This window comes from Salinibacter grassmerensis (genome assembly GCF_947077765.1).
Taxonomy (GTDB): Bacteria; Bacteroidota; Rhodothermia; order Rhodothermales; family Salinibacteraceae; genus Salinibacter; species Salinibacter grassmerensis.
This window is the reverse complement of the sequence record NZ_CAMTTF010000005.1, coordinates 1-52,500: the sequence shown is the minus strand read 5'-3', so window position 1 is coordinate 52,500 and position 52,500 is coordinate 1. Positions and strand designations below refer to the sequence as shown.

The following is a 52,500-nucleotide window of genomic DNA, read 5'->3' as shown; positions in this document are numbered from 1 at the left end:
ACTGCGATAGTAGAGGGAGCCGATAGGCAAACTCATAGAGCCCCTTAGTAAACCACCGAGAAAACCATCGGTCGTTGCTTCGGGAGCCCGTATCATAAACCGACACAGGTAGGCGAGGAGAGTATCCTCAGGCGCTCGAGTGAATCGTGGTCAAGGAATTCGGCAATCTAGCCCCGTAACTTCGGAAGAAGGGGCGCCCTTTTCTGCTAAAAAATGGAAGAGGGTCGCAGTGACCAGGCTCAGACGACTGTTTAACAAAAACACAGACCTCTGCTAAGTCGCAAGACGACGTATAGGGGTTGACACCTGCCCGGTGCTGGAAGGTCAATGGAGCGTGTTAATGCCCTTTGGGCATGAAGCTCGCAACTGAAGCCCCAGTAAACGGCGGCCGTAACTATAACGGTCCTAAGGTAGCGAAATTCCTTGTCGGGTAAGTTCCGACCTGCACGAATGGTGCAACGATCTGAGCACTGTCTCGACCGCGAGCTCGGTGAAATTGTGGTGCCGGTGAAGACGCCGGCTACCCTCAGTGGGACGGAAAGACCCTGTGCACCTTTACTACACCTTGGCATTGCCATTAGTCAGAACATGTGCAGAATAGGTGGGAGGCATGGAAGCTGCGTCGCTAGGCGCAGTGGAGCCATCCCTGAAATACCACCCTTGTTCTGATTGATGTCTAACCTGCGACCGTGATCCGGTCGAGGGACATTGTCAGGCGGGTAGTTTGACTGGGGCGGTCTCCTCCAAAACAGTAACGGAGGATTTCAAAGGTACCCTCAGCATGGTCGGTAATCATGCGTTGAGTATAAAGGCAAAAGGGTGCTTAACTGCGAGACATACTAGTCGAGCAGGTGCGAAAGCAGGACTTAGTGATCCGGCGACTCTGAATGGAAGGGTCGTCGCTCAAAGAATAAAAGGTACGCCAGGGATAACAGGCTTATCTCCGCCAAGAGTTCATATCGACGCGGAGGTTTGGCACCTCGATGTCGGCTCGTCGCATCCTGGGGCTGGAGAAGGTCCCAAGGGTTGGGCTGTTCGCCCATTAAAGCGGCACGCGAGCTGGGTTCAGACCGTCGTGAGACAGGTCGGTCCCTATCTACTGAGGGCGTCGAAGACTTGAGCGGATCTGCTTCTAGTACGAGAGGACCGAAGTGGACGGACCGCTAGTGTACCAGTTGTGCCGTCAGGCGCATCGCTGGGTAGCTATGTCCGGCAGGGATAAGCGCTGAAAGCATCTAAGCGCCAAGCCCTCCGCAAGACTGGGTCTTCCCAATGGATCGTTCGAGACGAGGACGTAGATAGGCGGCAGGTGTAAGCGTAGCAATACGCTCAGCCGAGCCGTACTAATTATCCATAAGGCTTAACACCCCTATTTTGCACATGCCATCATGGGGGCACAACGCAACGCTTGCATCCCGATTCCAATCGGGAGTGCGATAAGATCTACCACTATGTCAGACATTCGCTGGTGAACGCACCAGCACTGAGTTTCCTGGTGATTATAGCGTGGGGGCAACACCTCTTCCCATTTCGAACAGAGAAGTTAAGTCCCGCAGCGCCGATGGTACTGGCCCTCGGCCGGTAGAGTAGGACGTTGCCAGGATTCCCCTCTAGGGACGCCGTTGCAGCTGCAACGGCGTCCCTTTTTTTTTGAGGTTACTGGTCGGTCAGGAACGTCGGCCCTGTAGCGTCTGGCAACCAACCATTTTGGAGTGTTGCCATTACGCGTTGTACAGCGGGAGCATTCATATGCCTTAGGGCAGGTTTTCCTCCTTACGAGTTGAGTTTCCGGCATGGAACGCACTAACGGATCCCCATCGGGCTCTTCATCTGGACAGGTAGCCCCGAGTGGAGAAGACCGGTCTGCCGTGGGACGTGCGGAGGCTTCCGCCGAAGACCCTGGTGAGTCTTCGGCGGGGAAGGAGTCCTCCGTTCCCGACAACATGAGTGTGCCCCCGTCACCAAACGGCAGTACACAGTCCTCGCCCCTCACGGACTTTGACCCGCTGGCGCCTTATCGAGGGGCCTTCTGGCGTTTCTTTACAGTGTGGCGGCATGTGGCGGGATTGCTAATGGGAGGGCACATCGCCTACGTCGGGTCCTTGCCGCGCGTACAGAAGATGGGCATGCGGTCGTTGGGAAAGCGCATGTTGGCGGGCATCCTGAAGCCTTTTGTCCGCAGCGACCTTCGGGATCGTCCCTTTCCGGAGCAGCTGCGACGTCGTTTGGAAATCCTTGGTCCTACGTTTACCAAACTGGGACAGATCATGGCCATCCGGGAGGATTTGCTTCCGGAAGTGATCACGGAGGAACTCGATAGCTTGATGGACCACCTGCCGCCCATCCCCTTCGCGCAGGTGAAGGCAATTATTGAGCGGGAGCTGGAAGACCCTGTAGAGTCTCTCTTTCGGTCGATCGACCCGGAGCCGCTGGCCGCCGCGTCCATTGCACAGGTGCACCGTGCCACGACGCACGACGGGCGGGATGTCGTCGTGAAAGTCATTAAGCCCGGCATCCGGGATGTTGTGACGTCCGACCTGAAGCTCCTCGAGTTTTTCGGGGTGTTTCTGCAGTGGCTGCTGCCCCGCTACCAGCCGAAACAGATTATCGAAGAGTTTGGGGCCTACACGAAGCGAGAGATTGACTTCGACTACGAGGCCGACCACGCCGAGATCTTCGCCGCGAACTTTCAGGACGCCCCAGGAGTGGTCTTCCCGGAGGTCCATCGTGAACTGAGCACGAGCGATGTGCTCACGATGGAGTATCTGGGTGGCATCCGTCCCGGACCACAGGCCGTCCGTGAACTGAGCGAGGCCGAGCGGCAGCGTGTGATCGACCTCGGCGCCTCCGCCGTTATCCGGATGCTGTACAAGGACGGCTTCTTTCACGCCGATCTGCACGCGGGCAACCTGAAAATCCTGCCCGGAGACCGCCCTGAGGACCTCCAGATTGGCTTCATTGACCTCGGGATGGTCGGGCGTTTCCGAGCCGACATCCGGCGGCGCATGCTGTACTACTACTACGCCCTGGTACGGGGGGACGTGGAAAATGCGGCCCGCTACCTCCTCGACATGGCGCGGGTGGGAGAAGGAGGCGATCCGCAGGGATTTCGGCGGGCCGTCTCGGACATGGCCCGCCACTTTCTGATGCGGAGCAAGCAAGGCTCGATCAGCCTCGCGCAGGTGATCCTTCAGTCGCTGAGTCTAGGGGGACAGTACCGAATCTTCTTTCCGGTGGAGATGACGCTCATGGTGAAGGCCCTCGTCACCTTTGAGGGGGTGGGCCGGACCCTCGATCCGGATCTCGACGTGGTGTCGGTGTCGCGGCGCCACGTGCAACGGATCTTCCGCGAGCGGTTCAACCCCCTGACGCTGGGATCGGAGATGTTAAGCAATGCCCCCGAACTGGTGGACGTGGCCCTGAAGCTACCCCAGCTGCTGACGTCTGGGGTGGCGCGCCTTGAGGAGTCGCTGACTGATCAGCCCACGAGTGACCCCCTGTCCGGGATTCGAAGCAGCGTCATCGGCGGTGCCTGCATTATCGGAGGGGTGATTTCCGTGGTGCAGAGCGGCCCGCTGTGGCTGTCGATTCCCCTATTCGTGCTCGGGACGGGCCTAGCAGTGTGGGCCCGGTAGGTCGGGCTCACGAACGCTCCGAAGGCGGCCGGTTGAGCGGTTCTGCGCGGTCGTGCAGACGGTTGAGCAGAATATCGAGGCGGTCGAGAGTCTCGCCGGCCTCGCGGAGCACCTCTGTCATCGAAGACTCGGCGCGCTGAGATTCGCGGCTGCGTCTAGAAAGACCGGTGTCATAGAGGGAGTGCGGGGCGTCGAGCACGTCGCGTCGCAGCCACAGACCGTGCCGCTCCAAAATGGGCTGGAGCTCGTCCGCGCGGGAGCGCAGGTGACGGCGAGTGGCCTGGTAGGCGTGTTCGCAGATGTCGTGCCGATTCCTGAAGCTGAAGATGTTGGAGAAGAAGAGGTGCGTGTCGTCGCATTCCGGCTCAATTAAAATGAGATCCGCGTCGGGGTGAGTGTGCTCGTACTTCTTGAAACCGGTCTGCTTGCGGGAGTCCACGATGGCCCGAAACGTCTGGGACAATACTGTCGGAAGGCCGCGGTCGGCGAGGGTTGCTCCTTGACCGTTTGTCCGGCGGTCGAGCAACCGCTCGGCATGTTGCTTCAGCTGGATGTTGATCGGCACGATGGGGTTGATACAGAAAAGAAGATCGGCACCGGCATCCAGCCCCACACTGGCGTGCACGGTACGGCGGGCCACCCCGTCAATGTAGTGCTGGCCGTCGATTTCGACGGGGGTGTACAGGCCAGGAAGTGCAGTGGACGCCTGGATGGCCGATGAGATGGGCACATGGTCGTGGCCGGATTCGCCAAAGACCGTGACGTCGGCGGAGTCGAGATTCATGGCCACCACGTACAGCTTTCGCTGCAGCCGACGGAAGTCGTTGGTGCGTCCGCCGGTAGAGAGGGCCTCGGCGAGGAAGCGTTCGAGAGAGGCATTGGTAAAAAGACCCGTGGGAACCAGGGACCCAAACGTCGCGAGAAGCCCGAGCAGAGACAGGTCACCGGGATGGAGAAGGTAGTGCCGTAGAGAAGAGAAGAACGCCCCGGGAAGACGCCTCAGTCGGCCCGCGTATTCGCCTACGGCCGGACGGAAGAGCGCTTCTGGCTCCAGGTTGAGGCTCGGATCTGTGGACTCGGAGACGACGGCTCGGCTGAGCTCACGTGCAGAGACGTTGCTGGCCAGCATACTCCCAATCAAACTGCCTGAACTCACTCCGACATAGACGTCTAGATCGTGCAGGCGACGTCCCTCAATTGCTTCGTCGAGGGCACACAGCGCCCCAATTTCGTAGAGCGCACCTTCAATGACCCCGCCCGCACAGGCGAGGCCAACTGTGCTGGAACCGGTAGTGGATGAAGGCATCGGGCAGAGTGGGTGATGGAAAAACGGTCCGGTCCGCCGTCTTGCACTTTACGGAAGCGGTTCCGAAAGAGCATCGAACACGTCCAGGCACTAGTCGAAGGAGAGGAGCCCCCTGCGGAGGGGCCCCTTTCCCCCGAGAATGCAGGGTCGAGACCAGACGATGAGCGGATCTACGACTGATCCGGGGACGGCTCTTCGTCCTCCGCGAGATGATTGGCAAGCTCCTCGACCTGTGTGGACAGGTGATCCACCTTGTCTGCCAGGTCATCGACTTCCGTTTGAGTAGGAACGCCAAAGCGCTCCAGGGCGGCCTTCACAGAGTCGGCGAGCATCGACTGTGTTTCCTCGCCGGCCTCTTCGAGTTGGGCGAGGGCCTCATCGCTCTGCTCGCGGACCTTCTCGGTCGCCTCTTCGAGCTTGGCCTGGCGGTCCTCCTCAAAATCCTGTCCCCGGTCCACGAGCCGATTGAAGAGCTTGGTGCCTTCTTCCTCAACTGTGGCCAGGGCCCCGAGGCCGGCCAGCCACACCTCGCGGCCGCGCTCGGTGAGTTCGTCCTGTAGGTTTTCGGAATCGGGGGTGTCGTGTTCAGTCGTCATGGCGTGGAAAAATGAGTTGTGAACGAAGCGTGTGGAGGGAGGAATCAGTCCTGAGAGGAGGCGGAATGGGACTCGGCGGCGGGCGTCTGCTCAGAGATCCCCTGAGGGTGTCGCTGGCCGTCCGAAGCCTCGGACGGAGAATCGTCTAGGTCATCGAGCAAGACAGACAATCGGCGCTCCAGGTGGCGCAGCTGCCGTCGGAGGTCGTCGAGTTCTTGCCGCCGAGGACCCTGCACGACCTGCTTGAGTTGTCCCAGCGAGCGTTCCACCAGACCGTCGACCGTCGATCGAATTTGGTCGAGTCCGGTGTCGAGGGCCTTGCTGCTACGGCGCAGCAACGTGTGGAGCAGGCCAGATGGGATGACGGGCGAGCCCTTCTTTCCCTCTTCCAGGATGATCTGGGTAAGCGTCTGGGCCGTAATGTCTTCACCGGTCGCCTTGTCTACGACCTCCACGGTATTGCCCTGTCGGACAAGCTCGGCAATGTCGCCCAACGACACGTACTCACTCGTTTCGGTGTCGTACAGCTTGCGGTTATCGTAGCGCTTAATCCGTCGAGCCATAGGCAGGGGCAACAGGCCGTTTGTAACGCAATGCATCAATTTACTCACTTATTTTGACGCACCGCGTTACAAATTGATCCCGGTGGTCCGTACAATGGGCCAGCAGAGCAAATCGAAGAACTGAAACTGGACGGCCCGTCCGGCGCTGTTCGGGCCGCAGGGTCCGCCGGACACACGCTACATGCATGGCGGAACGTGCCTGAGGCTTCCCCTGTCCAGCGGTGCCGGAATCGGAACGCAAGGTGCGTCGAGGCGGTGGGCCCGCCGAGGGCCCCCAGACGAAACGAACCTCGTTCCAGAGGCTTCGTCTGCTTGGTCTCCTGCAGACGTTCCGCACTTCGTATGCCCCACTACACCGCCGACGGCACACGTCTTTACTACACCGATCGGGGACGGGGAGCCCCTCTCCTGTTCGTGCACGGTCTGGGGTCGAGCGGTCGCGACTGGGCCGCACAGGTCGACGACTTCGCCGATCGCTACCGTGTTCTCCGGGTCGACCTGCGGGGCCATGGGCGTTCTGGGCGGGGCGAGGGGCCGTATTCCATCGCCCAGTTTGCGAGGGAGGTCGCCGTGCTTCTGCGCAAGCATGCGGAGGGGCCTGCACACGTGGTGGGCCTGTCCATGGGAGGCATGGTTGCCCTCGAACTAGCCGCCGGTGCCCCACGACTTCTTCGTGGCCTTGTCGTGGTCAACAGTGTCGCCGACATGCGGCTCCACTCGTGGCGTGACGTGTGGTTCTATGTCTCGCGTCGGCTGGCGGTACAGGCGCTCGGCATGCGGCGCGTTGGGCAGTTGCTCGCCCGCCAGCTGTTCGTGAAACCGGGCCAGGAGGCGCTTCGCCGCACGCTCGTCGAGCGCTGGGCCGGAAACGACAAACAGGCCTATCTCTGGTCCATGGATGCGATCATGCGGTGGAGCGTTGCGGATCGCCTCCACCGCATCGATGTGCCCACGCTACTTGTGTCCTCGGATGAGGACTATACCCCAGTGGCGAAAAAGAGGAAGATGAAGGCACGGATGCCGCGGGCCGAGCTTGCTGTCGTGCGCGATGCCCGGCATGCACTGCCGGTCGAGCGCCCGGAGGCGTTCAACGCGGTCGTGGACGGCTTTCTAAAGCGAATTGGAGAGGCGTAGTCGCCTCCGCAGGTCCCGGCTGAGTGTCGACGAAGACTTCCAGCGAGACCGACGACGAAGGGAGAGAAGGGCGGATGCGTCGGTTAGTGGACGTAGCTGCCGGCGTTGACGTCGATGGTGGTGCCGGTGGCGTGGTCCGCGTGTCCGCTGGCGAGAAAAACGACGACCGAGGCCACGTCCGCGGGCTCAGTGAGTTCGTTGAGCGCAAGGTCGCTCGTGGCATGGGCCTCCCCGTACTCGTCGATGAAGTCCTGTGCCATGTCGGTGCGTGTGAAGCCGGGCGCGAGCGTGAAGGCCTTGATCTCGTCCTCCCCAAATTCGCGGGCGATGGAACGCGTGAGCGCAACCAGACCGGCCTTTGAGGCCGCGTACGTCATGTAATCGGGCGTATCGCCCCGGAAGGCCGCCCGCGAGGCCACGCTGATGATGCGGCCGTCGGAGGGCGAGCGGGACCGGAAGTGGTTGAGGGCGTGCCGACACAGCAGTTCGGGGGCCCGGAGATTGACGTTCATCGTTTTGGCCCACGCGCTGCTCCAAGACTGGGTGTCGTCGTCCAGAGGCGTGGGAATGGCCACGCCGGCGTTGAGCACCAGGGCGTCGAGCTGCCCGTAGGCATCGACTACGCGCTCGATCAGAGCGTCCGTCGCCTCCAGCGCCGACAGGTCGGCCTGGAAGGCGCGGGCGCCGCGACCACAGGCCTCTACGACCTCCGCTGCGGCGTCTTCGCTCCGGCCGTAGTGGACGGCCACGGTGGCCCCGGTCTCGGCGAGGGCCTCGGCGGTGGCCCGACCGATGCCTCGGCTCGCCCCCGTTACGAGAATGGTCTGGCTCGACAGGTCAAGGTCCATGATGGGTGTGTTGTCCGGGCGAGGCGGTAATGAGGATGCCTCGGGTGGGGCGACTGAGGCCTTGGGAAGGGGGCAATGGTCTACGCGTTTGGGGTGGGAAGGTCCGGCTTCTTCACGCCCACGGCTTCGGCGTCGGGCTTGGGCTCGTCTTTTTGGGGCCGGCGCCAGAGGGGGACGGACGAGCAGGGCTCTCCGTACATCAGCTTGCGGGCCACGCCCTGCATCTTCTGTGTGGCATGGACATAGGCCATCTCCGGCACCACGTCGTCCCCACAGCCCTTAATGACGACCGGCTTGTCTTCGTAGGCCGACCAGTCTTCCGCGTCAAGCGCCGCCACGTAGTATTCGCGCCGGAGGTCGTCGGCCCGGCCGAAGGTGGTGGACTGCGCGATGTCGCGAAGCTCCGACGCGATCAGCATGTACCCCCAGGTTGGCACGATGGCGTCCGTCGAGCAGTACAGGGCGACATGCTCGCCCGCGTACTGAGACCAGTCGTGTGCGTCGACCTCCGACCGGAACTCCTTCTCTTTCAACATCAGTCCCTCCACGAGAAACGTGCTGATGTCGAGCTCCGTGACGGGTCGATCGTCCCAGAGGTCGGCCAGGTTGTAGACCTCGATTTCGCCCTGGGCAACGCGATTCTCAATCGATTCCATAAGGAAAAAGGGAGATTAGAAGATGTATGTATCCGATCCGTGCTCTGGAATCGACGCAGCAAGGGGGGAGTTTCTTCAGCGCCGTTCGGGGATGGATGCAAGACAGCCCGACCGAGTAGAAATGCACAGTGTCGAGAGAATGCATCGGTTCAGGCCGCACTGATCTCGTCGTCGAGCCGGTTCAGGTACGACCGCATGTACGCTGCACGCCGTTTGGCCTCGGTGTGTCCCGCCTCGGTTTGCATCGTCTCGGGAAGGCGTAGCAGTTTGGCGTAGAAGTGGTCGAGCGTATACGTGTCGTCGTCGGGATCGCGGTCGTCACAGAACGGGTCGTCGGGGTTGTAGAGCGACCGGTCCAGCGCCCCGCCCACGGTGAAGCAGCGTGCGATGCCGATGGCCCCGAGGGCATCGAGCCGGTCGGCGTCCTGGACAACCTTCGCCTCGACAGTTTCGGGCTCGGTGTCGCCCGAGTAGCTGTGGGCGGCGACGGCGTGCTCGATGTCGGGGATCCACTGTTCGGGATACCCCTCGTCCGCGAGAAAGTCGCGGGCCGCGTCCGCCGCGCGCCGGGCGGCTTCGGCACGGTCGGGGGCATCCTTCGGCAGGACCACGCAGTCGTGCAGCCAGGCGGCGGGCACGACGACGTCCATCTGGGCCGTCTCGTCCTGGGCCAGGCGACGGGCCGTCGTCACGACACGCTCAACGTGAGCACGGTCGTGGGCCGCGTCGGCGTCGGAGGCCTGGGCGTCGAGAAAGGTCGTGAAGCGGTCTTCCCAGAGGCCCCAGGCGTCGGTGGAAGAAGGCATGATGCTGTGCAGGCGTGTAGGAGAGATCAAGGCGAAGGCACGTAGGCAGCGCGGAGCATCTGCCCGCAGCGTGCGTGTCTTCTGCAGAATGTCTCTTGCGAAATGACCGGTGTCCGATGGCCTCGATGAACGTGACCCCTGTACAGCGCGACGCGGACTGGGAGAAGGCCCGCGCTATTCGTACGCAGGTGTTTGTGGAAGAACAGGAGTGTCCCCCCGATGAAGAGTGGGACGGGCACGACGCGACGAGCCGGCACGTGCTGGGGTGGGTCGAAGGGGAGGCCGTCGCCACGGCGCGGTGGCGTACGGTGGCGTACGACGAGGAGATCGTCGCCAAGCTTGAGCGTTTCGCCGTTCTGCGTGGCCACCGCGGGCAGGGGCACGGCACGAGGCTCGTCCGGACGGTCCTCGACGATGCCCGCCGCGCCGGCTTTGACGCGTTCCTCGTTCATGCCCAGGCGCATCTACAGGACTGGTACGAGGACCTGGGCTTCGAATCGACGGGCCGGACCTTTGAGGAGGTTGGCATTCCCCACGTTGAGATGATCCGTAGGGAGTGAACGACCGCGTGTCCAGACCTGCACCTTAGCCCCTGCAGTCGGGCGAGCCCCTTACTCGCGCAGCCCGGCGCTGACGACATCCGTGTTGGTCCGCACGGTCACGTCCTTCAACAGCGCATTAATCTGGTCCTCGACGGCCTGCTGCCGGCGCTCCTTCGTCATTTGCTTTCGCGCTTTGGTCGTATCCATTGGTTGCCCGGCGTTGGTTAGGCGGATGACGTGGAACCCAAACCGCGTGCGCACTGGTTCGGGGGCGACATCGCCGGAGTCGGAGAGGGCGTAGGCCGCCTCGGCAAACTCATCGACCATCCGGTCTCGGGTAAAGAAACCAAGGTCGCCGCCTTTCTGAGCGGACGGGCCTTGGCTGTGACGCCGGGCCAGCTCGGCAAAGTCGACATTGTCCATCTGGGCACTGTCCACGAGGGCCGCCGTGGCCTGTCGGGCCGAGTCGACCTCCGACTCAGGGGCATTCTCGCCTGCCTTAATCAGAATGTGCTGGGCCCGGATGCGCCGGTTCTTCTCGCTGTACGCCGTGACGTCGTCGGAGGACGGCTCCTCATAGTTCTCGGCCATCTGCCGCTGCAACTGCTGTTGACGAAACCGATCGGCCAGCAGGCTCCGGACCGAGTCGACCGTCATGTTATTGCGGGCCAGTTGTTTCTGAAACTGCTCCTCACTTCCGTACCGTTGCTTGAGCTTCTCGAGGCGTGCGTTCACCTGCGCGGGGTCGGCCTCAACATCCTGGGCCTTGGCTTCTCCCCGGAGGGCGTGCTGACGCGCGAAGCCGCGAATGAGCTGGCGGTGCGTCTCCTGCATCTGATCCTCGGACTGCTGACCGGGAGCCTGGCGTTTCATCGACATCCGCACCTGCTGCTGGTAGCGCTGGGCCGAGAGGGTGTCGGCGCCATACTCGGACGATACGACGAGGGCCACAGTGGAGTCGGAAACGGGAGTGCCCATCTGGTAGGGCACGTCCGCGGTCTCGGAACTGGTTCCGCTCTCCCCCCCGCACCCAGCCAATAAAAGAAGGAGGGCGGGAAGCGCAACGGCCGGCAGAAGGCGTGAGGGGGTCGGGAGGCGCATGATCACAGTGCAGTCGGTCGGGTGAGTGCGAAGAGAAGAGCAGTGCTGGCTAACGAGCAGGGGGACGCCGGAGCATGCTGAGGAATGGGTGCTTGGAGTGGGGGGTATCCAGCGACCGGTGGATGCACGTCCCCCCGCACGGACATGTTTCTCGAAACGCCGGGCAAAAGCACGGCCTGACGCATGCAGGACAGGCGGCGCGTTAGGGGGGCAGACGCGGAGAAGAGGTCCCTAACCGGGGTTGAATTTCCATGAACGCGAAACCTGGAGCGAGCCCTAAGGTACGTTTGTGTGCATTTATAGACACGACCTGCCGCGTTCGTCTAGGGGTCTAGGACGCCGGCCTCTCACGCCGGTAGCACGGGTTCGAATCCCGTACGCGGTACGTCACGACGCCTTTTTGAGGCGCTGGCCTTCCTCCTCCCTCCCCCCAGGCCAGCGCCTCTTTTTTGTTGTGGTAGCCTCCGCCGCGGGGCCCGATAGAAATAAAAAGGGCGACGCCCCCAGTTGGGACCGTCGCCATGATGCTCAGGGCAGAAAGAGGAGGGCGACTACGCGTCGTCCTCAGAATCGTCCGCTGTCTCGCCGTTGGGCTGGATGGACTTCAGGCCGTTCAGGTTGTCAGGGTTCAGAACGTTGTCCACGAGGCCGTACTCCTCGGCCTCCTCTGCGCTCATCCAGTAGTTTCGGTCGGCGTCTGCCTCGATCTGATCGATGTCTTGACCGGTGTGGAGGGCCAGGATCTCGTAGAGGCGCTCCTTGAGCCACATGATCTCCTGTGCCTGGATCTCAATGTCGGAGGCCTGACCTTCGGCCCCGCCCATCGGCTGGTGGATCATGACGCGGGAGTTGGGGAGGCACGCGCGCTCTCCGTCCTCGCCGGCTGCGAGCAGCACCGATCCCATCGAGGCCGCCAGGCCCACGCAGATGGTCGACACCGGAGCACCGATGTACTGCATCGTGTCGTAGACGCCGAGGCCGCTGTAGATGACCCCGCCCGGCGAGTTGATGTAGATGTTAATGGGCTGCTCAGAGCTCTCGCTCGCCAGATAGAGGAGCTGCGCGACCGTCAGGTTAGCAATCTGATCGTTGATCGGCGTGCCGATGAAGACGATTCGCTCCTTCAGCAGGCGACTGAAGATGTCGTAGGCACGCTCGCCCCGCGTCGTCTGCTCTACGACCATGGGCACGAGCCCCGACATGGGCTGGTCGCTCAGGTCCCCATCGTAGATGCCGCTGGGAAGAGACGTCAGGCCTCTACTGAACTTGACAAAGTCATCAACCATAGGGTCGGTAGACGTTCCTAAAGAACTCAAAAACGGACTGTATCGAACCCAAATTTCGGGGCGGTGGTTCCCCTCCGCGGGCGTTACGGGAAGGGAAAAGTACGGCTACGGCGCCATGCGCTGCCCCTGCGGTTGCTGCTGTTGCTGCATCTCGTCTTCGAACTCCTCGCGGCTCTTGGACTGCACGTCGAGGCGGTCGAACAGAAAGTCGTACACCTTGTCACTAAGAATCTGCTGCTCCACCTTTTCCATCATCTGCGGCATGGTCTGGTAGAACTGCTCGATCTGCTGGGCAGTTACCTGCTCTTCGCCCCCGGACTGTTCAGCGAAGAACGCCTGGATCTCCTCGTTGGAAACCTCCAGATCCTCCTCCTCCACAATCTGGTCCCGGATGAGCATCCAGCGGCCCTGGTCCTCGGCGTCGCGGCGGTTGCGCTGGCGAAAGTGCTCCTCGTCAAAGTCCTCGGGCAGCTCGCCGTCGTTCTCCTCTTCCACCTGCTTGACGAACGAGTCGAGGTAGCCCTCGATGACCGATTCGGGAACGGGGACAGGGTGAAGCTCCAGCATCTTGTCGATCACCTCGCCCTGCGCCATCTCACGGGCCCGCTCGTCCCAGGCCTCCTGCAGGCGTTCGCGGATGTCGTCGCGGAAGGCATCCAGGTCGTCGAACTCCCCCTCGGTAACGCGGCGCACAAACTCCGCGTCCAGTGGCGGTAGGTCGCGACGCTTCACGTCGTTGACCGTCACTTCGTAGAGGCGGTCTTCGCCGTCTCCGTCGTGCTCGTGCTGATGCCCAGGGCCTCCGTGCTCGTGGGCCGGGTGCTCCTGCGGCAACTCTACGCGAAATGTATCCCCTGCCTTTCGTCCCACGAGGGCCTGGCGGAGTTCCTCCTTGAGGCGGTCGTCATCGAGGAAGAAGGTGAGGTCTTCGTCCTTGTCCCCGATGATGGGGGTATCCGTGTCCGGGTCGATGCGCTGAAGGTCGACGTTCACGTAGTCGGTGTCTTCAGCGGCCTCTTCTTCCAGCGGCAGCAGGTCGGCCTCCTCCTTCTGGAGACGCTCGATTTCGTCCTCCACATCCTCCTCGGTAATCTCGGGGTCGAGCATTGTGATCTCGACCGACGAGAAGTCCTCCAGCTCCACCTCGGGCCGGACGCCGAACCGAAGGGTGGCCTGCAGGTCTGCGTCGAGCTCGTAGTTGAGGTCCACCAGCGTCGGCTGGCCGAGCGGCTCGATCTCGTCGGTCTCCTCAACCTCCTCTTCGAAGGCCTCCTGGACAAACTGCTCGGCCACACGGTAGCCAATCGCCTCGCCGTGCATTTTCTTGACGAGTCCGAGGGGCACCTTCCCCTTGCGGAACCCCTGCACGTCCATGTTCTTGCGCTGGGCGTCCAGGGCCTCCTTGAGCTTCGGTTCCAGGTCATCGGCCGTAGCGTGGAGGTCCAATTCGTACTCGACCGGAGAAGCCTTCGAGAGTGTGGTGTCCATAAGCGGCAAAGGAGGTGCGCTGAGAGGGCGAGAGCAAGGACGGGTCGCCCGGCGCTCCGTGGATGTGCCGGAGAGCGGGCGTTTGTTCCTGTAAGGGAACACCTTTGAAATGCACGGGCCAGCAGAAAGATCGCCGTGAGCGCCCTTAATCAGAGTCTGGAAGCCGAAAACCCCACAAATCCCGGATGAAAAGCCAGTGGGGCCGTTCGGCTACCGGTACATGGCCCACTGCGCGATCTCGCGCAGGCTCGGGGTCTTGCCGTAGGAGAGAATGCCGACCCGGTAGATGCGCCCAGCGACCCAAATCATCCCGACGAAGGTGCCCACCAGCAGGACGAACGCCGTGGCGACCTCCCACAGCGGGACGGAGGTGATGGCGAGGCGCAGCACCATGAGAATAGGGGAGAAAAACGGGATGATCGACGTGACGATCGACACCGTTGCGTTCGGGCTCTCGATGACAAAGACGAGAAAGAGAACCGGCAGGATGAGCGGTGTCATGACCGGCAGCAGGAGGTTCTGCGCGTCCTGCTGTTGCTCGACGGCCGAGCCCACGGCGGCAAAGAGGGAGGCGTACAGGAGGAAGCCGCCGACGAAGAACAGGATAAACCAGACGACGAGATCGAGGGGGATTGTGGGGACTGAAATTCCGGCCGCCTCCCGCATCGCGTCCGGGGAGGCCCCCGGAGAGACGCCTAGGTCGGACGGGGCAAAAAAGAGTGCCAGCACGGGCCCAATCGCCGCCATGCCGCCCGTTGCAAGCGCGGCCCACGTCACCATCTGGGTCAGGCCCATGGCCCCGATGCCGAGCACCTTGCCCATCAGCAGCTCGAATGGACGAACCGACGAGACGATGACCTCGACGACCCGGCTGCTCTTTTCCTCAATGACCCCTTGCATCACGTACTGGCCGTAGATGAAGACGGCAAAATAGATGATGAACGCCATCACGTAGCCGATGGCGGTGTAGGCGAGGGTGGAGTCGTCCGTAGTGCCCTCGTCCTCGCTCAGCTTGCGTGTGGCGAGCCCCACGTCCGAGTCCACGATGGACAGCACGTCCGCAGAGGCGCCGGCCGTCGCGAGACGCTGCCGCCGCACCACCCGATTGACCCGCGTGTCGAGGTCCGACCGAAGGGTGAGCCCCCCGCCCTCCACTGAGTAGTAAGTGGCCTCCCCCGTGCCCTCTAGCAGCGACGCGGGCAGCCGCAGGTACCCGTCGTACTGGCCGCGCCGCACGGCGCTTCGCACCGAGTCCGTCGGGGCATCGACGGAGCGAAAGGTGAGGCTCTCTCCGCTTGCGGCCATGAGCGAGTCGGCAAGCTGGCCAGTCTCGTCCACGACGGCGACCGTTTGCTCGTCGGTCTGGTCGGCGAGGTACCCAAACAGGGCGGGCGCCGCGAACAACAGAATGGCCCCGAATGGCACCAGGAGCGTGGCGAGCACGAACGCCTTCGACCGGACGCGACGCCAGAACTCACTGCGAAGAATGAGCCAGATCTTGTGGAACGACATTCGAGGACCGTGGGCTGAATTTGAGGAACTCGAGACGGCTCGGTACGGAGGCGGTCAGGCGGCACCCGCGGCCGCTTCCTCCCGCATGCGCTGAGCCTCGGCCTCGCCCACCACCTCGACGAAAATCTCATTCAGCGGTGGGGCCACGCGTTCGTAGCGGTAAAGCTCGTCGGTGCGGTCGAGCGCACGGTCGAGTACCTGACGGGCGTCGGCGCCGTCGGCCAGGGTGAGCTCAGCACGGTGGGCACTGCGGGTGTTGACGCGCACCTGCCCGGCCGCCACGAGCTCGTCGATGAAGGCATCATCGCCGTCGAACTCGAGGACGAGCGTGTTCTGTCCAAACTGTGCCTTGACGTCGCGGAGCGGGCCCTGGAGCACCACGTCTCCCTCGGCCATCAGGCAGATGTCGTCACAGAGCTGCTCGACCTGTTCCATGCGATGGGAGGCAAACAGGATCGTGCGGTCGTCGCGGCGCAGCTCCAGGATGATGTCGCGCAGAAGGTCGGCGTTGATGGGGTCGAGGCCACTGAAGGGCTCGTCGAAGATGAGAAGCGACGGGTCATGCAAAAGCGTAGCGATGAACTGGATTTTCTGCTGCATGCCCTTCGACAGCTCCTCGGTCGTCATGTCGGCCCAGTCGGTGGCGTCGAAGCGGTCGAGCCAGTAGTCGGCCCGGTCGGCGGCCGTGTCTTTGGAGAGCCCCTTCAGGGTGCCGAGATAGACGAGCTGCTCCTTGACGCCGAGGCGCTTGTAGAGCCCCGACTCTTCGGGCAGGTAGCCCATCCGCCGCTGGCTCCAGGTCCCGACGGTGCGCCCGTCGTAGCGGACCGCACCGGCGTCCGGCACGGCGATGTAGGTGATCATCCGAATCGTTGAGGTCTTGCCGGCCCCGTTGGGGCCGAGAAGGCCAAGGATGCGGCCGGGCTCGGCCGAGAACGACACGTCGTCGACCGCTACGGTATTGCCGTAGCGCTTCGTCACGCGAGATACCTCTAGGTGTGCCATGGAGAGGCAAGGTTGGGAGACGCCGGGACACAAGCTCCCCACAAAGAAAGAGGGTGCGGGGAGCAAAAGAAACCGCCGAGAGCGACGATGTGCCGGACGGGAGAAAGACGTGTTGAGCGGGACGACGAACCGCTTAGCGGACGACTCCTTGATTCCCAGGGCCCAAAAGAGAGGCTACAGCTCCGCCATCTTGTCCGGGGGGATGCCGATGAGGTAGCGCTGCTCAATAATCTCCTCGTGGACGTTGAAGAGCCCGGTGCCGCGGAAATCCACAGCGATGTCGGAACCGTTGATGCGCTTCACTTCGCCGATGCCGTAGTACGAGGGCTGGGGGCCGTAGTAGACCAGTTGTCCCTCGGACAATCGGCCGTCCCGGCGGGCGTCCCGGTGAAAGGCGGGCACCTCCTGGAGGCGATCAAGCTGATATGGGGTGGAGGACTCGTCGGAGCGGTTGCTCATGGTACTGCGGGGCCTGGAAGATACCAGTACCACGTACGAAACGTGTGAGGCCAAGTTCGCCCGGCCCCCTTGGTGCACATTCTGCCGTCTGTTAAAGAAGTGAAACCATCGGGGTGAGTCCGGACGCCGAGAGAAGCGGACCGATGGCAGAGGCAACTCTCGGCCGGGGGGCACGTTGGTGGCAGTCCCTTCATCCCGGGTAGAGAACGACACTATCGGAAGTAAGAATGGGAGGAGGAATCCTCAATGGCTTTGGTTTGACGGCTCTCCATTATGCGCTATGATTCTACGATGGTCGACCGACAGGTGGGCCGAAACGCTGAGCTTTTCGCACAGTCGATCGCCGAGCTGGACTCGCGGGAGGATCGATACCCGTATGTTCGCATCCTCATCAGCCTCATCGACCAGGCCCATCCAGAGTGGCGGCAGGCCCCCAAGAAGGTAGAGCGGATTGCCGAGCTCGCCCACGAGTTGAGCGGCGGTCAACTCGACACCGACGAGGTAGAACGGGCGGTTCGGGTGCGGGACAAAGAAAAAGGGTACCGCTAGGGCATTCGCGGGGTGGGAGGGAAGGGAGGCGTCCCCCATCGCCTACGCCATCATTCCGACACGCGGTCGGGGTTGGCGTCGACGAAGCTGGCCCATCCGGTGTAGGAGTCGCCGTCGTCGTGCGCGTCGCGGTTGCCATGGCACAACGCAATGGCGAGGGCATCGGAGGTGTCGTGGGTAAAGGTCTCCGCCTCGGCGGAGAGGATCGACTCGATCATAAACCCGACCTGCTTCTTCGAGGCATTGCCGTTGCCTGTCACGGACTTTTTTACCTCCTTCGGCGTGTACTGAGCCACGGGCAGGTCGCGGTTGAGGGCCGCCATCATCGCGGCGGCCTGGGCCCGCCCCAGCTTCAGCATGGACTGGGGGTTTTGGCCGTACACCGGCATCTCCACCGCAAACTCGTCGGGGCCGTGCGCGTCGATGACATCGACGAGCGCGTCGTAAATGTGCTTCAGGCGGGAGGGATGATCGTCGGTGCTCCCGAGACGGATCGTGTCGGCGGCCACGAGGTGCTCACCGCCGCCGGACTGGTCAACGAGGCCGTAGCCGGTGGCGCGGGAGCCGGGGTCAACGCCGAGAATAATCATCGGTCTGCAAGATGGAGCAGGAGAAAGGCGGACCCCCAAGATGGCCCGCATCGGGGTCAATGTCCAGCGGGGGAGTCCACGTCGACGCCGAGCGCCAGCGGGGCGCCGTCGATCTCCAGAGTGGTGTAGACGGCTTCCACGTCCCGGAGGTCGTTGATCTTTTCGATCAGCCCCCTTACCGCGTCGCGCTCGTCGGGGGCCAGGGCGACGGTCGTGGTCGGGGCGCGCACGAGGTCGTTCGCGTCCATGGGAATTCCGGCCTCGTCGAGGGCCTCGCCCACGTCGGCGAAGGCATCCCGGTCGGTGGTAACGACGTACGTTTCGTCGGTCTCGTCGACCTCCTCCGCACCGGCCTCCACGGCGACCTCGAAGAGCGTCATCTCGTCCGTGGCGTCGGTGGGGATTTCGAATCGCCCTTTTTGCCCGAACAGGTACGCGACGGAGCCGTCCTTGCCGAGGTTGCCGCCGTGGTCGGAGAACAGGTTGCGGAGGTCCTTCACGGTACGATTGATGTTCTCCGTCTCCCCCTCCACGAAGACGGCCACACCGTGGGGAGCGTAGCCCTCATAGGTCACCTTCTCGCGGCCCTCTTCCTCTAGGTCTCCCGTGCCCCGCTTGATGGCTCGCTCAATCGTGTCCTTCGCCATGTCTTCCTCGCGGGCCCGCTCCAGGGCCTGTGAGAGGGCGACGTTCGTGTCCGGGTCGCCCCCTCCTTCCCGGGCGGCCTTCTCAATCTCCTGCGATAGCCGCGCCCACACCTTCGACTTGCGCCGGTCGTCCTTTTTCTTCTTGCGCTTGACCTTTGCCCACTTGCGCGTGTGTCCGGCCATGGAGGAAAAAGTGCAGATGAGAAGAACGAACGTGTCGTGCTTATGTGCTCCCTTAACGGAGAGCAACGACGGGAGTTGTCCGCGCCCACAATCCCCCAATGCGAGTTCCTACTGCTATGAGTCCCGTGACGAACGAACCGGAGGACAAACCGATCGTCTTCCTGGTCCCCGACATCCACGACCTGCAGACCGGCGGCAACGTGTTCAACCGGCGGATGGTGGCGGGGCTGCGTCCCGAGACAACGGTCCGAGCAAAGACGTGGGCGCCGGACACACGTCCGGCCCCGGACCTGAACCTGCCGGACGCAGAGCTCGTCGTGGTGGACAGTCTTCTGGCGCGCCACCCGGATGCGCTGCGGGCCGTCCAGGAGCACACTGCGGAGACCCCCATGATTCTACTCGTACACTACTTGCGCTGCATCGACCCCCATGCGCCGGACACGGGCGGCGTTGCGGAGGAGCGGGCCACCCTGGGCGTGGTGGATGGGGCCGTGGCGACGAGTCGGTATGTGAAGCAGGCGCTCGTAGACGAAGGGCCGTCCGCGGAGCGGGTCCAGGTCGTCCGTCCGGGCCTTGATGAACGGTACCGCGGGGCGCTGCCCGATCGGCTTGGGTGCGACGGGCCGCAGATGCTCACGGTGGCCAACCTGCTCCCCGAAAAAGGCCTTCAGTCGTTCGTGGACGTGCTCTACGCCCTCCGAGACCGGCCGTGGACGTGGACGCTGGTCGGGGACGCCTCGCTCGATCCGGCGTACGCCGTGGGCCTCTTCCGGCGGCTCCGGGCGGCGGGGCTGACCGACCGCGTCACCTGGACCGGACCGATCGCGCCCGAAGCGCTCCGCACATGGTACGACCGGGCGGACCTGTTCGTGCTCCCGTCCCGCTTCGAAACGTGCAGCCTGTCGACCCGCGAGGCGATGGCCCGTGGCCTGCCGGTGGCCGGGTATCGCGTGGGGGGCATGGCGGAAAACGCCGGGGACGAGACGGTGGGCTGTCTTGTGTCGACGGACGGCCCGCGATCGCTTCGGGCCGCGCTGCGATCGCTCCTCGCCGACCCAATGGCCCGGGCGCAGAGGGGACGGGCGGCGTGGCGTCGAAGTCGCGACTTTCCGACGTGGACCGAGGCGGCGGCCCGGTTTCGGGAGGCCCTCGCAACCCTGCGGGCGCGGGCCGCGGGGGCGGCCCCCTGAGGCATGGCTACTGCACCAGCAGGGACGGCGGCACCCCCCGCGGCTGCAGCGGCGGGAGGGCGGTCGTGTCCGTCGGCACAGCCCCCCGGTCGTGGGCGGCCAGCAGGCGGACGAGGAACGAGTACAGGCTCTCCTGGCGAAACGTTGAGCTTTCGGGCGCAGGAAGGAGGCCCTTCGTAAAGCCATGGTGACGGGCGTGCGCGACCAGCGTCGAGTCGGTGCTCAGCACGTGAAGGGGAACCGTGCGGTCCGCCGAGTCAATCAGGGGCGGCTGGTGGTCGCCGAGCAGAAGCACGAGGCTGCCGGGCGGGGCCTTCTCGATCAGGTATTCGCGAAGGACGCGCATCTCGTGGGCCACGTGGCGGAGGTAGCGCAACGGCGTGGGCTGGTCGTAAATGGTGGGATCGGTGATGGAGTCCGGCAGAAAGACCGGGGGAAAGGACTCCGAATTGGGGTGGGGCGAGCGGTCGGCCTCCGTGTGCTCGTTAAACTGGGTCCAGTCGTCGAGGTAGGGCGGCAGGCCGTAGTTCCAGAGCGAGTGCGAATCGACAGTTTCAAAGAAGAGGAAGAATGGGTCGTTGGAGGGGGCTAGGTGCGTCTCGTGCGTGTGGTGAAGACTGTACTGGTCGGGGGCATCCGCCAGGCTGTAGGAAGGGCCCCGGTAATTAAGGTCGTCCCGGTAGGTGGGAACGTCGAAGTCGTAGAGGTTGCGGACCGGGAGCCCGGGGCGCTCGAAGGTGAAGGGCTGGAGGGCCACGGTGCGGTAGCCCTGCCCGTTGAAGAAGCGGACGAGATGGGGCACCGTACGGGTCGAATCGTCCGAGGCAGTCTGGAATTGGTTGAAGAGCAACTGGTGGCCCACCCGTGTGCCGGTCAGAAGAGAAGCGATGGAAAGCCACGACCGCCCGCCCCGTACGGGAATGTCGCTCCGGGCGGTGGCCCGGTGCCAGCCGTCCGCGGCGAAGACCGAGTCGGTACGTCGCATGAGGGCCCGGTATGGAGCACGAAGCGACGGATGCGTGTTGAGGGCCGACCCGTACGACTCCACCATGAGAAGATAGACTGGGGGGCGCCGGTCGAGGGCAAGGGTGTCGTAATCCGCATAGGCCGAATCGACCGGGGCTGTCTGCATCGAGTCGAGCATCGTTCGGAGGCGCAGCGAGGCCTGGGCATTGGCGACGGCGCGGGTGGTCGTCGTGCGCACCCGGGTCCGCTCGCCCGACGACTGGTACGTCATGTTCACGGGGCCGAGCTCCAGGGCCGGCCCCACCACGGCGACGAGGGGCCAGGCCGCGAGGTGCGTGGCTAGCAGGACCGCCCGGCAGCCTCCATACTGCGCCGTCCGGCCCACCGTCCGGAGGCCCCACGCCACGAGCCACACAAGTCCCCCAATTCCGACGACCACCAGGAGGGCGAAGACGCCCACGCGCCACGACCAGAGGTCGAACACGAAGTAGATCAGGTTGTCGACGTACTGCAGGTCCTCGTAGAAGATGCCGCTACGGCGTGTGGCGACGTAGGCCGTCGCGTCGTACACCTGGTACACCAGCAGGAGCCCGAGGCCAAGGCCCGCTCCGAGGCGAGCGGTGCGGGCCCATCGTGTCCGGTGGGTGTAAACGACCGCCGTCCCGAGTACCAGCACCTCCACGCAGAGGGGAAAATACGGACTTCGGGGGCGTGGCGTCGCGAGGGACGGAAGGAAGGGGAGCAGCGTCAGAAGCCCCCACGCCCCGACGAATGAGACCCAGGCCTGGCCGGGGGCGGAGATCGACGTGTGCCAGCGAGTTGCCATGGTGCGGTCCTTCCGGAGGAGAACGACGAACCCGAATCGGCGCGTCTCACTTCTCCGATTACGATTCCCTCAACACCCACTGCGGAGCAACGATCCCCCAGAGCGACTGCCCAAACGACACGAGCAAGGCCGCCGTGGCCACAGCCACGAGCGGACGCGACAGGCTCGGGGGCAAAAGAAACGACGCGAGGAGCGCCCCGACCATGCTCCCGAACACGTACCGGGCGATTGACGATCGAGATTCGGTCTTTTGCGGAGTCGGAAGGAGAAAGAGAACCACCACGAACCCGTAGCGCAGCAGTCCAGCGCCCAAAATCCAGAGTGGGAGAATCCCCTGGAACGCCGCGAGGCCACAGAGCAGAAGCAGAAAAAGGGCGTCGGTTTCTTTATCGAAGAACGCCCCAAACGACGACGAGAGGTGATACCGACGGGCCAGCCACCCGTCGAGGCCGTCGAGGCCTAGAAAGAGAAGACTCAGCGCGACGAAGGGCCACGGGCCGACGGACGCCGCGGGGGCGAGCAGGCCCAGCAGGCCTACCCGAAGCGCAGTCACGCCGTTGGCCACGCCGAATGTGCCACGGGGGGTCCAACGATCCCGTTCGATGCTGGCAAGCCCCCCGAGCATCGCCACGCCCGCGATTAGAACTGGAGCGAGGGCGCGAAGCCACACGGCGCCCACGGCCGCAAGGAGCACGGCAACGGCGTTGACGAGTGACCAGCGCTCAATGCGCGTCGTAGACCGGAGGCGCGTGGTGAAGGGCGACACGAGAGTGAACACCAATGGAAACGTTGTATCGGAAAACAACACACGCCGCCCGCCCTCGACGGATTCTTCCTCTACACAATTGTAACGGCTGAGAGTGGGCGACGCGAATAATGGGAACGACAAAGGTTCAGTGAACATCTTACTTAATCCCTGTAGCATGTGGACGCAAGCCGTCTGTTTAGCGCGGCGCAGTACATACAGTGTCATGCGCAATTCGCCCCACTCCCTCCGACACCGACCTTCGGGTCCCACGTTCATCCGCGTGACACGCTTTGTATTTGGGCTACTTGGGGGAATGCTTCTGTACTCGTGCGCTGCTTCTCTCCCCGCACGGGCCCAGCTCGACATCCCAGAGATTCAGGGCCCGTCCGGGACGTCCCAGGTCGAAACGGGGGTTGAGCTGCTCCGCGAGGGGCGGCACGAGGAGGCCGTCTCCCTACTGCGTTCGGCGCTGGACACCGATTCCGCGCTCGTCTCTCCCGTCCACGGTGCGGCCGCCTACTGGTTGGGCAAAGCCTACGAGCAGGCCGACCAGGCGGAGAAGGCACAATCGACGCGGCGTGTAGGGCTCCGGACGCTCTGGGACAGCGGGCAGTTCGACGCCCGCCTCGCCGACGCGTATCTCCGCGGGCTTACGCCGGGGCAACTTCGGGGCGAGCGACCTTACGCGGTCGACATCTACCGGTCCCTCCTTGGTCGGGTTGGCACCGATACATCGGAGGCCATGCGGTCGCTCTCCCGCCGCCGAGTGGCGCAGTTGGCCCCCCTCATGGCCGACTCTGCACTGGCCCGTGTCATCCAGCAAGATCGCTCCACGGCTCCCGCAGAGTGGACCTTCGCGCCCGAGGCCGGGGCAGCCCTCGTGGAGTGGTGGCGCGGACTCGATCCCCTTCCAGCCACCGACGCGAACGAGCGCTTAGAGGAGCACCTCACCCGGCTCGTGCGGGTGCGCAAGAACTTTGCGTGTGCCGAGCGGGCCAGCGCGCTCGATGACCGAGGGCTCGTGCACCTCCGGTTTGGGAGCCCTTACAAGCAGCGCGCCCTCAACTACGAGGACGGGGAGTTCTTTCAAGAGGTCTACCGCTTCGGGGTGAACGTCCCTCCGTCCAGCTTCCCGAAGAGCGAAATCTGGCTGTACACCCACATCGACGAGTCTGGCTTCTACCTGTTTGCCGAAGACAACACGTCGGAGTGCTTCCGGCAGGCGAAAGCCAATGAGCTCATGCCGGGGTACCTGACTCGGCAGCGCGCGGATACGGAGCGGGGGCTCAACATTGCCTATTCCGCCCTCATGGCCATGCGGGCCATCTACCGGGAGCTGGCCCTGTTCCACATCAACTTCAGCACGCGGTACTCGAAGATCGCCAACTACGCAAGCTGGCAGGAGATGCAGGCGACGGCCGCGAGAGCGGCCGAGCGTTCCGGCGGCAGTGCATCCGGTTCGGCTGGCCAGCGGTCGACGAAAGTGGGAGCGGGCGTCGGGCAGACCCGGCGCGTCTTCTCGAACCCGTCGGTCGGCTACGACTATCCGACCCGGTTCGTCTCCCGCATGGTGAGGCGGGCCGAGCGTGAAGACCGGGAGGCAGTAGAGCGGCGTGAGGACGCGATGCCTCGTCAGCACACCACCCTCCTCGACGAGACGGCGCGACTTCCGGTGTCGGTGCGGACGGCGCGGTTCCTCGACCCGGATGGCACCACCCGCACGGAGGTCTACTGGGGCGTGCCGGCCGCTCGGCTGCAATTGGGCGAGGCCAACTCGCTCTCGTCGTCCCTGATCGCTGTCTCGGCGGCACAGTACGACGATGAGCACCGGCTGTCGCAGCGGACACGCCGTCGGTATCCGGTGGAGGTGCAGCCGGGTACGGACTCACGGATGATTGTGCCGTCGCCCCTCACCCTGGAGGGGGCCACGGACCGGTACCACCTCGGCCTGCAGTGGGGACAGTACCAGTTGTGGGCGTCCGAATCGGCGTCCGAGGGGAAGCGGCTGGGGCCGAAGCGGCGGGTGGCCACCGCCCGCGCCGACTCGCTCGAGCCGCTCCGCGCCGAAGGCCCGGCGGTCGAGATGAGTGACGTGAAGGTGCTCACGCTGCCCGACACGAGCGCCCAATCCCTCATCCGTCCCACCGAGCAGGCCACGCCGTATCCGTTCCGCGCCCTCACAGGGGACACGCCCCTCCTCCTTTCCTTCGAGCTGTATCACCTTGCCTACGGCGCCGACGACCGAACGCGGTATTCGATCGCCTACGAGGCAAGCGGGGAGACGAAGCGCGGCTGGACGGAGATCTTCCGGGGCACCGACACGCAGCGCACCAGCACCGAAATGACGATGGCGGGCACTGACCGTCGCACCGAGGAGGCGATTCTGCTCGACCTTTCTGAGATCGAGCGAGATGAGCCGCAGGACGTGCGGGTCACCGTCCGCGTGACCGACGAGGTCACGGGGACGACCGTCTCGCGGGACGTCGAGTTTGTGCTCCAACCCCGCGGGACATCGGCCCCACAGTGACCGACGAGAACATGGGAATCTGTCACTTCTGGAGATCCGTACGGGAAGTGTATTTTCCCGTTCACCATCCCACTCTCCACAATGCCCCCAGGTCCCGACGAGTCCGATTCCGCCCCGGATGGCTCTGCGCCCACCGACGCACATCCCGACTGGGCGGGCTTTTGGCGGGTGCGCCGCTGGGACGGGGCGGAGCCGGCCGTGCCGACCTACTACGTCGCCACGCCCAATACCTGGGACGTCGTGAAGCACGATTCAGGCCCCGAACCGTACGTTGCGTCCCACCCGGTTCTCGAAGTCGACGGGAACGCAATTCTTCTCAAGGACGAGGGGGCCGCCGACGAGGACGCGGAGCAGTGGCACGCTGAGGTCGACGGAGAGACGCTCCGCGTGACGGCGCACACAGGCCCTCACGCTGACGCCGTAGGGGTGGCTGAGCGAATCGCGACGGATCCGCGCGAGATGGAGGTCAACGTCTCCGCGGACTAGGCGTACACACGTCTATGCGTCGAGGCGTCTGCGACCACAAGCCCCACCGTTTATGGCGAACGCTGTACCCATCTATGCTCGATCGGCTCCTCGGCCGCGTTCACGATACGAAGCATGCCGCGCCCGTCTTGCGCGGCTACCTGTGGTGGGGACTTCTCCTTCGCGTCGTGCTTCTTCTGGCTCTTGGGACGCTGTTGGTGGTGGAGGGAAATGTGCTGGCCGAGTGGCTGCTGACGGTGCGCCCGCCTGCACTGCCGCAGGAAGACGTGGAGGAGCTGACCACCGTCTCGTACACGGTGGTCGTGGTGCTCCTGGTGATTGGGTCCGGGGCACGCTGGCAACTTCTCCGCCGGCTGGAAGCCGCGGAGAGCGTTTCCGAGCCCCCCCAGTCTTCGACCGAGGAAGGCCCCGTCCCTTGACCGATGGGTGTCCCCACACTGGGAAGGGAACCTGAGAAGGCAAGGCGCAGAGCACGCCCGCGCCCTTCACAGAGCCCCGTGTGGTCAGTATCCGATCACATACCCGTCTTTTCGCATCTCCGTGCCGCCCCAGTAGACCTCCTCCTCCGGGTCCCAACGGATGGCCTGATAGCCCCCGTATCCGCCCGCACCCACGTCCATGCTGTGTCCCCGACCCCGGAGGGCGCCCACCACATCCTCCGACACGCCGCTCTCCACGCGGAGCGTGCCCCGCCCTTCCATGGCCTCGCCGGTGGGCGAGCTGCTGCCGTAGTGCCGGTAGCGCGCCGCGTCGCTGGCCGCCTGCACGTTGAGTCCAAAGTCGACGATGTTGCTAAGCACCTGCACGTGCCCCTGGGGCTGCATCCCGCCGCCCATGACGCCGAAGCTCAAGAACGGCTCGCCGTCCTTCGTGGCGAAGGCAGGAATGATGGTGTGGAAGGGGCGCTTGCCCGGCTTGTAGACGTTGGGGTGGCCCTTCTCCATCGTGAAGAGGGCGCCGCGGTCCTGCAGCATGAATCCGAGGCCGTCGGGGACGAGGCCGCTGCCCATCCCGGCATAGTTGCTCTGGATGAGTGAGACCATCATGCCACTCGAGTCTGCGACGGTCAGGTAGATCGTGTCCCCGCTGTTGAGACGCTTCTGCATGGTCGGGTCTAGATCCGACGTGGCCACCGCACGGGGACTTCCGGCGTCCGGCGCGGACAGCACCTGGTCCATCTCGATCAGCTGGCGTCGCCGGGCGCCGTACTCCTCCGAAATGAGCTCTTGCACCGGCACGTCGGCGAAGTCCGGATCGGCATAGAAGCGGGCACGATCCTCAAAGGCGAGCTTCTTGGCCTCGGCCTGCACATGGAGGTAGTCGGTGGAGTTGTGGCCCATGTCCGCCACGTCGTAGCCCTTCAAGATCTGGAGCATCTGCAGCGCGGCGATGCCCTGGCCGTTGGGGGGCAGTTCGAAGACCTCGACGCCCCGGTAGTCGACCGAGACCGGATCCACCCAGTTGGCCTCGTGCTCTCGGAGGTCCTCCATCCGCAGGTAGCCCCCGGTGCGCTCGGCATAGTCGGCGATGGTCCGGGCGATCTCCCCCTCGTAGAAGGCGTCGGTGCCGTTCTCGGCGATTGTCTCCAGGGTGCCCGCAAGGTCTGGGTTGCGGAAGATCTCCCCCTCTTCCGGCGCCCGCATCTCTCCGTCCTCGCCCTCAATGAGGTAGGTCTCCCTCCAGTTGTCCGTCGGGATCAGGTCGCTGTTCTCGCGGAAGCTCTCCACGTTGCCCTGCCAGTAGTAGGCGATCACTTGTGAGAGCGGAAAGCCGTCCCGGGCGTACTCGATGGCGGGCGCCAAGTCCTCACGGAGGGGCAGCTCCCCGAACCGCTCGTGCAGCTTGCCCCATCCACTGGCAGTGCCGGGCACGCTCACCGGAAGGTGCCCGAGCAGCGGAATCTGGTCACGCTCCCCCAGCTCCCGCTGCAGGTCCTCGTAGGAGAGGCCCCGTGGGGACCGGCCGCTGGCGTTGAGGCCGTACGTCGAGTCCGTCTCCGGGTCGTGCACGATGGCGAAGAGGTCGCCCCCGAGCCCGTTGCCGGTGGGCTCCATGAGGCCGAGGGCGGCGTTGGCGGCAATGGCCGCGTCGACCGCGCTGCCCCCTTCTTTGAGCACGTCGATGGCAATTTGCGAGGCGAGGGGCTGGCTGGTGGCCGCCATGCCGTGCTGGGCCGTCACCGGACTGCGGGCAAAGTCCGGTCCCGTGAGGCGATCGCCGCCGCCGTCGCCGTTCTGGGCGAGCGCCGACGGAGCAGCGAGGAGAAGAGCACAGAGCAAGAGAGGAAGCAGTGAGGAGCGGCGCATGAGGCGAAAAACGCAGTTGCGGTAGGTTGGTGGACCCGTAACATAGGAACTGGAGCACAAAGCGAAAACGGAGCCCACCGTTTTTGGGACCCCGATGCCGGACGCATTCCGTTGACGCTCCGATGGAGGACCGCCCCGGAGTTCTCCGTGGGGACAAGCCCGTTTGGAGGACAAGAGAGGAGCCTGGGCGGTCGGGGTGTGCTCGCGCCGGGCGCCGCTCAATGCGTCCATGGCTGCCCGGCGCCTAGATGGCCGTCACTGCTCAGTACGCAGGCACGAGACTCGCCAGCGGACCGCGTCTTGCGTGCGTGTGGCAACGTGACCGCGAGCCCTCTTCGGTGCGGGAGAGACAAAGGGAGTCGTGGAGGTAGATGTCGAACTACCGCACACGAATGCGCTCGCCGGGCTGTAGAGAGGAGGTCCCGCTGTTGAGCCTGCGGAGCTGTTGCACCGACACCCCGTACCGGCGGGCGATTTCGGAGAGTGTATCTCCACGCTGAACAGTGTGGTAGGCCCTGCCGGAAGAAGATGGATCGGTGTCGGGTGCCGGGCGGCCGTCAATGGTCACCTCATTCGTGACCGCGCGAACGGCACTCAGGGCCGTGACCACGCGCTCCGCTTCGCGGTACTGCTCGCGGGTGTCGACGTCGCCGCGCAGGGTGAGGCGGCCTCGCACGACCGACGGGGAGAAGTCGAAACGCCGAAGGGTTCGGTGCCGGACGAGAGCCTGCTTGGCACGGGCCGCCACACCCGCGTCCGCCAGTCGTTGCGACACCGATCGGGGCCCTGCGTCGGTGGGGGCGGAGGGCGCCGCCGGCTGTCGTGCGGACGAGTCCCCCGGTGCACCATGGGGGGCCGCTGTTGCCGTCGTGTCCGCCGGGGAAGAGTGGGAAGACCCCGGCGTACAGGCGGAAACAAGGCTAGTGCCGAGGGCGAGGCCCCCGAGAAGAAAAAGAAGCGAGCGGGCGGACATCGGTACGCAACAAGGGGACACGTTACGCTTCCACGGGCTGCCGCTCGGCGTCAGGGCGCTGGGCCTCAGCCGCGCCGTGCTCGCTGAGCCACCGCTCGGCGTCGATGGCGGCCTTGCAGCCGGTCCCGGCGGCCGTCACGGCCTGCCGATACGTGTTATCCTGCGCGTCGCCACAGGCAAAGACGCCCGGCACATTCGTGTAAGTGGACGCGCCCTCGGTCTGGATGTATCCGTTTTCGTTCATCTCCACCCAGCCGTTGAACGGCCCGGTATTGGGCGTGTGGCCAATGGCGAGGAAGAAGCCGGTCACGTCGTCCATGACGCGCATTTCGCCGGTCTCGTTGTTGATCACCTCAATGCCCTCGACCGCGTTTTCGCCGAGCACATCGACAACCTCCGTATTCCAGACGAACTCGATCTTGTCGTTGTCGAAGGCCCGCTGCTGCATGATCTCCGAGGCCCGCAGCTCGTCGCGGCGGTGGAGGACGTATACCTTCTCCGCAAACTTGGTGAGGAAGGTGGACTCCTCCATTGCGCTGTCGCCACCGCCGACCACGGCCACCGTCTCTCCGCGGAAGAACGAGCCGTCGCAGGTCGCGCAGGCGCTCACGCCCTTCCCGATGAGGCGCTGCTCGTTCTCCAGCCCCAAGTACCGGGCCGATGCACCGGTCGAGAGAATGGCGGTCTGGGCGTACACTGGGGTCTCTCCGTCGATCAGGAGCCGGAACGGACGCTCCCGAAAATCAACGTGCGTGACGGTTCCGTAGCGGGATTCGGTGCCAAACCGTTCGGCCTGGTCTTGAAAGCGGTCCATCATCTCCGGGCCCATGAGTCCCTCGGGGAAGCCCGGGTAGTTCTCCACGTCGGTCGTCGTGGTGAGCTGGCCGCCCGGCTCCGGGCCCATGAAGATGAGTGGGTTCAGGTCGGCCCGCGCCGTGTAGAGGGCCGCCGTCCAGCCAGCCGGACCGGTTCCAATCACGACTACGTCCCGCGTCTCCGCCTCCGAAAAGTCGACGTCCTCGAAGGCCGCAAGGTCCGGATGCTGATGTCCGTTTGAGAGGGCTCCGTTCTGGTGCATAAGGGTGTTGCTGAGTGTCGAAGCTAAGCGGGCGAATGGTGCAGGCACGCGCCGAGAAATCCCGGGGGACGCCGGGGAGAGTCGGTTCGGCGCGTGCCGCCTGCCATTCGAAGTGACGATCCGTTCGGGGCGACGCCTCGTCCAGACGGATCTGCGCCTGGCGTGGAATTACGCCTGGCGCGACGTTATGCCGGTTGGCCGACGAGCGCCTCCAGGTTCTCCTTCAGGGGCTGCTTGCCGGCGGCGCCGACGACCTGCTCCTCTGCCTCTCCATCCTTGAAGAACAGGAGGGTCGGGATGGACCGCACGCCGTACTCCTGCGCGGTTTCCGGGTTTTCGTCGACGTCGACCTTGCCGATCTTGGCCTGGCCCTCGTACTCGTCGGCCAGCTCCTCAACGATCGGAGCGATCTGGCGGCAGGGCCCGCACCAGGTGGCCCAAAAGTCCACGAGCACCGGCTGGTCGGCGTCTAAGACTTCGTCCTCAAAGTTGTCGTCGGTCAGCGTGATAACATTGGCACTCTCGGCCATAATGGGAATGGTCGTTGCTGTGGGGAAGAAGGCGAACGTTCTAACGCACTCTCTACTATACCGTCGGCGCCCCCTAGCAGTTTCTCGCCGCGGGCTGGCGTCAACGCAGTCAGTGTGTGTTAGCACAAAGAGGGTGCCACATCGGTCAGGGAAGGCTATGACGGGGCGCTTCCCTGTTGCGTTACAGGATGCGCAGCAATTGCTTCGAGGTCGTGTCCAACTGACAGGGCGATGGCATGCAATCTCGACGGGGCTACGTCACAGCGTCAGGAATGGCTTCCTCATAGGGATTGGCCAGGACCTCGGGAGAGCTGCTGAGTATCGTCTCGTCCCCCATGCTGAGGCGAAGGTCCCCCGTCGTGACGGCCCCGAGGCGGTGGGCCTGCACGCCGTCGTGGTCCGCGAGGATGGTGTCGAGGGCGGGGGTGTTGTCCGGCTGCACGGAGACCACCACGCGCGACTGCGCCTCCCCAAAGAGGGCCGCGTCGAGGCGGTCGGCCGCCGGGAGTCCTGCCTCCAGCCCAAGCCCGTCGCTGTGGATTACGGACTCGGCCAGGCACACGGCCAGTCCCCCGTCGGATACGTCATGGGCGTGCTGAACGATTCCATCCCGGATGAGCGCCTGCGTGGCGGACTGCACGGCCACCTCCTCGTCCAGGTCGAGATGCGGGGCGTCGCCGGCGGTGCGGTCGTGGACCGTCGACAGGTATTCGGTGCCGCCGGTCCGTTCGGGGTGACGCCAGTCACTCGGGGTGAGCAGGAATAGCGCGTCGCCTTCGTTCTGCAGCGCCGCCGCGGTGGGCTGGGTGTCGATGTCGTCCACCACGCCGAGCATGCCAATGGTGGGGGTGGGGAAGATGGCGCCCTCGGGGTGCTCGTTGTAGAGCGACACGTTGCCGCCCGTTACCGGGGTGCCGAGGGCCCGGCCGGCGTCGCCCATCCCCTCGATGGCCTCCGCGAAGGTCCAGTAGGCCTCCGGGTCGTGCGGGTTGCCAAAGTTGCAGCAGTTGGTGAGGGCCACGGGCGTGCCGCCGGCGCAGGTGACGTTGCGCGCCGCCTCAGCGACCGCAATCTGGGCACCGCGCCGGGGGTTGAGGTAGACGTAGCGGCCGTTGCAGTCCGTCTTTACGGCGAGGCCCTTGCCGGTGCCCTTCAGGCGCACCACCGCGGCGTCGCTGGCCCCGGGGCCCACGACCGTGTTTGTGCGGACCATCGTGTCGTACTGTTCGTGGACCCAGCGCTTCGAGGCAATATTGGGGCTGCCGAGGAGCGTCGTGAGGGCATCCTCCACGTCGGAGGGGGCGAGGTCCGGCACGTCCTCCGTAGTGAACGCGCGCGTGTCCTCCAGGTAGGTGGGGCGCTCGGTGTCGCGCTCGTAGACGGGCACATCGTCTCCCGCCACGTGGGCCGGATCGAGCGTAGCGACCTCGTCGTCGTCCCAGTAGGCCCGGACCCGGCCCGTGTCGGTGACCGTGCCGATGTGCTGGGCATTCAGGTCCCACTTTCCGTAGATCTCCGCGAGGGCCTCCTCGTCGCCCGGCTCACAGACCACGAGCATCCGCTCCTGGCTCTCCGACAGCATGATCTCGTAGGGCGTCATGCCCGTCTCGCGGGTCGGCACGCGGTCGAGGTGTAGGTCCATCCCCGTGCCGCCCGACGCGGACATTTCGAAGGCCGAGCTCGTGATGCCCGCGGCACCCATGTCCTGAATGCCGCCCACGACGCCCTCGCGGATGGCTTCGAGCGTGGCCTCCAGGAGCAGCTTCTCGGTGAACGGGTCGCCCACCTGCACGCTGGGGCGGTCCTCCTCACTGTCCTCGTCGATCTCGGCGGAGGCGAAGGTGGCTCCGTGGATGCCGTCGCGCCCGGTGTCGGCGCCGACGAGCACCACGTGATGGCCCGGCGTCTCGGCTGCGGCGCGCGCGGTCCGGTCGGTGTCCACCACGCCTACGCTCATCGCGTTGACGAGCGGGTTGCCCTCGTAGGCGTCCTCGAAGTAGACCTCACCGCCCACGGTGGGCACGCCGAAGGAGTTGCCGTAGTCGCCGATGCCCCGCACCACGCCGTCGAACAGGTAGCGGACGCGCGACTCCTCCAGCGACCCGAACCGCAGAGAGTCGAGCGCGCAAATGGGCCGGGCGCCCATCGTGAAGATGTCGCGGTGGATGCCGCCCACGCCGGTGGCCGCGCCCTCGTACGGCTCCACGGCGGAGGGATGGTTGTGCGACTCGATCTTGAATGCCACGGCCTTCCCGTCGCCCACGTCCACGAGGCCCGCGTTCTCCTCCCCCACCTCCGCCAGCAGCTGCTCGCCCTCTGTGGGGAGGGTCTTGAGCAGGGCGGTCGAGTTCTTGTAGGAGCAGTGCTCGCTCCACATCACCGAGTAGATCCCCAGCTCCGTGAAGGTGGGCGTGCGCCCGAGCCGGTCGAGGATCTCGTCGTACTCGTCGTCGGTGAGGCCGTGGCCGAGGGCGAGATCCCGGTCGACCTCGGGGGGCTGCGGAAGCGTGTCGGGCATAGGGGACTGGAGCGTGGGAGCACGGGGAAATATGGATTCGGTGGTGAGTATGAGGGGACAACGGGATGGATCCTCCCTTTGTGGGGAATTGGGAAAGCCCGCCGTCGCCGTTCGGGAAAAAGCCGTTCGGAAAAGTGGCAGCGGGCGTGTAGTCCAGAGCATCAGGGGGCGCCTCCCCCCTCGACTGTCGCAGGGCTTCCCATTCGCAGTTCCGTCCACCGTCGATTCCGAACGTATGTTTTTTCTTACCGGCGTCCCCGGCTTCCTCGGCACGCGCCTCCTGCGCCGCCTCGCCGCGGCGGAGCCCGGGGCCTCGTTCCTGTTGCTCGTCCAGCCCAAGTTCGAGGGGCGCACGCACACGCTGCTCGCCGACCTGGGGCTGGCCGACCGGGCGACGGTGCTGCCCGGCGACATCACGGAGCCGGACCTGGGCCTTGAGGGGCGCTACGATGCGGTGGCCGAGCAGATCACGCGGGCGGTGCACCTCGCCGCCGTGTACGACCTCACGATTCCCCGACCGGTCGGCTGGCAGGTCAACGTGGAGGGCACGCGGCACGTGCTTGATCTGCTCGCCCGGAGTCCCAATCTAGAGCGCTTCGGGTACGTCAGCTCCGCCTATGTCTCGGGCGAGCGAACAGGCACGGTCTATGAGGACGAGCTCGTCCACGATGCCGGGTTCAAGAATTTCTACGAGGAGACGAAATACCACGCCGAGGTGCTGGTGCAGGACCGCATGGACGAAATCCCGACCCTCGTCTTCCGCCCGAGCATCGTAGTGGGCGATTCCAAGACGGGCGAGACGGACAAGTTCGATGGGGTATACTTCGTGCTGAATGCGCTGCGCCGGCTGCCGCGGTACACGCTCATGACCCGCGTAGGCTCGGGAACCGAGCCGGTGAACCTGGTGCCGGTCGACTTCGTGGTCGACGCGATGGGCCACCTTCTGGGGGCGGACGGGCACGAGGGCACGGTCTTCCACCTCACCGACCCGCGCCCGCTCACGGCCCAGGCCCTCATGGAGCTGCTCGCCGACCTGCTGGACAAGCGAGTGGCGTACGTGCCGGTGCCCCCCGACCTGGCGCGGGCAATGATGAGGACGGGCGTGGGACGGGCGCTCGGCATTGCGCCGGAGCTCATCGATTACTTCGACCACTCGTCCCGGTACGACGCGTCGAGCACGCGGGCGGCTCTCGACGGAACGGGAATCGCCTGTCCCTTCCTGCCGGACTATGCCTCGGCGATGGTGGCGTACGCCCGGCGCCACGACGCCCGCTCGTCGGCGATGTACTGAGTTGTGTAGAGCGCCGGGGGGCGCATGGTTTTGCTTCTCAGCGTTCCTTGTTACCTTCTGCGGATGCATGGCCTCCCCCCAATGTCACGTCCGCGAACGTATGTCCGACGACGCCTCCTCCCCGTCTTCGTCCCGTCGCACCTTTCTAAAACGCGCGGCGCTGGCCGGCGCCGGGGCGGCCGCCCTGCCGCAGGTTGCGTCGGGAGAATCGCCGTCGTTCGACGCCGGGGCCAACGGCGGCCCGCTGGTGGTGGCGAGCGACAACGGCGCGCCAGCTGCCGAGCGAGCCCTGGCGGTGATGGCCGAGGAGGGGGAGGCACTGGACGCCGTGATTGAAGGGGTGAACATTGTCGAGCGCGACCCCGACGACATCACGGTGGGGTACGGCGGCATCCCGAACGCCGAGGGGACCGTGCAGCTGGAGGCGGGGGTGGTGGAGGGAAAGACGCACCGGGCCGGGGCGGTGGCGGTCCTCGAAGACATTCCGGTGCCCTCACAGGTGGCGCGCCTGGTCATGGAGCGGACCGACCACGTCCGACTGGTGGGGGCGGGCGCGAAGGAGTTTGCCAAGATGCACGGGGTCGAGACGCAGGACCTTCTCACTGAGCAGGCCCGCAGGATCTGGGTGGAATGGAAGGAGAACCTGTCGCAGGAGGACAACTACCTGCCGCCCGACAGCCTGAAGGACCCGGCACTCGGGGCAAAGGTGCGCGAGGTGCAGCGACACTACGGCACCATCCACTGCTCGGCCCTCGCCCCCAACGGCAACATCGGCTCCGTCACGACCACCAGCGGGCTGTTCTACAAGATTCCGGGCCGGGTGGCGGACACCTCGGTCGTGGGGGCGGGCCTCTACGCCGACAACGACGTGGGCGCAGCGGGCTCTACGGGACGCGGGGAGGCCAACCTCAAAAACCTGTCGAGCTACCTCATCGTGGAGCGGATGCGGGCCGGCGACACGCCCAAGGAGGCGTGCCTGTTTGCCTGTCGCCGCATCGCGGAGAACACCCAGGTCCCTCGACTCCTCAATGCACGGGACGAGCCGAACTTCGGCGTCCGGTTCTACGCGCTTCGGAAAGACGGTGAGTTTGGCGGGGCGCAGATGCGGGGCAGCGGCCAGATGGTGGTAGGCGACGCCGACGGGGTCCGCCGGGTCGAGATCCCGGGGCTTTTCGACGAAGAATAGCGGACTACCAGTTCGAGGTCGCCGTGCTAAAGATGTCGTCGGCCACGTTTTCGAGCGCATTCTGGATGGCCTGCCGCTCCCCGTCGAGGCCCGCCTCGACGGGATTGTAGTTGGCGGAGCCGCTGAACGTCTGGCTCAGGAGCTCCTCGTCCTTCGTCTGGTCGACGTAGCGCACCTGCACCCGGATGGTGACCTGGTTCGTCGTGGCGCGCTCATCGCCGCTGACGCCGGTGGGCTCGTTCGTGTAGCGCTGGATGCGGGCGGTCAGAAACGCATCGGCGCCGGCGTTGTCGGTCGTCAGGGAGAGACTTGTGCGGTCGACGAACCGGTCGGTGAGGAGGTCCGTCAAGTCGGCGCCGAGCCGGTTGACGGGGCTGGAGGTGTTGTCCTGGGCGATCGGAACCGAGATGGTCTCGAGGTTGGACGGGATGCTGGCGCCGCTGAAGCTGTAGACGGTGCAGCCGGAGAGGCTGCCCGCCCCGAAGAGAAGCAACAGAGCGCACAGGAGGGGCCGAGTGCCCATGCGAGAGAGGTGCGGCGAGCCGGGGGCGTGGCGACGCGGCGACGTAGGAGGAGGGGAGGGCATGAGGCTATCGGCTACGTTCGGAGAATCCAGTCGTCAGTGTTCGGGCGCATCTGCACCAGCCGACCGGGCACTTGGTCGTACTGCTCATCGAGCCCCCTCGCATCCTTCCCGTCGAGGTCCCCACATCGGCAGGCACGCCCGACTCGCAGCACCTGTCTCCTCCGCTGCGCTCCCAGCGCCTCCCGGCCTGAGCCGAAAGGAACCGGTGGAGCGGCGCCGACGTCACGCTTCGACAGCGTGTGCGCACACCGTGACCGGGAGAAGTGTCGAACCTGGTCCACCGCCGAGCACGTCTCTTCGTCTGAGAATTCCGTCGTGGCAGCGCGCAGTGTACGGCACAGACTCCCTGTCTCCCCGCGCCCCTACAGGTCTTCGTCGATGTCTTTGAGCTTGCGGTAGAGGGTGCGTTCGCTAATGCCGAGCGCGTCGGCCGTTTTGCGGCGGTTGCCATCAAACCGCCTGAGGGCGCGGCTAATGAGCTGTTTTTCGGACTCCTCGAGCGTGGGCAGTTCGTCCGCCGTCTCCTGATCCGGGTCCTTGGCCGGGTCCGCCTCAATTTCGGCCTCGGGCTCCGCGGAGGGCGGCGACCCCGGCTCAGGCGCCGAGGGGCGATCCGGGCGGGGCCTCGTAGGCCGGGCGGGGCCACTCTCCTCCACCTCGTAGATGACGTCCCGCATCATGGAGTCGACCTTGCCCCCGCCCCGCTGCTCGCGCTCGCGGTGAGGGCGGGAGGTCGCGGGGCCGTCCTCGCTGTTCACGACCACGAAGTCGTCGTAGTCGCTTGGGAAGTCCCCGCGCTCGGCCACCTCGCGGGGCACCACGACGCCCACGTTCGACATGAGGGAGTCGATCCGCTCTTTCAGGTTGCGCATGTCCATGCGCATCTCCAGAATGGCGCGGTACAGCAACTCACGCTGGCGAAGATCGTCTTCGGTGCCGACGCCCGCGTCCGGCTCTTGGGGATCGGGCTCCACCCGCATCAGGCCCGTCGAGGTCGAGGCCTGCCCGAGGTCGCGGAGAAGGGGGCGCAGGTCGTCGGCCGACACTTCATTCGTGCGCATCAGGACCGCCACCTGCTCGGCGATGTTTCGGAGCTCGCGCACATTGCCCGGCCAGCGGTACGACTCGAGGAGCTCCTCCGCGTCCTCCGTGAGCCGCTTGCGGGACGAGCTGTACTCCTGCGAGAACTCGTGGAGGAACGTATCAAAGATGGGCAGGATGTCGTCCGGACGCTCCCGCAGCGGCGGAATGTCGATGAGGACCGTGCTCAGGCGGTAGTACAGGTCCTTGCGGAAATTGCCCTTCTGCACCTCCTCGGCGAGGTCCTTGTTCGTCGCCGCCACGATGCGGACATCGACCTGCTGCTGCTGAGACGCGCCGACGCGGGTAAACTGGCCGGTCTCGAGCACACGGAGGAGGCGTACCTGTGCCTCCATGGGCATCTCGCCGATCTCGTCGAGAAAGATGGTGCTGTCGTCCGCCTCCTCGAAGTAGCCGACACGCTCCTCGACGGCTCCGGTGTAGGCTCCCTTTTCGGCACCGAACAGTTCGCTCTCGATGAGGCCCTCCGGAATGGCCCCGCAGTTGACCACCACCATCTTCTCGTGGCGGCGCATCGAGAGCTCGTGCAGCACCTGAGAGATGAGCTCCTTGCCGACGCCGCTCTCGCCCTGCAGGAGCACGGTGATGTCCGTGTCGGCCACCTGCCGGGCCTGGTCGATCACGTTCTTGATGACGTCGGACTCGCCGACGATGCCGAAGCGTTCCTGAATGGAGGTGCGGTCCATGGGAGCGGAGGGAATCCAGCACGAAACAGCGATGCGGGGCTGTCGGCAGGCTCTACAACACTCTTCCTGCCACTTTGTCACAAAGCGGAATGTATCACACCCGCTCGGCTCGCGAAGGATCCCGGACCCGGCCCACTCCCGGTTGAAGATGCCGTGACGTGACGGGCGCTATTCGTTCAGTTCAGCGGGGAGCCTATCGGTCGAGCACGACCCGGACGCCCGTCACGCGGCGTGGGGGCGTTGGGGCGGCGTCGGCCCTCGGACCCGTCAGGGTGAGTGCCGAGGCGTTTTGGGCCTGAAGGCCGTCGTCGGCACGGGCCCACTCGGCCACGTTGCCGTCCACATCGTAGACGAGCGGCCCACCCCCGTCGGGGCCGTGCCCGGCGGGGCGGCTGCCCACCGGCATCAGGAGGGCATCGGTGGAGTGCTGCGCGAAGCGCGCCCGCAGTTGGTGGAACTCGTCCGGGGTGGGCGTGAAGCCGGCCCAGTACGCGGGGGTGTTCTCGGACGTCCCTGCGCGGGCCGTCTTCAGGGCCGCCAGTTCCTCCGCGGTGGGGAGGCGGTAGGCGCGGCCGGTCTGCTCACGCAGCCACTCGACGTACGCCTGGGCCCGGTCCGCGGAGATGCCGTGGGCCGGGTGGTCGGCGGTGCCGGATGGCACCTCGAAGTCAGCATCGTACGCCTGGAACTGCGCCCGCGTCACCTCGAACCGCCCCACCGTGAGGGTGTCGCCGAGCGTGACGGTCTCGGGGACGAGACGGCCGTCCACCTGCTCGCCGTACCGGCCGTCGGTCCGGGCGGGGACGTCGGCGGTTTCGAGGAGTGAGAGCGGTGCGTCGTCGGCCAGCAGCCGCTCCGAGACGCGCTCCTGCATCGAGGTCTTGCCGAAGAGGTGTGTATCGATCCACTTCAGGTCCTCCTCCACCTTGCGCCGCTGGTGCGAGAGCTCGCCCAGCCCGTGCGGCTCGCCGGGGTAGCTGAGGAAGCGGACCGGCGCGTTGCCGATCTGCTGGAGGGCGCGGTAGTACTCCCAGCCCTGTTCGTAGGGGACGGCCCGGTCCTCGGTGCCGTGGTGGATGAGGGTGGGGGTTCGCACCTTCGGCATCTCGAAGAGCGGGCTCTTTTCGATGTAGTGTTCGGTGTACGCCCAGGGGGCGCCCTTGAAGTAGGACCGGTCGAAGCGCACGCCGAAGGCACAGTTGCCGTAGTCGGAGGTCCAGTTGACATCGCCCGCGCCGGGCGCGGCCACCCGGAAGAGCTCGGGATGTTCGATGGTGAGCTGTGTGGTCAGGATGGCGCCGTTTGACCAGCCCATCACGCCGAGCGAGTCCCGGTCCACCGTGCCCGCGGCGGTCAGGCTGTCGATGCCGCGTACGATGTCGGGGATCTCCAGCTCGTAGTACTGGCCCTTAATCGACTCCACGAAGTCCAGGCCGTGGTGGCCGGAGCCGTGGTAGTTGGGGCGGAAGACGAACGCGTCGCGCTGGGCGAGGAGCGGGGCGTAGACGGTCCACCCGAGGCTCCAGGCGTCCAGGTCCACCCCGCTGGGCCCGCCGTGGATGACTGTCATCATGGGATAGGCCCGGTCCGGGTCGTAGTCGAGCGGGTAGTGCAGGATGCCGTTGACGGTCTCGCCGTTGGCTCCTTCCCATTCCACGACCTCGGCCCGCGGAATCGGCAGGTCGTCGAGATTCTCGTTGAGCGTCGTTAGGGTCTCATCGCTCTGGATGTCGCCGTTGCGGTAGGTGCCCACACGGTACGACGGCGGCGTGTCGGCGGTCGAGTGGCTGAAGACAACCGTTTCACCGTCCGGGCCCGCCGTAAATGCGGAGGCGTGTTCGAGTCGCTCGTCGGTGACCTCCTCCGGCGTCCATCCGCCGCTCGTCTTCCGGTAGAAGCGCGGCTCGAAGGTCGGGCCGTCGGCCAGCTGCACGTGCACCCCGCCGTCCACGACCGTGTATCCCCCATAGCCGACGCCCTTGTCGCCCCACGCCAGGGGCACCTCCTGGTAATCACGGGCGGCGAGGGTGTAGTGGTACAATTTCGTGATGCCGGCGCCCTCGTGCTCGGGGTCGGAGGAATGCGAGTCGGTGGCATAAAAGCCGCTGCCGTCGGCCGTCCACTGATAGTTGGACGGGTCAACGTACTGCTCGTCGAAAATCTCGGTCGTCTTGTCCGTCTCAAGGTTCAGCAGAAACTGGTGCGGCTGATTGCGGGCGTCAGCGTCGATCGGAGAGTCGTCGAGGCTGTAGACCACGTATCGGCCGTTCGGCGACGGAGCGAATTCCCTGATCTGGTGATCATTGTCCGTCACGCGCGTCACGTCCCCAGTCGCCACGTGGACGGTGAAGAGGCGCACCGGCCGGAAGAGCGTCGTGTCCTCGATGACGTCGGCGTCGTCCTCCGTCTGTTCGAGGTGCTCCTCGTAGCGGGTGCTCTGCTCGCGGGCTGTCACGAGGAGCCGGTCGTCGTCGACCCACCGGGCGCCTCGCACCCCGTGTTCGATTGAGGTGACGGCTTCGGGTGCCCCGCCCCGTGGGTCAAGCCGCCAGAGCTGAGTGCCGCCGGCGTCTTCCGCCTCCGTCCCGCGAGACGATAAGAACGCGATGTGCTCCCCGTTCGGGCTCCAGCGTGGGGCGCGGTTGTCGCCGGTGCGCGTCAGCTGGAGGGTGGCCGTCGAGTCGCCGCCGTGCGGATCGTCCCGGTAGGTCAGGTAGACGTCCGACGTTGTCTCGTCGGCGTCGGGATCGGGCGTCTCTTTGACCCACAGTACGCGGCTGCCGTCCGGCCCGATGTTCACGTCCGTCAGCGAGCGCTGTGTGAGGACGTGGTCGATGGTCCAAGGGGCCTCGTCGGCGGACTGGCCGTAAAGCGGGACGGCCAACAGGAGAGCAGAGAGGGCGAGGAGGCAGGTGCGCATGAGGGGAAGGGGACGGAAAAAGGTAGATGCGTAGTGGGTCTCCCCAACGTAAGTCGCACGACACAAAAGATATACAGGTCACGCGCGACTTGGAGGACCGTTTAGGACGCACGGGAAGTAAGGACGAAAAGACCTCGGGCACCCCAGAGCGAGAATGCTACGGCGAGTCCGTCGAGGTCTCCACGTCCGGTCCCGCGAGGCAATCGTCGCCCGCGTACGAGACATTGCCCGCGTACGAAAGGCTCTTGCGGGCCGCTCTCATCCCGGCCGGTCGGCGGCCCGAAGGACGCGGTGCCGAAATGACCGTCGAGCCGTCGAGCCGCTCTACCCGCACCTGCCTGATGCCCACACAGGGGCGACGTGCCCTGCCCGGAAGCCGAACGTCATAGGAGGCCAAGCCCCGCGGCTCTAGCGGACCGACCACCCGCACGGTCCGTCGACGAATGTTCTCCGCGGTCGAGTCGGGGGCCCGGTCGTAGAGCACCAGGACCAGGTCCGCGGACTTTACAGTGCGCCGGGACGGGTTGGCGAGAAGGACGGACACGACCGCGGGGCCGTCCCGCCCGGGGTGCAGGGCCAGCCGGGGAACGGCGAGTGCACGCCCTCGGCCCTGGGGGAGGCGGGCTCGCCACGACGGACGAACGCCGATCCCTGCGGACGAGCGCTGGACGACGGTGGGAACGGGGGAGAGGGCCGACCGGGACACCCATCCCGTTCCGGATGCGGACCGCACGCGCAAGCGCCCATCCTGCACCGCCTCCACGACCAGAGACGTATCGGCGGGCAGGGCCGCGGCCAGTTCGACCGCGTCGGCGGATGCCCAGAGGGCGGTCGGCATCGACGTGCGGACCGTGTCGCCCGGGCTCGGGGCGGCGGACCCCGGCTGCCCGTGCGCCGCCGGCGCGAGCAGCAGCCCGAGGCCATAGAGGACCGCCAGCCGAACGAGCCGTGAGGGGGGCGTCATGGGGGGAGTGGCCATCGGGAAGAGGAAGTACGGCGAAGATTCTATCCAGTGTACGCCGTGCTGGGGCCCCTCGTTTTGACGCGGGGAGCGGGGCCGAGACAATTGCGGCGTGGCGCCGGCGGCGGGGCGTCACCGGTTGAGGAGCCAGCCGGCTCCCGACGGCCTCATTGGCGGTCCGCCCTGAAGGCCTCCCCACGAATCAGGGCCGCCGGGCCGCCATTGCGTCACGATTCGCCCGGACCGTGATCCGCCTGCGAGGACGGCAGGATCTGCCGTAACGGGTCGGAAAATTGTGCCCGAGCAGGAGTGGTTCCGGTCCCGGCGCTGGGGCGCGCCCCACTCTCAGAACCTGGTAGGCTCTTTGAAAGGCCCTTAGAGTCCAACAGACCGATCCGTTCATCGTCCTCTGGCCCCGCCATGCTTCCCCGGTTCCAGAACGCCGCCGCCGCCATGAGTGAGATGCGGCTCCAGCAAGAGCAGGTGGCGAACAACCTCGCCAACGCCAGCACCACCGGCTACAAGAAGGACCGCGTCTTCACCGAGGCCCTGAACGAGCGCCTCACGAAAGACGGGTCGCCGATCAGCGACCGGCGCCTGGAGCAGGCCAACGACCTGTCGGGCGGGAGCCTCAAGAAGACAGGAAACCCGCTCGACGTGGCGCTGGGGGACGAGGGGTTCTTCGTCACTCAGCCTCGTGGGGGCGGGGCCGAACGATACACGCGGGCCGGTCACTTCGTGGTGGGCAGTGAGGGGACGCTCCGCACGCCCGAGGGGCGAGAAGTGATGGGGGAGGGTGGCCCGATCCAGATCCCGGTGGAGGAGGGCGGCGACGTCAGCATCTCCAAGAGCGGCCGGATCACCGCGGGCCAGGAGGAGGTCGGGTCCCTTCGCGTCGCGACGTTCGAGAACCCCGAGCAGCTAGAGCGGACGAACGGCGCTGCCTTCGCGGCCGGAGATGCCCAGGCCCAGACGGCCGAGGACCCGGTCGTGCTGCAGGGCAAGGTGGAGACCAGCAACGTGGACCCGGTGACCGAGCTCACCAACATGATTGAGCACCAGCGCCAGTACGAGGCCCAGCAGAAGACCATCCAGACGACCGATGGGGTGCTGGGCCGTGCGACCCAGTCGCTCGGCGGCATGTAGACGCGGCACTCTCTTTCAAATTTTTGTTTCTCGACGCCTATGCCCCCTCGCTCTCTCCAGACGGCTGCGCTGGGAATGCAGACCCAGCAGACCAGTATCGACAACATTGCGAACAACCTCTCCAACGCCAATACGACCGGGTACAAGCGGTCCCGCGTGGTCTTTCAGGACCTGTTGTACGAGAACGTGCAGGCCAGCGCGGAGGGACAGACCGACGGCGCTGAGCCCGCGGAGCTCCAGATTGGAAGCGGCGCCACCTCCGTCGCCACAGTGCGCAACTTTTCACAGGGCAGTTTCTCCAAGACGGGCAACTCCCTAGACCTCGCCATCAACGGCGATGGGTTTTTCCAGGTGCAGCAGCCGGACGGGTCCCTCGCCTACACCCGCGACGGCACGTTTACCCTCAGCAGCGAGGGCAACATCGTCACCCAGACCGGACTGAAGGTGCAGCCGAACATCAACGTGCCGCCCAACGCGGTGGAGATCAGCATCGACCAGGAAGGAACGGTCAAGGCGCGGCTGCAGGGGGAGTCCGAGATGGTGGAGCTGGGCCAGATGGAGCTCGCCCGCTTCTCCAACTCCGGCGGCTTGCGGCCACAGGGGGGCAACCTCTACGAGCAGACGGAGTCGAGCGGGGAGCCCTTCATCGGAACGCCGGGACGAGGAGGGCTCGGCAACGTGCGCCAGGGCTTCCTGGAGAAGGGAAACGTGAAGGTGGTGCAGGAGATGACGAGCCTGATCCAGGCCCAGCGCACCTACGAGCTGAACTCGCGGATGGTGACCACCAGCGACGAAATGATGCAGACCGCCAACAACGTGAAGCGGTAATCCGCCGTTCGTAGCTCCCCACTCCGCTCGTATGCAGCGCTTCCTCGTCTTCGGTCTCCTTGGGCTGATCGCCGCCAGTGGGCCGCAGGCCCTGCGGGCGCAGGACAGTGGGGCGGAGGCGGCCGTGCAGCGTGCCGCGACGCAGAAGATTGCGGCGCGTCACCCCGAGAGCGCGGACCACCTGGAGGTGCGGGTGCGCCGCGTGCGAGGCACAGTCGACAGCACGGCCCAGCTGCGGCTGGAGCTCCCCGACCGCGGCATCGTGACGGGCGGGCTGACCCGAGCCCGCGTCCGGGCCCGGACAGCGTCGGGGTGGGGCGATGCGGGCTGGGCCATGCTCCGCGTGACCCGCTACGACTCGGTGCTCACGACGCGCAGTCGCATCGAGCAGGGGGAATCGATTGGGCCCGACGACGTGAGCCGGGCGTGGATGAGCGTGAGCGACCTCCACGGTGATCCGTTGCGGGCGTCGAAGTTTCGGGCGCAACGGGAGAAGGGGACGCTCGTCGCCGACCGGTACCTGCGTTCCGAGCGCGTCCTGCGGACGCGAGATGTGCGCCCACCCTACGCGGTGGACCCCGGCACGGACACCGACATGTACTACCGACGCGGCCGGGTTTCCTTCCGGCTCTCCTGTACGGTCCGGGAGACCGGCTTCGTCGAGGACGTGGTCCGGGTGTACTGCCCCGACACGCGCAAGACCTACCAGGCTCGCGTCCGGACGGAAGAGGCGGTCGAGTGGGTCAAAACACTGTAACTGTAACAGCGGCTTCCTCCCTTGCATTCTTGCTCACCGTACCGATTAGTCCCCATGATTCGATTTTGCTGTGCTTCGGTTGCGTCCCTCTTTGTCCTAGCGCTGCCCCTCGGCCTGATCGGGGCGTCCCCGGCACATGGGCAGGAGTCCTCCACCAGCGTCAGGGCGGCGGAGCAGTCACTGTACGCCGACCCTGTGGCCCAGAAGCCGGGCGACGTGATCACCGTCGTCATTAACGAGCAGACGTCCGGCCAGCGCGAGAGCTCGTATGAGGGCAACTCCTCGTCGAGCCTGAACGGCAGCGGGTCCGGGACCCTCTCCGAAAACATTAGCGGCAGCTTCTCCGCGGGCACGGAGGTCACCTCCGAGACCGAAAACAGCAACGAGTCCGTCCAGAGCGAGGTGCTGAACGGGACTTTCACCGCCCGCGTGACGGGCGTCAGCAACGCCGGCAACCTGGAGGTTGAGGGGGAGCGGCGCCTCACGATTAATGGCGTGACCCACATCATGGAGGTGTCCGGCGTCGTGCGGCCGACCGACGTGCGCCAGGACAACACCGTCCTGTCCACCCAGATCGCCAACGCCGAAATCAAGTACGGCGAGGAGGGCTTTCGCAACCAGGGGATTTTCTCGAAGGGCCTCCTTCTGAAGGTGGGCGGCGTCATCGCAACCGGAATTGGCATCTTTCTTGGGATACAGTAATCAAGAAGAACTCCCAGCCGCCGTCCCCACGCGCCACGTGCACCCATCCGCCTGTTTATGAGAACCGTTCGCCTACGACGCACTGTGCTGGCACTGCTGGCGCTCGCCCTGAGCGGGAGCGCGGGATCGGCCCTTGCCCAGCAGGGCCCCGCGGCGGCGGACTCCGGGGAGGCCGCCACGGCCACCTCGGAGCTGAAGAGCATGGTCTCCATTGAAGGGGCCTCCCCCGTGCAGCTCACCGGGTACGGCCTCGTGGTGGGGCTCGACCGCACCGGCGACCGTGCCCGTGCGCAGAGCGGCTCGGTGTTCACCGTGCAGAGCATCGCCAACATGCTACGCGAGTTTGGGGTGAACGTCGATCAGGAGGTGCTGCAGTCGCGCAACGTGGCGGCGGTGTTGGTGACGGCCAACCTGGACCCGTTTGCCGGGGCCGGCAGCGAGATTGACGTCACCGTCTCCTCAATGGGGGACGCCCGCTCCCTCTCTGGCGGCGTGCTTTTGCGCACCCCCCTGCAGGACCCCGACAAGATACTCCGGGCCGTGGCGCAGGGCCCGCTGACCACCGGGTCGGCCCAGGCGTCGAGCCAGGGCACGGAGGTGACGGTCAACAGCCCGAACACGGGCCGCGTCCCGAACGGCGCCATCGTCCGCAAGGCGCACCCCGTCGACCTGAATCAGGAGGAGGTGGGGCTCATCCTCCGTCGGCCCGACTTCACGAACGCGAGCAAGATTGCCGACGCGATCAACGAGGTCTTCCCCGACGCCGCGGAGGCCGCCCACGCGGGCCTCGTCAACGTGGGGATGCCCGATGAGCTGAACAATACCTCCCAGCTGATGGCGGCCCTGGAGGGGGTGGAAGTCGAGGTGACGGCGCCCGCCCGCGTCGTCATCAACGAGCGCACCGGCACCATCGTCGCCGGGGGCAACGTCACGATCAGCGAAGTGATGGTGACCACCGGGGGGATCACGGTCTCCACGCAGGAAGACCGGTTTGTCTCCCAGCCGAACCCGCTGGGTGAGGGGGAAACCCAGCCGGTGGCGGAGGGGCAGGCCGAGGTACAGCAGGAGGGGGCGCGGTCGGTCGTGCTCCCGCCAAATACGAACGTGAGCGAGCTGGCGTCCGCCCTGAATGATCTGGGCATCACGGCCCGCGACATTATCTCCATCTTCCAGTCCATCGACCGCGCCGGCGCCCTGCAGGCAGAGCTGGTAATCCTGTAACGCCCCCGCTGCGGTCCGACCGTTCCCAACCCCGAGTGCTCTCATGACGTCCTCTCCTACATCGGCCGGCCCCGAAGAAGCGGCCGCCCGCTTCGCTACGCAGCGCCGCGCGTCCCCGTCCCCGGGTGGGCTGGGCACGGGCCTGATCGGCGACGACAACCCCGAGACCCCGAAGGAGGCGGCGGAGCAGTTCGAGAAGGTGCTGGTCCGCCAGTTCGTGGACGTGATGACCGAAGACATGCACTCCTCGTCCCTCGCGGGAGACGGCGGCAAAAACTGGATGAGCAGCCAGCGCGACCGGCAGCGCAAGGTCATGACCAACATGATCACCGACAAGCTCACGGAGGCGGGCAACCTCCAGATTTCGGAGACGCTCATGCAAAGTTGGGGCAAGGACGCGTCCGCGGAGGCCGACGACACGGAGGCCGACAACGAGGCCCCCGCCCCCGCCCCGGCGTCGCCGGAGAAGGCCATTCCGGAGTTCGTAGACCCGCTCCCCGCCCCGGCCGACCCCTCAACCTCTAAGGATCGCCCCCAGATTGACCATGTCGTTTAAACGCCTCACTCCGGCCGTCGATAAGTTGGTTGAAACCCTCAACGAAAAGGCCGGCGCATTTAAAAAATTGGAGTCTCTGTTCGAGCAGCAGCTGGACGCCCTCCGGAACGGGGAGACCGACGCGCTGGGCCCCCTCGCGACGGAGGCGCAGGACTGCACGGACACGATCGACGACCTGCGCCAGACGTACCAGCGACAGGCGCGCCTCCTCATTCGGATGGTGGAGCTTGAGGAAGAAGACCCGTCCCTGGAGACGCTGATCGAGGTGTTGGAGAAGCGGGCGCCCGACGCGGAGGCAAGCACGCGGCTGGCCCAGGCTCGCGCCACCGTGCTGGAGCGGGCCGAGTCGGCCCAGCGGACTAACGACACGCTCCAGTTTGCGCTGGAGTACGCCGCCGGCCTCAACCACGAGCTACTGGCCGCCGTGCAGGAGGCCGCGGTCGACACCGACCGCCGCACGTACACCGCCGACGGAACGGCCGAGTCCGGGGGCGGCGAGCATTCTCTCGTCAACACCATTGGATAGGCCCTAACCGCGCCCCGTGAGCGTCAACTCGTTGTTCGACATTGGGAGCACGTCGCTGCGCGCCGTCGGTGAGAAGATCGACGCGACCAGCCAGAACATTGCCAACGCCGAGTCGGAGGGATACCGCCGGCGCCGCGTGAGCCTCAGCTCCCGCAGCGTCGCCACCACGGGCCTGTACACCTCGAACGGGGCGCAGGACGTCACGTCGAGCGGCGTGGGGGTCGAAAAGTTCGAGCGGGTCCGAGACGGCATGCTCGTGGCCGCCCGGAACGAGGCCCGGAGCAGCGAGAGCGCCGCCCGGGAGGAAGGGCGCGTGCTGGGCGTGCTGGAAGGGGCCCTGGCGACCGACACGGACGCGAGCCTGTCGGCCTCACTGGAGGGCCTCGCCGACGGCTTTAGCACTCTCGCCAACAACCCGGAGAGTCAGGGCGTGCGTGAGTCCGTCCTGGGACGGGCCCGCCAGCTGACCGACACGTTCGGCCGCCTCGACCAGCGCCTCGGGGAACTCACGACCGACACCGAGAACGCGCTGGCCGGCAACGTGGAGGAGGCCAACGGGCTTTTGGGCAAGGTGGCCTCCCTGAATGAGCAGATCGAAACCGCCCGGTCCGGGGGCTCCCCCGACTACGCCGCGGAGGACCAGCGGGACCAGACCGTCAAAGAGTTGTCGAAGCTGCTCCCGGTGCAGGCCCAGGAGAACCGGTCGGACGGGTTCACGCTCACCGTCGACGGCATGACGGTGGTGCAGGGCACCGAGGCGACAAACCTGAGCGTGGACCAGTCCGGGGACACCCCGGCCGTCGAGTTTGGAAAGACGGGCGTGGAGTTCAGTCCAGGACAGGAGGGCGGCGGGGAGATCGGCGCGCAGGCGCGTCTTTTGAACGACACCCTGCCCGGCGTGCAGGGCCGGCTCGATACCCTTGCCGATAGCGTGGTGAAAGACGTGAACGAGGCGCACCGGAAAGGGGCCGACCAGAACGGGGACACGGGGGAGAACTTCTTCGTCGACAAGTCCGGGCCCACGTCGGAAAACACGGCGGGCAACATCGAACTCAACGTCGACGGCCCCGACGACATTGCGGCCGTGGCGACGCCGGCCCTCGGCACGCCGGGGGGGAAAGAGACGGCCGTCACCATCGGCCAGGGCGACTTCGGAGACACCGAGGGCGCGGGCCAGATCGAGTCCCGACTCACCAACGGCCCCGAAAGCGGTGCCAGCACGGTCGAGGTGTCGTCGATTTCCCCCGACGGAAACCTGCCAGGAGACTTGGAGGGGGGAACCTTCGACGTCACCGTCGAGGATGCGGGCGGGAGTTCCCTTGATTTTACGGTTGACGGCGGGAGCGCGCAGACCGTGGATGTCGGCCCCGATGGAAACACGATCACGCTGGAAGACGACGGAAGCAGCAACACGCTCAAGCTTGACGTGGGCACCGCCTTCGCGGATGGGGATGTGGGAGCGACAGAAACCAAAGAGTTTTCGGTGACGGTGGACGACCCCCTCTCCGGCGACACCGGTCCGGCCCAGACCATCGCCGACCGCTCGTCGGACTTGACCACAGACGCGACCGACCTGGCCGCCAGCGTGGGCACGCAGGTACAGGAGGCGTCCACCAAGGAGGAGGCCCAGGCCGCCGTGGGGGAGCGCGTCCAGGCCCAGATCGAAGACGTGTCGGGCGTGTCGGTGGATCAGCAGCTGAGCAGCCTGATCGAGCAGCAGCAGCAGTTCGCGGCGTCCGCGCGGGTCCTCACGACGGCCCGAGAGGTCTCAAGTACGCTGCTCTCCATCGCGCGGTAATGACCATCGGGCGCTCCGGTCGGCCCGGCCCCGCACTCGCGGCGCTACGCCCCCAACCCTAAAATTTTGATATGGCCAACGTTAGCATTGCCTCCAATTCAAGTGTCTACTCCGGCGTGATTTCCGACGAGGTGCCCCGGCTACAGCGCGACATCAGCCGCCTTCGTGAGCAAATTAGCTCGGGGACCCGGGTGAACCGCCCCTCGGACGACCCCACCTCGTTCGCCACGGCCGAGCGGCTGAAGACGCTCGGCAACGAGCTCTCGCGCCGCGAGGACTCCATCGCCAGCGCCCGCACGTTCGTCGACCGCACGCAGCAGGAGCTGGACGGGATGATCGACCTTTTCACTAAGGCCCGAGAGGACGGCGTCCGGGCCGCCGACGACACCCGGAGCGACGAGGACCGTTCGGCCATCGCCCGGGAACTCCGGTCCATCAAGGACGAAGTCGTGGACCGGATGAATAGCACGCAGGACGGGGAGTACATCTTTGCCGGCAATCGCACCGACACGCAGCCGTTCGCGGCGGACGGGACCGTCAACGGCGACGCCCCCATCAACGGGGCCCTCGACGCCATCGACGGCGACCGGATCCGGCCGATTGGAAAAAATCAAGACCTGACCGTCAACGTCGACGGCAAGGCGCTCACGCAGTACGGCACCACGGCTGGTGGGGACCCGAAAACCATCACTGGGGCCCTCGACAACCTGATCAAAGCCGTGGACCCGGCCGACAATTCGGCCCCGAGCGGCCCGCCGGACCCGGACATCAACACGGCCCTCGGTGAGGTGGAGGATGCGCTCGACCACGTGATCTCGAAGGGCTCGGAGGCGGGGGCCATCGGACGGCGCCTTTCTACGGCCCAGGAGCAGGTGGAGGCGGCGTCGCTTGAGGCCAACGAGCGACGCTCCGACGCCGAGGACACGGACCTCGCCACCGCCATCTCCGAGCTCCAGCAGCGGCAGACCCAGCTCCAGGCCGCCTTCCAGGCCACCTCTTCGTCCCAGCAGACGTCCCTCGTGAACTTCCTCTAGCACTCCCCTGAACTTGAGCCGGGTCCGCGGCCCGCCCCTTGCCTCGCGGTCCGTGCCCCGGCGCCCCAGCCCAATGAGCAACGACCCGTCTCGCTCTTCCGACGCGGCCCTGCGCGACCTCGACCTGCGCGTGCCGCCGTTCCCACGCACGCTTCCTCGCGTCCTGGAGCTCCTCCACGAACCGGGCTTTACGGACCCGCAGGACCTGACCGAGATCGTGCAGCACGACCCGGCCGCCACCGCGCGGCTGCTCAAACAGATCAACTCCGCCTACTACGGCCTCCGCCGCTCCATCACGGACGTGGGGCGGGCGATCCGCATGATGGGGACGACCACCGCCGCCGGGTCGGTCGTGAGCCTCGGTATGCTCCGGATGGACGAATTGGCGGACGGGCCGGTGGAGGCCTGCTTCCAGCGGTTCATCCGCCACAGCGAGGCGACCGGCTTCCTCGCCAGCAGCCTGTTGGGCCCGCTGTCGCCGGATGGAAACAGCCGGGTCCCGAGCTCGGAATCGGACGTCACCCAGGGGAAGGGATTCGCGGAGGGCCTGCTCCACGACTTCGGGAAGCTGGTCCTGTTCTACAACTACCCCGAAAAGGCCGCCGCGCTCTACGAGGAGAAGCGATTTGCGGACCACCTCGAGGAGCCGGACGACCGCAAGATGGAGCGGTTCATCTTCGGGTGCGACCATTGCCAGGCCGGGGCGTACGCGGCCCTGGAGCTGAACTTTCCGCAGACGCTCGTCGACGTGATCCGCCACCACCATTCGCCCCGCCCCGAGTCGAGCGACGCGTCGCCGCGGGTGCTGCGGGCCATCCGGGCGGCCAACCTTGCGGCGAAGGCGATGGGGACGCCCCTCGCGGGCGTGTGTCCCTCCGAAGAGCCGATCAGCTGGGAGACGTGCGCCGACCAGCCGGTGTGGTGTCACTGGACTTCCGACCCTGAGGCCGACGGTCCCCCTTCAGACCTCATGGACCGGCTGCGGGCGAAGAAGGAGACGGTTCTGCTCTTCACCGACTTCTTTGTGGGAACCTCAGACACGGAGGAGCCGGACCTGCCGTTCGGCGAGCCCCTTGCGGCGTAGGGCCCACACCAGGGAGCGACGCGAGAAGAAGATGAAGCATCGCGTTGCCCACCGGGGGCTTACAGATAACCAAGGTACTCCATCATCTCTCCGTGGTCCTTCTCGATCCTGCGGACGATGCGCAGGGGAAGCTCTTCCTTCCACCCGTCCGTCTTTCCGGAGCGGAAGAAGTTTTCCTGGTGTTCGGTGGATTCGGGGAATTCGTGCTCCGACTCCACCTGCTTCATCCGGTCGAACTGGGTCTTCTTCACGGCCGCCTCTACCCGCTCCACGGTGAGGTCCGGGGCTCCTAAAAACTCAAGGATGTCGTAGAACTCCCCGATGGGGTTGGTCTTCATGTCTTCGTACCGCACGGTGTGGACCGGGCTCTCGTCGGCGTTCAGCCAGCCGCGAATGTGGTCCGACCAGGTACCGAGAAGGTGATGCAGTTCGGCCTTGTCTCCAAGGCGCGCTTTGGATCTGCCCATGAGCTCGGCCGTGTCCTCATAGCTTCTGCCCATGTGTGCCGAGAAGGAGCAGCACACCTCGCGCGGGTCGCGGACCGGATTGACCACCTCGTCGGTCCACGCCGAGTTCCACAGGTCAATTCCGTCGACCTCGCCGTTAAGGTGGTGGCTCTTCACCAGAATCGGGCGCTGGGTCGTCGTCTCGGACAGCTCACGATCCATGACCATCATGGCGGCGGGCCGCAGGCGGACCTCCGTCGGAAAGTCGATGGCGCTGATGGGAAAGGGGCTGACCGACTGGTAGTAGTACTTGGTGCCGTCCCCGAACCGCATGACGTTCGCGAGGGACGTGTTGTCGTCCTCGTTGAACTGCATGAAGTCCTCGGCCGTGACGTCCTTCAGCGAGTACGCGGCGGCGACGAGCCGAATCCAGGTGTTTCCGCTCTTCGGGTAGCTGGCGACAAACTGCATGGGTGTGGAATCGGGCAGGTGATGAGCAGGTGGAGGTCGGCGGCCCTCGGCCGGCCCGGGCCGGAAGATCCTTCGGTCGAAAGGGCCTTTCGGGTCGGATGTAACAAGGCGCAAACTCTGGGCCAGCGTCTCGGGCACCTTGCGGG

The 52,500-nt window shown here is 65.6% G+C and carries 46 protein-coding genes, 1 tRNA gene and 2 rRNA genes (1 of these 49 only partly in view); 23 read left to right on the top strand and 26 right to left on the bottom strand.

Going from position 1 to position 52,500, the window contains the following annotated elements; all coding sequences use genetic code 11:
- From OJB03_RS11685 to OJB03_RS11675, 3 genes are all read left to right on the top strand, one after another.
- Window positions 1–1,368, top strand: a 23S ribosomal RNA gene (locus tag OJB03_RS11685) (it extends 1,575 nt beyond the left edge of the window).
- 123 nt (window positions 1,369–1,491) lie between these two features.
- A 5S ribosomal RNA gene (rrf, locus tag OJB03_RS11680) occupies window positions 1,492–1,603 on the top strand.
- Window positions 1,604–1,793: 190 nt separating this feature from the next.
- Window positions 1,794–3,635: an ABC1 kinase family protein gene (locus OJB03_RS11675; RefSeq protein ID WP_263787646.1), complete on the top strand. Its 1,842-nt coding sequence runs from the start codon at window positions 1,794–1,796 to the stop codon at window positions 3,633–3,635.
- A gap of 7 nt (window positions 3,636–3,642) precedes the next feature.
- On the opposite strand, the gene OJB03_RS11670 is transcribed toward OJB03_RS11675, so the two are convergent.
- The 3 genes from OJB03_RS11670 to OJB03_RS11660 all read right to left on the bottom strand — a co-directional run bounded on the left by OJB03_RS11670 (window position 3,643) and on the right by OJB03_RS11660 (window position 6,100).
- On the bottom strand, window positions 3,643–4,941 hold the full coding sequence (locus OJB03_RS11670; protein ID WP_263787643.1) for a patatin-like phospholipase family protein: 1,299 nt from the start codon (window positions 4,939–4,941) through the stop codon (window positions 3,643–3,645).
- Between the two features lie 170 nt (window positions 4,942–5,111).
- Window positions 5,112–5,537 carry a phasin family protein gene (locus tag OJB03_RS11665; protein WP_263787642.1) on the bottom strand — a complete coding sequence of 142 codons (426 nt, stop codon included), beginning with the start codon at window positions 5,535–5,537 and terminating at the stop codon, window positions 5,112–5,114.
- Between the two features lie 44 nt (window positions 5,538–5,581).
- Window positions 5,582–6,100 (bottom strand): polyhydroxyalkanoate synthesis regulator DNA-binding domain-containing protein, encoded by a 519-nt coding sequence (locus OJB03_RS11660; protein WP_263787640.1) that lies wholly within the window; start codon window positions 6,098–6,100, stop codon window positions 5,582–5,584.
- Between the two features lie 342 nt (window positions 6,101–6,442).
- On the opposite strand from OJB03_RS11660, the gene OJB03_RS11655 reads away from it, so the two are divergent.
- Window positions 6,443–7,234: an alpha/beta fold hydrolase gene (locus OJB03_RS11655; RefSeq protein ID WP_263787638.1), complete on the top strand. Its 792-nt coding sequence runs from the start codon at window positions 6,443–6,445 to the stop codon at window positions 7,232–7,234.
- Between the two features lie 83 nt (window positions 7,235–7,317).
- Here OJB03_RS11655 and OJB03_RS11650 read toward each other — a convergent pair whose 3' ends face one another.
- The 3 genes from OJB03_RS11650 to OJB03_RS11640 all read right to left on the bottom strand — a co-directional run bounded on the left by OJB03_RS11650 (window position 7,318) and on the right by OJB03_RS11640 (window position 9,544).
- A complete protein-coding gene (locus OJB03_RS11650) occupies window positions 7,318–8,082 on the bottom strand; it encodes an SDR family NAD(P)-dependent oxidoreductase (protein WP_263787636.1) in 765 nt (254 codons plus the stop codon).
- Window positions 8,083–8,162: 80 nt separating this feature from the next.
- Complete coding sequence (locus OJB03_RS11645; RefSeq protein ID WP_263787633.1) at window positions 8,163–8,738, bottom strand: DUF2480 family protein; 576 nt, start codon at window positions 8,736–8,738, stop codon at window positions 8,163–8,165.
- A gap of 149 nt (window positions 8,739–8,887) precedes the next feature.
- Window positions 8,888–9,544 (bottom strand): HD domain-containing protein, encoded by a 657-nt coding sequence (locus OJB03_RS11640; RefSeq protein ID WP_263787631.1) that lies wholly within the window; start codon window positions 9,542–9,544, stop codon window positions 8,888–8,890.
- 116 nt (window positions 9,545–9,660) lie between these two features.
- Between OJB03_RS11640 and OJB03_RS11635 the strand changes: the two genes are divergently transcribed.
- Complete coding sequence (locus tag OJB03_RS11635; protein ID WP_263787628.1) at window positions 9,661–10,104, top strand: GNAT family N-acetyltransferase; 444 nt, start codon at window positions 9,661–9,663, stop codon at window positions 10,102–10,104.
- Window positions 10,105–10,155: 51 nt separating this feature from the next.
- On the opposite strand, the gene OJB03_RS11630 is transcribed toward OJB03_RS11635, so the two are convergent.
- Window positions 10,156–11,187 carry a peptidylprolyl isomerase gene (locus OJB03_RS11630; RefSeq protein WP_263787626.1) on the bottom strand — a complete coding sequence of 344 codons (1,032 nt, stop codon included), beginning with the start codon at window positions 11,185–11,187 and terminating at the stop codon, window positions 10,156–10,158.
- Between the two features lie 312 nt (window positions 11,188–11,499).
- Here OJB03_RS11630 and OJB03_RS11625 point away from each other — a divergent pair.
- Window positions 11,500–11,572, top strand: a tRNA-Glu gene (locus tag OJB03_RS11625).
- 166 nt (window positions 11,573–11,738) lie between these two features.
- Here the strand turns inward: OJB03_RS11625 and OJB03_RS11620 are convergent.
- The 5 genes from OJB03_RS11620 to OJB03_RS11600 form a co-directional block, all read right to left on the bottom strand.
- Window positions 11,739–12,473, bottom strand: coding sequence for an ATP-dependent Clp protease proteolytic subunit (locus tag OJB03_RS11620; RefSeq protein ID WP_272507315.1), 735 nt, complete (start codon window positions 12,471–12,473; stop codon window positions 11,739–11,741).
- 105 nt (window positions 12,474–12,578) lie between these two features.
- Window positions 12,579–13,961: a trigger factor gene (gene tig, locus OJB03_RS11615; RefSeq protein ID WP_263787625.1), complete on the bottom strand. Its 1,383-nt coding sequence runs from the start codon at window positions 13,959–13,961 to the stop codon at window positions 12,579–12,581.
- 210 nt (window positions 13,962–14,171) lie between these two features.
- Entirely contained in the window at window positions 14,172–15,473 is a 1,302-nt protein-coding gene (locus tag OJB03_RS11610; protein WP_263787623.1) for an ABC transporter permease, read from the bottom strand.
- Window positions 15,474–15,527: 54 nt separating this feature from the next.
- A complete protein-coding gene (locus tag OJB03_RS11605) occupies window positions 15,528–16,478 on the bottom strand; it encodes an ABC transporter ATP-binding protein (protein ID WP_263787621.1) in 951 nt (316 codons plus the stop codon).
- 174 nt (window positions 16,479–16,652) lie between these two features.
- The gene (locus OJB03_RS11600) at window positions 16,653–16,937 is read right to left on the bottom strand and encodes a hypothetical protein (protein ID WP_263787619.1); all 285 of its coding nucleotides are present in this window, start codon (window positions 16,935–16,937) and stop codon (window positions 16,653–16,655) included.
- Window positions 16,938–17,210: 273 nt separating this feature from the next.
- Here OJB03_RS11600 and OJB03_RS11595 point away from each other — a divergent pair, with 273 nt between their 5' ends.
- Window positions 17,211–17,486, top strand: coding sequence for a DUF4290 domain-containing protein (locus OJB03_RS11595; protein ID WP_263787617.1), 276 nt, complete (start codon window positions 17,211–17,213; stop codon window positions 17,484–17,486).
- 50 nt (window positions 17,487–17,536) lie between these two features.
- Here the strand turns inward: OJB03_RS11595 and ruvC are convergent, their stop codons facing one another.
- Both ruvC and OJB03_RS11585 read right to left on the bottom strand, forming a co-directional pair.
- Window positions 17,537–18,076, bottom strand: coding sequence for a crossover junction endodeoxyribonuclease RuvC (ruvC, locus tag OJB03_RS11590; RefSeq protein WP_263787615.1), 540 nt, complete (start codon window positions 18,074–18,076; stop codon window positions 17,537–17,539).
- A gap of 56 nt (window positions 18,077–18,132) precedes the next feature.
- Entirely contained in the window at window positions 18,133–18,906 is a 774-nt protein-coding gene (locus OJB03_RS11585) for a YebC/PmpR family DNA-binding transcriptional regulator (RefSeq protein WP_263787614.1), read from the bottom strand.
- A 116-nt stretch (window positions 18,907–19,022) separates the two neighbouring features.
- Between OJB03_RS11585 and OJB03_RS11580 the strand changes: the two genes are divergently transcribed.
- Window positions 19,023–20,096: a glycosyltransferase family 4 protein gene (locus OJB03_RS11580; RefSeq protein WP_263787613.1), complete on the top strand. Its 1,074-nt coding sequence runs from the start codon at window positions 19,023–19,025 to the stop codon at window positions 20,094–20,096.
- Window positions 20,097–20,103: 7 nt separating this feature from the next.
- Here OJB03_RS11580 and OJB03_RS11575 read toward each other — a convergent pair whose 3' ends face one another.
- Entirely contained in the window at window positions 20,104–21,888 is a 1,785-nt protein-coding gene (locus OJB03_RS11575) for an alkaline phosphatase family protein (RefSeq protein WP_263787611.1), read from the bottom strand.
- A 58-nt stretch (window positions 21,889–21,946) separates the two neighbouring features.
- Window positions 21,947–22,666: a CDP-alcohol phosphatidyltransferase family protein gene (locus tag OJB03_RS11570; protein ID WP_263787947.1), complete on the bottom strand. Its 720-nt coding sequence runs from the start codon at window positions 22,664–22,666 to the stop codon at window positions 21,947–21,949.
- Window positions 22,667–22,916: 250 nt separating this feature from the next.
- On the opposite strand from OJB03_RS11570, the gene OJB03_RS11565 reads away from it, so the two are divergent.
- The 3 genes from OJB03_RS11565 (at window position 22,917) to OJB03_RS11555 (ending at window position 26,068) form a co-directional block, all read left to right on the top strand.
- Window positions 22,917–25,163 (top strand): GWxTD domain-containing protein, encoded by a 2,247-nt coding sequence (locus OJB03_RS11565; RefSeq protein WP_263787609.1) that lies wholly within the window; start codon window positions 22,917–22,919, stop codon window positions 25,161–25,163.
- Window positions 25,164–25,244: 81 nt separating this feature from the next.
- Window positions 25,245–25,649 carry a hypothetical protein gene (locus tag OJB03_RS11560; protein ID WP_263787607.1) on the top strand — a complete coding sequence of 135 codons (405 nt, stop codon included), beginning with the start codon at window positions 25,245–25,247 and terminating at the stop codon, window positions 25,647–25,649.
- A 74-nt stretch (window positions 25,650–25,723) separates the two neighbouring features.
- Entirely contained in the window at window positions 25,724–26,068 is a 345-nt protein-coding gene (locus tag OJB03_RS11555; RefSeq protein WP_263787605.1) for a hypothetical protein, read from the top strand.
- Between the two features lie 84 nt (window positions 26,069–26,152).
- On the opposite strand, the gene ggt is transcribed toward OJB03_RS11555, so the two are convergent.
- From ggt to purL, 5 genes are all read right to left on the bottom strand, one after another.
- Complete coding sequence (gene ggt / locus OJB03_RS11550) at window positions 26,153–27,955, bottom strand: gamma-glutamyltransferase (protein ID WP_263787603.1); 1,803 nt, start codon at window positions 27,953–27,955, stop codon at window positions 26,153–26,155.
- A gap of 379 nt (window positions 27,956–28,334) precedes the next feature.
- Window positions 28,335–28,730: a LysM peptidoglycan-binding domain-containing protein gene (locus OJB03_RS11545; RefSeq protein ID WP_263787601.1), complete on the bottom strand. Its 396-nt coding sequence runs from the start codon at window positions 28,728–28,730 to the stop codon at window positions 28,335–28,337.
- Between the two features lie 220 nt (window positions 28,731–28,950).
- Complete coding sequence (trxB, locus tag OJB03_RS11540; RefSeq protein ID WP_272507312.1) at window positions 28,951–30,054, bottom strand: thioredoxin-disulfide reductase; 1,104 nt, start codon at window positions 30,052–30,054, stop codon at window positions 28,951–28,953.
- Window positions 30,055–30,191: 137 nt separating this feature from the next.
- On the bottom strand, window positions 30,192–30,536 hold the full coding sequence (gene trxA / locus OJB03_RS11535) for a thioredoxin (RefSeq protein ID WP_263787597.1): 345 nt from the start codon (window positions 30,534–30,536) through the stop codon (window positions 30,192–30,194).
- Window positions 30,537–30,789: 253 nt separating this feature from the next.
- Window positions 30,790–33,054: a phosphoribosylformylglycinamidine synthase subunit PurL gene (gene purL, locus OJB03_RS11530; protein WP_263787596.1), complete on the bottom strand. Its 2,265-nt coding sequence runs from the start codon at window positions 33,052–33,054 to the stop codon at window positions 30,790–30,792.
- A gap of 235 nt (window positions 33,055–33,289) precedes the next feature.
- Here purL and OJB03_RS11525 point away from each other — a divergent pair, with 235 nt between their 5' ends.
- Window positions 33,290–34,345 (top strand): SDR family oxidoreductase, encoded by a 1,056-nt coding sequence (locus OJB03_RS11525; protein WP_263787594.1) that lies wholly within the window; start codon window positions 33,290–33,292, stop codon window positions 34,343–34,345.
- Window positions 34,346–34,445: 100 nt separating this feature from the next.
- A complete protein-coding gene (locus OJB03_RS11520) occupies window positions 34,446–35,531 on the top strand; it encodes a glycosylasparaginase (RefSeq protein WP_263787592.1) in 1,086 nt (361 codons plus the stop codon).
- Window positions 35,532–35,535: 4 nt separating this feature from the next.
- Here OJB03_RS11520 and OJB03_RS11515 read toward each other — a convergent pair whose 3' ends face one another.
- The 4 genes from OJB03_RS11515 to OJB03_RS11500 all read right to left on the bottom strand — a co-directional run bounded on the left by OJB03_RS11515 (window position 35,536) and on the right by OJB03_RS11500 (window position 41,788).
- Window positions 35,536–36,117: an LptE family protein gene (locus OJB03_RS11515; RefSeq protein ID WP_263787590.1), complete on the bottom strand. Its 582-nt coding sequence runs from the start codon at window positions 36,115–36,117 to the stop codon at window positions 35,536–35,538.
- 362 nt (window positions 36,118–36,479) lie between these two features.
- The gene (locus tag OJB03_RS11510; protein ID WP_263787588.1) at window positions 36,480–37,904 is read right to left on the bottom strand and encodes a sigma-54 interaction domain-containing protein; all 1,425 of its coding nucleotides are present in this window, start codon (window positions 37,902–37,904) and stop codon (window positions 36,480–36,482) included.
- Window positions 37,905–38,097: 193 nt separating this feature from the next.
- The gene (locus OJB03_RS11505; RefSeq protein ID WP_263787585.1) at window positions 38,098–40,824 is read right to left on the bottom strand and encodes a S9 family peptidase; all 2,727 of its coding nucleotides are present in this window, start codon (window positions 40,822–40,824) and stop codon (window positions 38,098–38,100) included.
- 157 nt (window positions 40,825–40,981) lie between these two features.
- A complete protein-coding gene (locus tag OJB03_RS11500; protein ID WP_263787583.1) occupies window positions 40,982–41,788 on the bottom strand; it encodes an SH3 domain-containing protein in 807 nt (268 codons plus the stop codon).
- 417 nt (window positions 41,789–42,205) lie between these two features.
- Here OJB03_RS11500 and flgF point away from each other — a divergent pair, with 417 nt between their 5' ends.
- From flgF to OJB03_RS11450, 10 genes are all read left to right on the top strand, one after another.
- The gene (gene flgF, locus OJB03_RS11495; protein WP_263787581.1) at window positions 42,206–42,931 is read left to right on the top strand and encodes a flagellar basal-body rod protein FlgF; all 726 of its coding nucleotides are present in this window, start codon (window positions 42,206–42,208) and stop codon (window positions 42,929–42,931) included.
- A 39-nt stretch (window positions 42,932–42,970) separates the two neighbouring features.
- Entirely contained in the window at window positions 42,971–43,759 is a 789-nt protein-coding gene (flgG, locus tag OJB03_RS11490; RefSeq protein ID WP_263787579.1) for a flagellar basal-body rod protein FlgG, read from the top strand.
- Window positions 43,760–43,790: 31 nt separating this feature from the next.
- Complete coding sequence (flgA, locus tag OJB03_RS11485; RefSeq protein WP_263787576.1) at window positions 43,791–44,516, top strand: flagellar basal body P-ring formation chaperone FlgA; 726 nt, start codon at window positions 43,791–43,793, stop codon at window positions 44,514–44,516.
- 54 nt (window positions 44,517–44,570) lie between these two features.
- Entirely contained in the window at window positions 44,571–45,218 is a 648-nt protein-coding gene (locus OJB03_RS11480) for a flagellar basal body L-ring protein FlgH (protein ID WP_263787574.1), read from the top strand.
- 57 nt (window positions 45,219–45,275) lie between these two features.
- Window positions 45,276–46,439: a flagellar basal body P-ring protein FlgI gene (locus tag OJB03_RS11475; protein WP_263787573.1), complete on the top strand. Its 1,164-nt coding sequence runs from the start codon at window positions 45,276–45,278 to the stop codon at window positions 46,437–46,439.
- Between the two features lie 43 nt (window positions 46,440–46,482).
- Complete coding sequence (locus OJB03_RS11470; protein WP_263787572.1) at window positions 46,483–46,995, top strand: hypothetical protein; 513 nt, start codon at window positions 46,483–46,485, stop codon at window positions 46,993–46,995.
- The gene (locus OJB03_RS11465; RefSeq protein WP_263787571.1) at window positions 46,985–47,521 is read left to right on the top strand and encodes a flagellar protein FlgN; all 537 of its coding nucleotides are present in this window, start codon (window positions 46,985–46,987) and stop codon (window positions 47,519–47,521) included. Before OJB03_RS11470 ends, OJB03_RS11465 begins: the two co-directional genes overlap by 11 nt.
- 16 nt (window positions 47,522–47,537) lie before the next feature.
- Window positions 47,538–49,319: a flagellar hook-associated protein FlgK gene (flgK, locus tag OJB03_RS11460; RefSeq protein ID WP_263787570.1), complete on the top strand. Its 1,782-nt coding sequence runs from the start codon at window positions 47,538–47,540 to the stop codon at window positions 49,317–49,319.
- A gap of 71 nt (window positions 49,320–49,390) precedes the next feature.
- A complete protein-coding gene (locus OJB03_RS11455) occupies window positions 49,391–50,353 on the top strand; it encodes a flagellin N-terminal helical domain-containing protein (RefSeq protein ID WP_263787569.1) in 963 nt (320 codons plus the stop codon).
- 73 nt (window positions 50,354–50,426) lie between these two features.
- Window positions 50,427–51,437: an HDOD domain-containing protein gene (locus OJB03_RS11450; RefSeq protein ID WP_263787568.1), complete on the top strand. Its 1,011-nt coding sequence runs from the start codon at window positions 50,427–50,429 to the stop codon at window positions 51,435–51,437.
- A 59-nt stretch (window positions 51,438–51,496) separates the two neighbouring features.
- Here the strand turns inward: OJB03_RS11450 and OJB03_RS11445 are convergent, their stop codons facing one another.
- Window positions 51,497–52,354 carry a sulfotransferase domain-containing protein gene (locus OJB03_RS11445; protein WP_263787567.1) on the bottom strand — a complete coding sequence of 286 codons (858 nt, stop codon included), beginning with the start codon at window positions 52,352–52,354 and terminating at the stop codon, window positions 51,497–51,499.
- Window positions 52,355–52,500: the final 146 nt, after the last annotated feature.

Coding starts and splice junctions, on each gene's coding strand:
- OJB03_RS11675 (WP_263787646.1), top strand. CDS start 1,794: ATGGAACGCACTAACGGATCCCCATCGGGCTCTTCATCTGGACAGGTA.
- OJB03_RS11670 (WP_263787643.1), bottom strand. CDS start 4,941: ATGCCTTCATCCACTACCGGTTCCAGCACAGTTGGCCTCGCCTGTGCG.
- OJB03_RS11665 (WP_263787642.1), bottom strand. CDS start 5,537: ATGACGACTGAACACGACACCCCCGATTCCGAAAACCTACAGGACGAA.
- OJB03_RS11660 (WP_263787640.1), bottom strand. CDS start 6,100: ATGGCTCGACGGATTAAGCGCTACGATAACCGCAAGCTGTACGACACC.
- OJB03_RS11655 (WP_263787638.1), top strand. CDS start 6,443: ATGCCCCACTACACCGCCGACGGCACACGTCTTTACTACACCGATCGG.
- OJB03_RS11650 (WP_263787636.1), bottom strand. CDS start 8,082: ATGGACCTTGACCTGTCGAGCCAGACCATTCTCGTAACGGGGGCGAGC.
- OJB03_RS11645 (WP_263787633.1), bottom strand. CDS start 8,738: ATGGAATCGATTGAGAATCGCGTTGCCCAGGGCGAAATCGAGGTCTAC.
- OJB03_RS11640 (WP_263787631.1), bottom strand. CDS start 9,544: ATGCCTTCTTCCACCGACGCCTGGGGCCTCTGGGAAGACCGCTTCACG.
- OJB03_RS11635 (WP_263787628.1), top strand. CDS start 9,661: ATGGCCTCGATGAACGTGACCCCTGTACAGCGCGACGCGGACTGGGAG.
- OJB03_RS11630 (WP_263787626.1), bottom strand. CDS start 11,187: ATGCGCCTCCCGACCCCCTCACGCCTTCTGCCGGCCGTTGCGCTTCCC.
- OJB03_RS11620 (WP_272507315.1), bottom strand. CDS start 12,473: ATGGTTGATGACTTTGTCAAGTTCAGTAGAGGCCTGACGTCTCTTCCC.
- tig (WP_263787625.1), bottom strand. CDS start 13,961: ATGGACACCACACTCTCGAAGGCTTCTCCGGTCGAGTACGAATTGGAC.
- OJB03_RS11610 (WP_263787623.1), bottom strand. CDS start 15,473: ATGTCGTTCCACAAGATCTGGCTCATTCTTCGCAGTGAGTTCTGGCGT.
- OJB03_RS11605 (WP_263787621.1), bottom strand. CDS start 16,478: ATGGCACACCTAGAGGTATCTCGCGTGACGAAGCGCTACGGCAATACC.
- OJB03_RS11600 (WP_263787619.1), bottom strand. CDS start 16,937: ATGAGCAACCGCTCCGACGAGTCCTCCACCCCATATCAGCTTGATCGC.
- OJB03_RS11595 (WP_263787617.1), top strand. CDS start 17,211: ATGCGCTATGATTCTACGATGGTCGACCGACAGGTGGGCCGAAACGCT.
- ruvC (WP_263787615.1), bottom strand. CDS start 18,076: ATGATTATTCTCGGCGTTGACCCCGGCTCCCGCGCCACCGGCTACGGC.
- OJB03_RS11585 (WP_263787614.1), bottom strand. CDS start 18,906: ATGGCCGGACACACGCGCAAGTGGGCAAAGGTCAAGCGCAAGAAGAAA.
- OJB03_RS11580 (WP_263787613.1), top strand. CDS start 19,023: ATGAGTCCCGTGACGAACGAACCGGAGGACAAACCGATCGTCTTCCTG.
- OJB03_RS11575 (WP_263787611.1), bottom strand. CDS start 21,888: ATGGCAACTCGCTGGCACACGTCGATCTCCGCCCCCGGCCAGGCCTGG.
- OJB03_RS11560 (WP_263787607.1), top strand. CDS start 25,245: ATGCCCCCAGGTCCCGACGAGTCCGATTCCGCCCCGGATGGCTCTGCG.
- OJB03_RS11555 (WP_263787605.1), top strand. CDS start 25,724: ATGCTCGATCGGCTCCTCGGCCGCGTTCACGATACGAAGCATGCCGCG.
- ggt (WP_263787603.1), bottom strand. CDS start 27,955: ATGCGCCGCTCCTCACTGCTTCCTCTCTTGCTCTGTGCTCTTCTCCTC.
- trxA (WP_263787597.1), bottom strand. CDS start 30,536: ATGGCCGAGAGTGCCAATGTTATCACGCTGACCGACGACAACTTTGAG.
- purL (WP_263787596.1), bottom strand. CDS start 33,054: ATGCCCGACACGCTTCCGCAGCCCCCCGAGGTCGACCGGGATCTCGCC.
- OJB03_RS11525 (WP_263787594.1), top strand. CDS start 33,290: ATGTTTTTTCTTACCGGCGTCCCCGGCTTCCTCGGCACGCGCCTCCTG.
- OJB03_RS11520 (WP_263787592.1), top strand. CDS start 34,446: ATGTCCGACGACGCCTCCTCCCCGTCTTCGTCCCGTCGCACCTTTCTA.
- OJB03_RS11515 (WP_263787590.1), bottom strand. CDS start 36,117: ATGCCCTCCCCTCCTCCTACGTCGCCGCGTCGCCACGCCCCCGGCTCG.
- OJB03_RS11510 (WP_263787588.1), bottom strand. CDS start 37,904: ATGGACCGCACCTCCATTCAGGAACGCTTCGGCATCGTCGGCGAGTCC.
- OJB03_RS11505 (WP_263787585.1), bottom strand. CDS start 40,824: ATGCGCACCTGCCTCCTCGCCCTCTCTGCTCTCCTGTTGGCCGTCCCG.
- OJB03_RS11500 (WP_263787583.1), bottom strand. CDS start 41,788: ATGACGCCCCCCTCACGGCTCGTTCGGCTGGCGGTCCTCTATGGCCTC.
- flgF (WP_263787581.1), top strand. CDS start 42,206: ATGCTTCCCCGGTTCCAGAACGCCGCCGCCGCCATGAGTGAGATGCGG.
- flgG (WP_263787579.1), top strand. CDS start 42,971: ATGCCCCCTCGCTCTCTCCAGACGGCTGCGCTGGGAATGCAGACCCAG.
- flgA (WP_263787576.1), top strand. CDS start 43,791: ATGCAGCGCTTCCTCGTCTTCGGTCTCCTTGGGCTGATCGCCGCCAGT.
- OJB03_RS11480 (WP_263787574.1), top strand. CDS start 44,571: ATGATTCGATTTTGCTGTGCTTCGGTTGCGTCCCTCTTTGTCCTAGCG.
- OJB03_RS11475 (WP_263787573.1), top strand. CDS start 45,276: ATGAGAACCGTTCGCCTACGACGCACTGTGCTGGCACTGCTGGCGCTC.
- OJB03_RS11470 (WP_263787572.1), top strand. CDS start 46,483: ATGACGTCCTCTCCTACATCGGCCGGCCCCGAAGAAGCGGCCGCCCGC.
- OJB03_RS11465 (WP_263787571.1), top strand. CDS start 46,985: ATGTCGTTTAAACGCCTCACTCCGGCCGTCGATAAGTTGGTTGAAACC.
- OJB03_RS11455 (WP_263787569.1), top strand. CDS start 49,391: ATGGCCAACGTTAGCATTGCCTCCAATTCAAGTGTCTACTCCGGCGTG.
- OJB03_RS11450 (WP_263787568.1), top strand. CDS start 50,427: ATGAGCAACGACCCGTCTCGCTCTTCCGACGCGGCCCTGCGCGACCTC.
- OJB03_RS11445 (WP_263787567.1), bottom strand. CDS start 52,354: ATGCAGTTTGTCGCCAGCTACCCGAAGAGCGGAAACACCTGGATTCGG.